The 56,481-nt window shown below is 40.2% G+C and carries 60 protein-coding genes, 2 tRNA genes and 1 pseudogene (2 of these 63 only partly in view); 31 read left to right on the top strand and 32 right to left on the bottom strand.

From position 1 onward, the window contains the following. From MTF64_RS06220 to MTF64_RS06205, 4 genes are all read right to left on the bottom strand, one after another. A protein-coding gene (locus MTF64_RS06220) for a CPBP family intramembrane glutamic endopeptidase (protein ID WP_248450913.1) crosses the window boundary here: on the bottom strand, positions 1–590 show its 5' portion. Its footprint begins 238 nt before the window's first position; 590 of the gene's 828 nt are visible here — the first part of the coding sequence; its start codon is at positions 588–590; its stop codon lies off the left edge, out of view. A gap of 119 nt (positions 591–709) precedes the next feature. Further along, on the bottom strand, positions 710–1,555 hold the full coding sequence (locus tag MTF64_RS06215; protein WP_248450912.1) for a LytTR family DNA-binding domain-containing protein: 846 nt from the start codon (positions 1,553–1,555) through the stop codon (positions 710–712). Between the two features lie 179 nt (positions 1,556–1,734). Next, a tRNA-Ser gene (locus MTF64_RS06210) sits at positions 1,735–1,825 on the bottom strand. Between the two features lie 52 nt (positions 1,826–1,877). Then, positions 1,878–1,968: transfer RNA gene (locus tag MTF64_RS06205), tRNA-Ser, on the bottom strand. A 251-nt stretch (positions 1,969–2,219) separates the two neighbouring features. On the opposite strand from MTF64_RS06205, the gene MTF64_RS06200 reads away from it, so the two are divergent. The 7 genes from MTF64_RS06200 to MTF64_RS06170 are packed head-to-tail and all read left to right on the top strand — an operon-like array spanning position 2,220 to position 5,365. Next, entirely contained in the window at positions 2,220–2,885 is a 666-nt protein-coding gene (locus MTF64_RS06200) for a Bax inhibitor-1/YccA family protein (RefSeq protein WP_054982586.1), read from the top strand. A 55-nt stretch (positions 2,886–2,940) separates the two neighbouring features. Beyond that, positions 2,941–3,294 carry a sulfurtransferase complex subunit TusD gene (tusD, locus tag MTF64_RS06195; RefSeq protein WP_248450911.1) on the top strand — a complete coding sequence of 118 codons (354 nt, stop codon included), beginning with the start codon at positions 2,941–2,943 and terminating at the stop codon, positions 3,292–3,294. After that, positions 3,291–3,647 carry a DsrE family protein gene (locus tag MTF64_RS06190; RefSeq protein WP_248450910.1) on the top strand — a complete coding sequence of 119 codons (357 nt, stop codon included), beginning with the start codon at positions 3,291–3,293 and terminating at the stop codon, positions 3,645–3,647. Before tusD ends, MTF64_RS06190 begins: the two co-directional genes overlap by 4 nt. Continuing rightward, entirely contained in the window at positions 3,644–3,910 is a 267-nt protein-coding gene (locus MTF64_RS06185; protein WP_089347778.1) for a DsrH/TusB family sulfur metabolism protein, read from the top strand. Before MTF64_RS06190 ends, MTF64_RS06185 begins: the two co-directional genes overlap by 4 nt. Positions 3,911–3,913: 3 nt before the next feature. Further along, a complete protein-coding gene (locus MTF64_RS06180) occupies positions 3,914–4,243 on the top strand; it encodes a TusE/DsrC/DsvC family sulfur relay protein (RefSeq protein ID WP_248450909.1) in 330 nt (109 codons plus the stop codon). Further along, positions 4,243–4,929, top strand: coding sequence for a pseudouridine synthase (locus tag MTF64_RS06175; protein ID WP_248450908.1), 687 nt, complete (start codon positions 4,243–4,245; stop codon positions 4,927–4,929). The genes MTF64_RS06180 and MTF64_RS06175 overlap by 1 nt, the downstream gene beginning before the upstream one ends. Further along, complete coding sequence (locus tag MTF64_RS06170) at positions 4,922–5,365, top strand: NUDIX domain-containing protein (RefSeq protein ID WP_248450907.1); 444 nt, start codon at positions 4,922–4,924, stop codon at positions 5,363–5,365. The genes MTF64_RS06175 and MTF64_RS06170 overlap by 8 nt, the downstream gene beginning before the upstream one ends. Positions 5,366–5,419: 54 nt before the next feature. Here MTF64_RS06170 and MTF64_RS06165 read toward each other — a convergent pair whose 3' ends face one another. Next, positions 5,420–6,688 carry a sensor domain-containing diguanylate cyclase gene (locus MTF64_RS06165; RefSeq protein WP_248450906.1) on the bottom strand — a complete coding sequence of 423 codons (1,269 nt, stop codon included), beginning with the start codon at positions 6,686–6,688 and terminating at the stop codon, positions 5,420–5,422. 339 nt (positions 6,689–7,027) lie between these two features. Between MTF64_RS06165 and mnmA the strand changes: the two genes are divergently transcribed. The 5 genes from mnmA (at position 7,028) to MTF64_RS06140 (ending at position 11,824) form a co-directional block, all read left to right on the top strand. After that, entirely contained in the window at positions 7,028–8,128 is a 1,101-nt protein-coding gene (mnmA, locus tag MTF64_RS06160) for a tRNA 2-thiouridine(34) synthase MnmA (protein WP_004586724.1), read from the top strand. Beyond that, entirely contained in the window at positions 8,128–8,730 is a 603-nt protein-coding gene (hflD, locus tag MTF64_RS06155; RefSeq protein WP_004586725.1) for a high frequency lysogenization protein HflD, read from the top strand. The genes mnmA and hflD overlap by 1 nt, the downstream gene beginning before the upstream one ends. A 32-nt stretch (positions 8,731–8,762) precedes the next feature. After that, complete coding sequence (gene purB, locus MTF64_RS06150; RefSeq protein WP_024033516.1) at positions 8,763–10,133, top strand: adenylosuccinate lyase; 1,371 nt, start codon at positions 8,763–8,765, stop codon at positions 10,131–10,133. A 77-nt stretch (positions 10,134–10,210) separates the two neighbouring features. Next, entirely contained in the window at positions 10,211–11,356 is a 1,146-nt protein-coding gene (locus MTF64_RS06145; RefSeq protein WP_248450905.1) for a cupin domain-containing protein, read from the top strand. 9 nt (positions 11,357–11,365) lie between these two features. Next, on the top strand, positions 11,366–11,824 hold the full coding sequence (locus MTF64_RS06140) for a GNAT family N-acetyltransferase (RefSeq protein ID WP_029772652.1): 459 nt from the start codon (positions 11,366–11,368) through the stop codon (positions 11,822–11,824). Between the two features lie 46 nt (positions 11,825–11,870). Here the strand turns inward: MTF64_RS06140 and MTF64_RS06135 are convergent, their stop codons facing one another. Both MTF64_RS06135 and MTF64_RS06130 read right to left on the bottom strand, forming a co-directional pair. Further along, positions 11,871–12,317 carry a DUF4826 family protein gene (locus tag MTF64_RS06135; RefSeq protein ID WP_029772653.1) on the bottom strand — a complete coding sequence of 149 codons (447 nt, stop codon included), beginning with the start codon at positions 12,315–12,317 and terminating at the stop codon, positions 11,871–11,873. A 141-nt stretch (positions 12,318–12,458) separates the two neighbouring features. Then, positions 12,459–13,862 carry a M28 family metallopeptidase gene (locus tag MTF64_RS06130; protein ID WP_096041633.1) on the bottom strand — a complete coding sequence of 468 codons (1,404 nt, stop codon included), beginning with the start codon at positions 13,860–13,862 and terminating at the stop codon, positions 12,459–12,461. A gap of 228 nt (positions 13,863–14,090) precedes the next feature. Between MTF64_RS06130 and MTF64_RS06125 the strand changes: the two genes are divergently transcribed. Further along, on the top strand, positions 14,091–14,888 hold the full coding sequence (locus tag MTF64_RS06125; RefSeq protein ID WP_096041632.1) for a hypothetical protein: 798 nt from the start codon (positions 14,091–14,093) through the stop codon (positions 14,886–14,888). A 1-nt stretch (position 14,889) separates the two neighbouring features. Here the strand turns inward: MTF64_RS06125 and MTF64_RS06120 are convergent, their stop codons facing one another. Then, positions 14,890–15,294, bottom strand: coding sequence for a GFA family protein (locus MTF64_RS06120; protein ID WP_248450904.1), 405 nt, complete (start codon positions 15,292–15,294; stop codon positions 14,890–14,892). Positions 15,295–15,497: 203 nt separating this feature from the next. Between MTF64_RS06120 and MTF64_RS06115 the strand changes: the two genes are divergently transcribed. The 5 genes from MTF64_RS06115 (at position 15,498) to MTF64_RS06095 (ending at position 20,970) form a co-directional block, all read left to right on the top strand. Next, positions 15,498–16,337: a hypothetical protein gene (locus MTF64_RS06115; RefSeq protein ID WP_029772658.1), complete on the top strand. Its 840-nt coding sequence runs from the start codon at positions 15,498–15,500 to the stop codon at positions 16,335–16,337. A gap of 91 nt (positions 16,338–16,428) precedes the next feature. Next, a complete protein-coding gene (locus tag MTF64_RS06110) occupies positions 16,429–18,276 on the top strand; it encodes an ABC transporter ATP-binding protein (protein ID WP_248450903.1) in 1,848 nt (615 codons plus the stop codon). A gap of 174 nt (positions 18,277–18,450) precedes the next feature. After that, positions 18,451–18,963, top strand: a complete 513-nt coding sequence (locus MTF64_RS06105) for an outer membrane beta-barrel protein (protein WP_248450902.1) — start codon at positions 18,451–18,453, stop codon at positions 18,961–18,963. Between the two features lie 33 nt (positions 18,964–18,996). After that, positions 18,997–20,271, top strand: coding sequence for an Ig-like domain-containing protein (locus MTF64_RS06100; RefSeq protein WP_248450901.1), 1,275 nt, complete (start codon positions 18,997–18,999; stop codon positions 20,269–20,271). A gap of 474 nt (positions 20,272–20,745) precedes the next feature. Next, positions 20,746–20,970 (top strand): hypothetical protein, encoded by a 225-nt coding sequence (locus MTF64_RS06095; RefSeq protein WP_248450900.1) that lies wholly within the window; start codon positions 20,746–20,748, stop codon positions 20,968–20,970. 427 nt (positions 20,971–21,397) lie between these two features. Here MTF64_RS06095 and MTF64_RS06090 read toward each other — a convergent pair whose 3' ends face one another. Then, positions 21,398–21,817 (bottom strand): MAPEG family protein, encoded by a 420-nt coding sequence (locus MTF64_RS06090; RefSeq protein WP_029772660.1) that lies wholly within the window; start codon positions 21,815–21,817, stop codon positions 21,398–21,400. Between the two features lie 144 nt (positions 21,818–21,961). Continuing rightward, positions 21,962–23,056 (bottom strand): endonuclease/exonuclease/phosphatase family protein, encoded by a 1,095-nt coding sequence (locus tag MTF64_RS06085; protein ID WP_248450979.1) that lies wholly within the window; start codon positions 23,054–23,056, stop codon positions 21,962–21,964. Between the two features lie 239 nt (positions 23,057–23,295). On the opposite strand from MTF64_RS06085, the gene MTF64_RS06080 reads away from it, so the two are divergent. Further along, complete coding sequence (locus tag MTF64_RS06080; RefSeq protein WP_248450978.1) at positions 23,296–24,558, top strand: valine--pyruvate transaminase; 1,263 nt, start codon at positions 23,296–23,298, stop codon at positions 24,556–24,558. Positions 24,559–24,636: 78 nt separating this feature from the next. Here MTF64_RS06080 and MTF64_RS06075 read toward each other — a convergent pair whose 3' ends face one another. Further along, positions 24,637–25,083, bottom strand: coding sequence for a hypothetical protein (locus MTF64_RS06075; RefSeq protein ID WP_248450899.1), 447 nt, complete (start codon positions 25,081–25,083; stop codon positions 24,637–24,639). Between MTF64_RS06075 and MTF64_RS06070 the strand changes: the two genes are divergently transcribed. Continuing rightward, positions 25,068–26,255: a PQQ-dependent sugar dehydrogenase gene (locus MTF64_RS06070; protein ID WP_248450898.1), complete on the top strand. Its 1,188-nt coding sequence runs from the start codon at positions 25,068–25,070 to the stop codon at positions 26,253–26,255. The two genes, MTF64_RS06075 and MTF64_RS06070, sit on opposite strands and share 16 nt — an antisense overlap. A 59-nt stretch (positions 26,256–26,314) precedes the next feature. Here the strand turns inward: MTF64_RS06070 and MTF64_RS06065 are convergent, their stop codons facing one another. From MTF64_RS06065 to MTF64_RS06035, 7 genes are all read right to left on the bottom strand, one after another. Next, positions 26,315–26,743 (bottom strand): retropepsin-like aspartic protease, encoded by a 429-nt coding sequence (locus MTF64_RS06065; RefSeq protein ID WP_248450897.1) that lies wholly within the window; start codon positions 26,741–26,743, stop codon positions 26,315–26,317. Positions 26,744–27,037: 294 nt separating this feature from the next. Further along, positions 27,038–27,355 carry an antibiotic biosynthesis monooxygenase gene (locus MTF64_RS06060; RefSeq protein ID WP_055018474.1) on the bottom strand — a complete coding sequence of 106 codons (318 nt, stop codon included), beginning with the start codon at positions 27,353–27,355 and terminating at the stop codon, positions 27,038–27,040. A gap of 154 nt (positions 27,356–27,509) precedes the next feature. After that, on the bottom strand, positions 27,510–27,776 hold the full coding sequence (locus tag MTF64_RS06055) for a hypothetical protein (protein ID WP_248450896.1): 267 nt from the start codon (positions 27,774–27,776) through the stop codon (positions 27,510–27,512). Between the two features lie 66 nt (positions 27,777–27,842). Further along, positions 27,843–28,244, bottom strand: coding sequence for a hypothetical protein (locus MTF64_RS06050; protein ID WP_248450895.1), 402 nt, complete (start codon positions 28,242–28,244; stop codon positions 27,843–27,845). Between the two features lie 73 nt (positions 28,245–28,317). After that, the gene (locus MTF64_RS06045; RefSeq protein ID WP_126006994.1) at positions 28,318–28,758 is read right to left on the bottom strand and encodes a hypothetical protein; all 441 of its coding nucleotides are present in this window, start codon (positions 28,756–28,758) and stop codon (positions 28,318–28,320) included. A 115-nt stretch (positions 28,759–28,873) separates the two neighbouring features. Beyond that, on the bottom strand, positions 28,874–29,398 hold the full coding sequence (locus MTF64_RS06040; RefSeq protein ID WP_248450894.1) for a hypothetical protein: 525 nt from the start codon (positions 29,396–29,398) through the stop codon (positions 28,874–28,876). Between the two features lie 116 nt (positions 29,399–29,514). Beyond that, on the bottom strand, positions 29,515–29,862 hold the full coding sequence (locus tag MTF64_RS06035; protein WP_071951667.1) for a DUF3024 domain-containing protein: 348 nt from the start codon (positions 29,860–29,862) through the stop codon (positions 29,515–29,517). Positions 29,863–30,132: 270 nt separating this feature from the next. Between MTF64_RS06035 and MTF64_RS06030 the strand changes: the two are divergent. Then, positions 30,133–31,073: pseudogene (locus MTF64_RS06030) on the top strand (integron integrase). 226 nt (positions 31,074–31,299) lie between these two features. Here MTF64_RS06030 and serS read toward each other — a convergent pair. From serS to lrp, 6 genes are all read right to left on the bottom strand, one after another. Further along, complete coding sequence (gene serS / locus MTF64_RS06025) at positions 31,300–32,604, bottom strand: serine--tRNA ligase (RefSeq protein ID WP_248450893.1); 1,305 nt, start codon at positions 32,602–32,604, stop codon at positions 31,300–31,302. 9 nt (positions 32,605–32,613) lie between these two features. Next, positions 32,614–32,994, bottom strand: a complete 381-nt coding sequence (crcB, locus tag MTF64_RS06020; RefSeq protein ID WP_004586743.1) for a fluoride efflux transporter CrcB — start codon at positions 32,992–32,994, stop codon at positions 32,614–32,616. Further along, complete coding sequence (locus MTF64_RS06015) at positions 32,987–34,330, bottom strand: replication-associated recombination protein A (protein ID WP_248450892.1); 1,344 nt, start codon at positions 34,328–34,330, stop codon at positions 32,987–32,989. Before MTF64_RS06015 ends, crcB begins: the two co-directional genes overlap by 8 nt. Continuing rightward, positions 34,323–34,949, bottom strand: a complete 627-nt coding sequence (gene lolA / locus MTF64_RS06010; protein WP_029773538.1) for an outer membrane lipoprotein chaperone LolA — start codon at positions 34,947–34,949, stop codon at positions 34,323–34,325. The genes MTF64_RS06015 and lolA overlap by 8 nt, the downstream gene beginning before the upstream one ends. Then, positions 34,949–37,477, bottom strand: a complete 2,529-nt coding sequence (locus MTF64_RS06005; protein WP_248450891.1) for a DNA translocase FtsK 4TM domain-containing protein — start codon at positions 37,475–37,477, stop codon at positions 34,949–34,951. The genes lolA and MTF64_RS06005 overlap by 1 nt, the downstream gene beginning before the upstream one ends. A gap of 154 nt (positions 37,478–37,631) precedes the next feature. Continuing rightward, entirely contained in the window at positions 37,632–38,111 is a 480-nt protein-coding gene (gene lrp / locus MTF64_RS06000) for a leucine-responsive transcriptional regulator Lrp (RefSeq protein ID WP_004586747.1), read from the bottom strand. Between the two features lie 142 nt (positions 38,112–38,253). Here lrp and ald point away from each other — a divergent pair, with 142 nt between their 5' ends. Continuing rightward, on the top strand, positions 38,254–39,375 hold the full coding sequence (gene ald, locus MTF64_RS05995; RefSeq protein WP_004586748.1) for an alanine dehydrogenase: 1,122 nt from the start codon (positions 38,254–38,256) through the stop codon (positions 39,373–39,375). A 115-nt stretch (positions 39,376–39,490) separates the two neighbouring features. Here the strand turns inward: ald and pssA are convergent, their stop codons facing one another. Continuing rightward, a complete protein-coding gene (gene pssA, locus MTF64_RS05990; protein WP_248450890.1) occupies positions 39,491–40,816 on the bottom strand; it encodes a CDP-diacylglycerol--serine O-phosphatidyltransferase in 1,326 nt (441 codons plus the stop codon). Between the two features lie 287 nt (positions 40,817–41,103). Here pssA and trxB point away from each other — a divergent pair, with 287 nt between their 5' ends. The 4 genes from trxB to infA all read left to right on the top strand — a co-directional run bounded on the left by trxB (position 41,104) and on the right by infA (position 43,870). Continuing rightward, on the top strand, positions 41,104–42,054 hold the full coding sequence (gene trxB / locus MTF64_RS05985) for a thioredoxin-disulfide reductase (RefSeq protein WP_024033489.1): 951 nt from the start codon (positions 41,104–41,106) through the stop codon (positions 42,052–42,054). 93 nt (positions 42,055–42,147) lie between these two features. Next, positions 42,148–42,864 carry a leucyl/phenylalanyl-tRNA--protein transferase gene (gene aat, locus MTF64_RS05980; RefSeq protein WP_248450889.1) on the top strand — a complete coding sequence of 239 codons (717 nt, stop codon included), beginning with the start codon at positions 42,148–42,150 and terminating at the stop codon, positions 42,862–42,864. Continuing rightward, on the top strand, positions 42,857–43,561 hold the full coding sequence (locus MTF64_RS05975) for an arginyltransferase (RefSeq protein ID WP_248450888.1): 705 nt from the start codon (positions 42,857–42,859) through the stop codon (positions 43,559–43,561). Before aat ends, MTF64_RS05975 begins: the two co-directional genes overlap by 8 nt. 90 nt (positions 43,562–43,651) lie before the next feature. Further along, positions 43,652–43,870: a translation initiation factor IF-1 gene (gene infA, locus MTF64_RS05970; RefSeq protein WP_002962494.1), complete on the top strand. Its 219-nt coding sequence runs from the start codon at positions 43,652–43,654 to the stop codon at positions 43,868–43,870. A 221-nt stretch (positions 43,871–44,091) separates the two neighbouring features. Here the strand turns inward: infA and clpA are convergent, their stop codons facing one another. Together clpA and clpS are read right to left on the bottom strand one after the other, a co-directional pair. Continuing rightward, on the bottom strand, positions 44,092–46,353 hold the full coding sequence (gene clpA, locus MTF64_RS05965) for an ATP-dependent Clp protease ATP-binding subunit ClpA (protein WP_004586753.1): 2,262 nt from the start codon (positions 46,351–46,353) through the stop codon (positions 44,092–44,094). A gap of 68 nt (positions 46,354–46,421) precedes the next feature. After that, positions 46,422–46,730: an ATP-dependent Clp protease adapter ClpS gene (gene clpS, locus MTF64_RS05960; protein ID WP_004586754.1), complete on the bottom strand. Its 309-nt coding sequence runs from the start codon at positions 46,728–46,730 to the stop codon at positions 46,422–46,424. Positions 46,731–46,939: 209 nt separating this feature from the next. On the opposite strand from clpS, the gene cspD reads away from it, so the two are divergent. Both cspD and MTF64_RS05950 read left to right on the top strand, forming a co-directional pair. Continuing rightward, positions 46,940–47,158 carry a cold shock domain-containing protein CspD gene (gene cspD, locus MTF64_RS05955; RefSeq protein WP_004586755.1) on the top strand — a complete coding sequence of 73 codons (219 nt, stop codon included), beginning with the start codon at positions 46,940–46,942 and terminating at the stop codon, positions 47,156–47,158. A gap of 449 nt (positions 47,159–47,607) precedes the next feature. Further along, positions 47,608–49,830: an NADP-dependent isocitrate dehydrogenase gene (locus MTF64_RS05950; protein ID WP_055253781.1), complete on the top strand. Its 2,223-nt coding sequence runs from the start codon at positions 47,608–47,610 to the stop codon at positions 49,828–49,830. Between the two features lie 145 nt (positions 49,831–49,975). On the opposite strand, the gene MTF64_RS05945 is transcribed toward MTF64_RS05950, so the two are convergent. From MTF64_RS05945 to MTF64_RS05935, 3 genes are all read right to left on the bottom strand, one after another. After that, complete coding sequence (locus MTF64_RS05945) at positions 49,976–51,220, bottom strand: amidohydrolase family protein (protein WP_096041612.1); 1,245 nt, start codon at positions 51,218–51,220, stop codon at positions 49,976–49,978. Positions 51,221–51,230: 10 nt separating this feature from the next. After that, the gene (locus tag MTF64_RS05940) at positions 51,231–52,613 is read right to left on the bottom strand and encodes an amidohydrolase (RefSeq protein WP_248450887.1); all 1,383 of its coding nucleotides are present in this window, start codon (positions 52,611–52,613) and stop codon (positions 51,231–51,233) included. A 100-nt stretch (positions 52,614–52,713) separates the two neighbouring features. Further along, entirely contained in the window at positions 52,714–53,499 is a 786-nt protein-coding gene (locus MTF64_RS05935; RefSeq protein ID WP_248450886.1) for a hypothetical protein, read from the bottom strand. Between the two features lie 250 nt (positions 53,500–53,749). Here MTF64_RS05935 and MTF64_RS05930 point away from each other — a divergent pair, with 250 nt between their 5' ends. Continuing rightward, a complete protein-coding gene (locus MTF64_RS05930) occupies positions 53,750–54,115 on the top strand; it encodes a DUF3718 domain-containing protein (protein ID WP_054982616.1) in 366 nt (121 codons plus the stop codon). Positions 54,116–54,163: 48 nt separating this feature from the next. On the opposite strand, the gene MTF64_RS05925 is transcribed toward MTF64_RS05930, so the two are convergent. Next, positions 54,164–54,856, bottom strand: coding sequence for a DUF445 domain-containing protein (locus tag MTF64_RS05925; RefSeq protein WP_096739530.1), 693 nt, complete (start codon positions 54,854–54,856; stop codon positions 54,164–54,166). 109 nt (positions 54,857–54,965) lie between these two features. On the opposite strand from MTF64_RS05925, the gene MTF64_RS05920 reads away from it, so the two are divergent. After that, complete coding sequence (locus tag MTF64_RS05920; RefSeq protein ID WP_004586762.1) at positions 54,966–55,829, top strand: fructosamine kinase family protein; 864 nt, start codon at positions 54,966–54,968, stop codon at positions 55,827–55,829. 197 nt (positions 55,830–56,026) lie between these two features. Next, a complete protein-coding gene (locus tag MTF64_RS05915; RefSeq protein WP_004586763.1) occupies positions 56,027–56,230 on the top strand; it encodes a CPXCG motif-containing cysteine-rich protein in 204 nt (67 codons plus the stop codon). On the opposite strand, the gene MTF64_RS05910 is transcribed toward MTF64_RS05915, so the two are convergent. Next, positions 56,227–56,481, bottom strand: the final stretch of a protein-coding gene (locus MTF64_RS05910) for a riboflavin synthase (protein WP_024033478.1). Its footprint extends 372 nt past the window's final position; only the last 255 of its 627 coding nucleotides appear in the window; its start codon lies off the right edge, out of view; it ends in the stop codon at positions 56,227–56,229. The genes MTF64_RS05915 and MTF64_RS05910 overlap by 4 nt on opposite strands.

The raw sequence follows: 56,481 nt of genomic DNA, 5'->3' as shown, positions 1-56,481 counted from the left end.
ATAGGAAACCAAATTTTATAACCGCACTCACAATAAAGCCACGCAAACCAAGTGCCTGCAACGGTGGTTACTGCGACCGCCATTAGTGCAGAAATGGCATCACCACCTTGGTACATGTGCCCTACTCCAAATACCACCGAGCTTATCAACGCTGCAGGAATGAACCCCCAGCGGCAAAATCTGTATAAAGCGCCAAATAAAGCCGCCCTAAATATTAGCTCTTCAAAAAAACCAGCATAGATTGAGCCTGTTATTAGCCCAGACAAAGATAAATTTAAATTATTACTTAAATATGCATAGCCAAGTGTCATAGGTATACAGCACAGCAAAGCTGCAAAGGTATAGTTATTAAAGCCTGCGGTGTTAAGGCCAATTGCGTCAAGCATGTTTCCTCTTTTAAATAGCAAAGTGGTTAGCACTAACAAAGGAGCATATAAAAATAGGTATTTAGCGGGGATAAATAAAACATCAGTAGACGCATCGGCCTGGGTTAATATTTTCGTCCATTCGCTACCCCAAAAGCTTTTCATTATGTAATGGCAAAAAACAAACGTGGCTATCACTAACAGTGATTTTAAAATAGTGTTCATAGTAACCTTCTTAAGTTGTATTTTTTAGTTCAACTTAAGCATGCCTACTCCATCGTAAAACTACGAACTGTTAGGGCTTAACAACATTTTTAGGTATCAAATACAAGTATTTGGGATGACTAACAAGCACTTGGGGTGAGTAACAAAGCCGCTTTTACATTATCTACGTAGCTGCGCGATACAGGAACAGGTATAGGTGTATTTTTAAGCGTTAATTGCAAGCCGCCAGCGTTGCCACTATACGAGTGAATAAAGGCTACATTAATTGCATAAGAGCGATGGCACCTAATAATTGCAGAGTTAATCGAGAGCTGTTTAAGTAAGCGAGTTAAGGAAATACGCAATAGAGTTTGTTGTATTGCGTGTCCGTCATAAACACTAATTTCGCAATAATTATCAGCCGCTTTTATAAACAAAATACGCTCTAATGCTATGCTGATTGCATCACTTTTATTATCGCCCACTAACGTAATTTGCTCTAGCTCTAAAGGAAGGGTTTCACTTTGCTTGTTTTGTTGCGGCTGTGGTGTTTCATCAATGCTAAACTGACTAACATGGCGATTTAACATATACATAAAAATTAGCGGAAATGCGCCAATAGCAAATATATAGCCAATAAACAGCATCTGATTTTGCCAATGCCACTTTCCTAAAAACGCCACAACAAAATAAGCGTGGTTAAATAAAGCGCAAATTAAAATATAAAGGCCGCTTATAAGCATAATACGAAGTGGCTTATAAAAATCATAACGTAACAGCACTATTTCAATAAAGCCCGATAATAGCAACGCAACAAAAGTGACTAAACCATAGCCTGAAAGCCTGAGTATTTTATATGACGATGTATCGTTAATTGTGCCAAAAGGCTGGAATACAAATAAGACAAACAACGTTACCAACGAGAACATCATTGCACGATAAACAATAAGTTTTCTTGAAGGTAAATCATCCTTGAGCCACAACATACTATTTTAATTACCAATTTTAAAATCTAAAAAATAAAAGTAACACATTAATATGTTAATGATCTATTAATAGCGGCTAATAGCAAACCGAAATGGGGAAATAAGCGAGAAAACCTAAAGGTGGCCTGATCATAAAGCGTAGATACAAAAAAGCCCGCTTTAAGCGGGCTTTAATATAATGGTGGAGAGATAGGGATTTGAACCCTAGATGGGCTACAAACCCATGCCGGTTTTCAAGACCGGTGCATTCGACCACTCTGCCATCTCTCCGAAAGTGCTATAAACTACAAGTAAGAGTGTACTCATAGTTATTGTAATTAGGTGGTGGAGAGATAGGGATTTGAACCCTAGATAGGCTACAAACCTATGCCGGTTTTCAAGACCGGTGCATTCGACCACTCTGCCATCTCTCCGCACGGCCTGCATAATAGGGAAACCCATTGGCTTTGTGAAGCTTTTTTTTAAAAAAATTGTTTAAGTGCTTAAAAAACAATTAATTTGTTTAAAGATAAAACAAAAACTTTCTTTTTGGTGCTTTTATGAACTTTAATTAAAAAATAACACTCTATTGATCTACAAAGGTTTGCCCAAACATATAAGAGTTGGTAATCTAATTTTAGTTAAATTATCGAAACAAACATGTTTCACTTAAAGGAGCTCTACAATGGCATTTAATCATTCGTACAATACCGCTAAACCGGTAATGTCGACCATTGAAACAAACAAGGTACTTAAAAACACCTATTTCTTACTGGCCATGACATTAGCATTTAGTGCTGTTACGGCGGGTATTTCAATGGCATTACAATTACCTTACTTTATGGGAATTGTGTTCACACTGGTTTCGTTTGGTTTATTATTTGTTGTAAACAAAAAAGCAGACTCAGCTTCAGGCGTATTTTGGGTATTTGCTTTTACAGGCTGTATGGGCGCAGGCCTTGGCCCACTACTTAACTACTACGCGGCTATGCCTAATGGTCCAATGCTTATTATGCAGGCGCTTGGTTCTACTGCATTAATATTTTTTGGTCTATCGGCTTATGCATTAAACACTAAAAAAGACTTCTCATTTATGGGTGGTTTTTTAACAGTCGGCTTAATCGTTGTTATTGTTGCTAGCATAGTTAACATTTTCATTGGCAGCTCGCTAATGTTTATGGTGCTTAACGCTGCGGTTGTGTTAATTATGTCTGGCTTAATTTTGTTTGATACTAGCCGTATTATTAACGGCGGTGAAACAAACTACATCCGTGCTACAGTATCTTTATACTTAAATGTGTATAACCTATTTACTTCATTACTGCACCTTCTTGGCGCAAGTGATGACTAATTAAATAGTTCTGTTAAAATAGCCCCTTTATTGGGGCTTTTTTATTGGAATTGTTTTGGCACGATTTGTTCTTTCTTTACATACTCCACCATCAGATCACGATACAACGCAACGCATAATTAAGTTTGCGCATGCGTGTTTGGCTCAAGGCCACACAATTGATGCACTTTTTTTGTATCAAAACGGTATTTACCATGCTTCAGAGAACTTTGAGCTTGCCTCTGACGAGCTTCAGATCCCTACACTTTGGCAACAGCTTGCAGATAAAAATATTAATTTAACGTTGTGTATTACAGCAGCAGAAAAGCGTGCGTTAAATTGTAAGCATACCGGTGTGTTTAGCGTGGCTGGGCTTGCCGAATTTGCAATGCTTACCAGTGATGCCGATAAATGGATACAGTTTAAATGAAAAACGTTCTAGTGATGAGTCAGTCAAGCCCATTTGATGAGCTAAATATTAGAGATGCGCTAGATATGTCACTGATTTTTGCCGCAGTTGATCAAAATATTAGCTGGCTATTTAGCGGCCCTGCAGTGCTTGCGTTAAAAAACAATCAAACTACACACCCGCTGGGGTTAAAAGATTTTTTTAAAAATATAAAAACACTCGAAATTTATGAAGTTGAAAACATTTATGTATGCGAAAAATCTTTACTGGATTACGGCTTAAATAAATCGCAATTAATTATTGATTCCATCAGCTTAAACTATACCGAGCAACAACAACTTATTGCAAAGCAGCATTTTGTGGTGAACCTATGAGTACATTACATATTTTTTCAAAACCACTGGCTTATTACGACTCAACCCAGCTTGAAAATATAATTAAAGACACCGATAAAGTACTTCTTGTAGGCGATGCCTGCTACGCTGCTAAGCAGTATATGCAATTAAATGATTCGCTATTATTGCTTTTAGAAGATGCGCATGCACGCGCAATTAAACTAAGCCTTGGCCAAACACTTATTAATTACGATGAGTTTGTTGCCCTTACTTTATCTACTAACCAATCTATTACCTGGTAACCCATGCTTGAATTTAACAATCAACACATTGAAACTGATAAACAAGGCTATTTACTTGATTATACTTTATGGTCAAAAGAGTTAGCGCCCGTAATAGCAGAGCAAGAAAACATTATCTTGAGTGAACAACACTGGGAAGTGATTAATTTTGTGCGCAATTTTTACTTAGAATATAACACCAGCCCAGCAATAAGAATGCTTGTAAAAGCGATGGCAAAAGCGCTAGGTGAAGATAAAGGTAACAGTATTTATTTGTATAAATTATTTCCCAAGGGGCCTGCAAAACAAGCCACAAAAATTGCCGGCTTACCTAAGCCCGCTAGGTGTATTTAATGGCGAACAAACCAATACATAATCGCGCAAGTAAAAGTACCACTAAACGAACCACGGGTAGAACTTACTCACGCAGCGCGCTCACTAAAAAAAGCACAACTTCGCGTGAAATTAAACCCGCTATAGCGCCTAAAGATAGAAAAATTGTTTTATTTAACAAGCCTTACGATGTGCTTTGCCAATTTACAGACGATGCCAATAGAAAAACCTTGGCTGAATTTATTCCCATTAAAGATGTATACGCTGCAGGCAGACTCGACCGAGACAGTGAAGGCTTGTTACTTTTAACAAACTGCGGAAAGCTTCAAAATACCCTTACCGCACCGAGTAAAAAAACCAATAAAACCTATTGGGTGCAAGTTGAAGGCGAGCCTAGTGAAGAGGGCATTAATGCCCTGTGTAAAGGTGTTGAACTAAAAGATGGGATGACCTTACCCGCAAACGTAAAAATTATTGACGAGCCAAAACTTTGGCCTCGCGTGCCGCCGGTAAGAGAGCGAAAATCGATTCCTACAACGTGGTTAAGTATTACAATTAATGAAGGACGTAATAGGCAAGTTCGCCGTATGACCGCCCATGTTGGGCACCCTACATTAAGGCTTATTCGCTACAGTATTGGCAATTACACGCTAGATGGCATAAGCAGCGCACAGTACAGTGTTATAAAAGGTGAGGTAAATGCATAAACCCCATGTAACGGTGGCTGCTGTAGTAAAAAAAGGAGAGCATTTTTTACTGGTAAAAGAGCGAGATAAATTTACTTCTAATATTTGTTATAACCAACCTGCCGGCCATTTAGAACTAAACGAAACACTGGCTCAAGCAGCCAGTAGAGAGCTTTTTGAAGAAACAGGTTTGTCCCTAACGCCCACTGGCTTAATCGGTGTTTATAACTTACATGCGGCTAATGGGGTGCATTACTTACGCTTTTGTTTTATGTTTGATGGCACTCAAATCACCACTGAGCCCTGCCCAAAAGATGCAGATATAATTAGTGCCAACTGGCACAGTTTAGAAGACATAAAAGCACTGCCTCTAAGAAGCCATTTAGTTTTAAAGTGTATTGAAGACAGCCTAAACCGCCCTATTCAAGACGTAGACTTTATTTACGACGATAATTAAACATCTGCGCTTTGTATAATTCTCAAAGCTATATAAATAGTCCAAGGCTATAAATTAACTTAATGCTAAACAATTTCGTCCTTGCCTTTTTGAATAATAAAGTGCGCTGTCGGCGGCCTTAATAAACTCTTTTTGATCGCAACTATCCTCTTTATTAATTGCGTGAATACCCATGCTCAGGGTTAAGTAGCCGGTAAAGCTGTCTTCATGAGGGATGTGCAGCTCTTCAATTGCCTTTTGAATATGCTCAGCAATAAATAAGGCCCCTTGTTTATCGGTTTGAGGCAGCAATACAACAAATTCTTCTCCGCCATAACGCGCCACAAAGTCCTCGGTGCGGCTTACCGTACACGCTATTGCTTGCGCCACGTTATACAAACTTAAATCACCTTCAACATGCCCGTAGCGGTCGTTAAAGAGTTTAAAGTGATCAATATCGATTAAAATAATTGCCAAATCGTCACCACACTCAACGGCTTTTTCGAACTCTTTACTTAGCTTTTCATCAAAACGACGTCTATTTGCTATTTGTGTTAGCGAATCTAAAAAAGCCATGTCGCGTAAAATATTTTGATCTTCTAAACGCTTGGTCGCATCATTAAATACAGCAATATATTCATCGCCCAAATTGATTCCAGATACTTCCATGGTAATTGTATTACCGTTTTTACAAGTAACATGGTAATCATGCGCGGGGATGTCTTGCCCTGTTCCATTGCCAATTTCTAAAGTCGATTGCCAGGTTTTTTTCACGGCCTCTCGATAATGAGGGTCTGGGTATGCATTAACCCACCACTGCTCTAAGTTAGGTAAGTCATCAATGGTATAACCAAATACATCTATAAAGCGCTGATTAATCCTAATAATATCACCGGTTTTAACACACACATTAGAGATAGGCATAGGCAAAATAGTAAATAAATGGGCGTAGTGGCTCATCTCGTGGCGCTTCATAGGATGATGCATTTTTTTAGAAAGGAAACTGTATGGCGCATCTTCTTTTTCATTAGAAAGCGAATTATCCATACTTAATGCAAAATACCATTCATCCCACCAGCGTTTCATAGTCTCAAACAAGGCAGTTTCTGTCTCGTCAACTAATTCAAAAGAACTTGAGACAGCATTGAAAATCTCATCAATAGGACTGTTTTGCTTGGCATCTGAGGGTAAAGTGTGCTCAAAAACTTCATGAAAAAGCGTATACGTATCACGTTTTAAGTCGCTTGTAGGCATTATGAGCAACTCATTTAGTTCATCGCGTGAGTTTGCAGCATAATATTGTATTAACGTTGAAAGCTTTTTTACCTGGAAGGCGTAATTCATATATTCATTCCGTTGAAAATATTTTTATAATAAAAAGTGAGTCTAATAAGCTAAATCTTACTGGCAGCTGAATTTACAAGCAAGAACAAGGTAATAAAAGCATTATTATCATTTAATAGAGTAAGAATGGCACCGGAATATCTTTTTACAATCGATTATTTAAATTTTTCATCATTTTTTATGTTAAATGCGATTCAGTCTTATTTGCTATTTATTATATGAATAAAATAACTACAAAATCGTGTGTTTGCGCCACTCCTCCCTTTAAGCAAAAACAAAATGCGTGCTATAATCGCGGCCTTTCCAAGTTAACAGCAATCTGTATAAGCGAAATTATTCATGAGCGAAAATAGTCACATTAAAGTCATCGTTGGTATGTCCGGCGGTGTTGATTCTTCTGTATCTGCATATTTATTACAACAACAGGGCTATCAAGTAGAAGGCCTGTTTATGAAGAACTGGGAAGAAGACGACAATGACGAATACTGTGCAGCCGCTGAAGATTTAAAAGATGCACAAGCAGTGTGTGACAAATTAGGCATCGAGCTTCATACCGTTAACTTTGCAGCCGAATACTGGGATAACGTTTTTGAGTACTTTTTAGAAGAGTACAAAGCGGGCCGTACGCCAAACCCAGATATTATGTGTAACAAAGAAATTAAATTTAAAGCATTTTTAGAATTTGCAGCACAAGCACTTGGCGCCGATTATATTGCAACAGGCCATTATGTTCGTCGTGAACTACGAGACGACAAATACGTTATGTGCCGAGGCTTAGACGATAACAAAGATCAAAGCTATTTCTTATATACCTTAAGCCATGAACACATAGGCCAAACTCTTTTCCCAGTAGGCGATATAGCTAAACCAGACGTACGCCGTATTGCAGAAGAGCAAGACTTAATCACCCACGATAAAAAAGACAGCACCGGTATTTGTTTTATTGGGGAGCGTAAATTTAAAGACTTTTTACAAAAGTTTTTACCTGCTCAACCTGGTGTGATTGAAGATACTGACGGCAACAACGTAGGTGAGCACGAAGGGCTTATGTATCATACACTTGGCCAGCGTAAAGGCTTGTTAATTGGTGGCATGAAAGAAGGCTCTGGCGAGCCATGGTACGTTGTAGATAAAGACGTTGAGCGCAATGTGCTCGTTGTCGGACAAGGTAAAGACCACCCTCGCCTGTACAGTAATGGCCTAAACGCCAATCAATTACATTGGGTAGACCGTGTTGGTCCTCAAGGTACAACGCGCTGCACCGTTAAAACCCGTTACCGCCAAGAAGATATTAATTGTACTCTTCTCGTTGGGGAAGATGGTATGGCACGCGTATTGTTTGATGAACCACAAAAAGCCGTTACACCAGGTCAATCAGCTGTTTTTTATGCCGATGATGTGTGTTTAGGTGGCGGTATTATAGATTCGGTGATTAAGTAATGAATCAACACCAAGTCATGGCGCTTGCCGCCATGTGCCAAGTGGCTAAACAAGTACAAAAAATTGCGCAATACGGCAGCGCAAACGATTCAGACTTAGACGTGCTATTTACAAGTATTGTACAAACATCACCCGCATCGCCGGTTGATGTTTATCAAGGTACGCATAACTTGCGCGACGGCTATAAAACATTAATGGCGCAGCTTACTGCTGGCGCTCAAAAAGATGTTGAAATAGTTAAGTACGTAGGTGGTTTAATGCAGCTTGAACGTATTTTAAATAACGAGCCAAAAAGCTTAGCTGAACTTGGCCGTCGTATCGACGACATTCATCGTCGCTTAGATCACTTTGCCATAACCGATGACACCGTAGTTGCCGGTTTAGCAGATATATACTCGTCGGTGCTGAGCCCCCTTGGGCACCGAATTCAGGTTTATGGTAAACCCGAGTTATTAAAACAGCAGCAAACGCAAAATAAAATTCGTGCCCTTTTATTAGCAGGAATTCGCAGTGCTGTATTATGGCGACAAATGGGCGGTAAACGCCGTCACTTTTTCTTTGCAAAAAGAAAAATTCTCGCTATTGCAAAAACAAACATTTAATTATCGTTCAAAACTAAAATTTAGGAGTTATTATGGAGCTTTCAGCGTTAACCGCTATCTCTCCAGTGGATGGTCGCTACGGCAGCAAAACCACTGAACTACGCAGTATTTTCAGCGAATTTGGCTTAATCAAATACCGCGTAACCGTTGAAGTGCGTTGGTTGCAAGCCTTAGCTGCAGCAAGCGATATTAAAGAAGTACCTGCATTTAGCGAACAAGCCAATGCACTTTTAAATGCCATTGTTGATAACTTCAGCGAAGCAGACGCACAGCGTGTTAAAGACATTGAACGCACCACAAATCACGATGTTAAAGCGGTAGAATATTTACTAAAAGAAAAAGTAGCCGATAACAGCGAAATTAACGCTATTAACGAGTTCATTCATTTTGCCTGTACATCAGAAGATATTAATAACCTATCTCATGGTTTAATGCTAAGCGAAGCTCGTGATAATGTGCTCCTTCCATACTGCGACCAACTACTTAACGCTATAAAAGAAAAAGCCATTGAGTACAAAGCAGTACCTATGATGACGCGTACCCACGGCCAACCAGCTACGCCTTCAACAATGGGTAAAGAGTTTGCTAACGTATACATGCGTTTAAAACGCCAACGCGACCAAATCGCACAGGTAGAAATGCTAGGTAAAATTAACGGTGCTGTAGGTAACTACAATGCTCACCTGAGTGCTTACCCAGATTACGATTGGCATACCCACGCAAGCAACTTTGTAACTAGCCTTGGTTTAACCTTTAATCCGTTCACTACACAAATAGAGCCGCATGACTACATTGCCGAGCTATTTGATGCTATTGCTCGCTTTAACACTATTTTACTTGATTTTGATCGTGACGTTTGGGGTTACATTGCCCTTAACCACTTTAAGCAAAAAACCATTGCTGGCGAAATCGGCTCTTCAACAATGCCGCATAAAGTAAACCCTATCGACTTTGAAAACTCAGAAGGTAACCTAGGTTTAGCAAATGCTATATTTGCTCACCTTGCACAAAAACTGCCTGTTTCTCGTTGGCAGCGTGACCTTACCGACTCAACCGTTTTACGTAACTTAGGTGTGGGTATGGGCTACACGCTTATTGCGTATCAATCTACACTTAAAGGCGTAAGCAAGCTTGAAGTAAATGAGCAACGTTTACTTGATGAGCTTGATCAAAACTGGGAATTACTTGCTGAGCCAATTCAAACAGTTATGCGTAAATACGGTATTGAAAAACCATACGAAAAACTTAAAGATTTAACGCGTGGTAAACGTGTAAATCAAGAGATTATGGCCGACTTTATCGATGGTTTAGACCTGCCAGAGCACGCTAAAGTAGAAATGAAAAAACTAACACCTGCCAACTACATTGGCCGCGCTGTTGAGTTTATTGACGATTTAGTTTAAATACTAAATTGCGCATATAAAAAGCGAAAGGATAATCCCTTTCGCTTTTTTTGTACTAAAAATTATAGGCCAACTCTATGTACCAATTAAAAATAAACAACCTCTGTGAGCAAGAATTTTTAAACCAATACTGGCAAAAAAAACCGCTATTAATTAAACAAGGCTTTACAGACTTTCAAGACCCAATAGAGGCAGAAGAGCTTGCCGGTCTTGCTATGGAAGAAAGTATAGAGTCGCGAATTGTTACCAACCACAATGACGATTGGCAAGCATACCAAGGCCCATTTGAAGACTTTGAAAAATTAACTGAGCAACACGCTACTTTATTGGTACAAGCGGTTGATCATTGGCATAGCGATGCAGCACAACTGCTTCAGCCATTTCGGTTTATACCTAACTGGCGAATAGATGATTTAATGATCAGCTACTCAACCCCTAAAGGTGGCGTTGGTCCACACCTAGATCAGTACGATGTATTTATTATTCAAGGCGAGGGTAAGCGTCATTGGCGTGTTGGCCTGCCTGATCCAACACTTAAACAATTTGCGCAAAATAAAAAACTACTGCAAGTTGAGCAATTTGAAGCCGTTATAGATTGTATTTTAGAACCCGGCGATATTTTATATATACCACCTGGGTGCCCTCACGAAGGTTATGCAATAGAAAACGCCCTTAACTACTCGGTTGGATTTAGAGCACCTAATCAACAAGACTTATTTTCTAGTTTTGCCGATCATGTTATTGATACCGACAGCGGCCAAAAACGCTATACCGATCACACTTTAGCCCTTAGGGACTCTAAAGGTGAGCTTTTACAGAGCGAAACCGATAAAGTTAAAACCCTTATGCAAGCGCTACTTAATAACGATGAGCTATTTAAGCATTGGCTTGGTAATACTTTAAGCCAAGCCAAGCACGAAATGGACTTAGCACCGCTTGAAGAGCCTATAACCTGCGAGAAAATGAGTGATTTTATAGCAAACAATGCAGAAGAATTTGAGCGTTTAGGCGGCGTACGTGCTATCTATCAGCAGCTAGAAGACACCCTATTATTAAGTATTAATGGCGAAAACTACCCGTTACCACTTTGCGACTTAAATGCCGTTAAACTATTAACAGATCATGATTATGTTAATACCGACGATTTAAACGCAGCGCAGCCCAGCCTAGTTTTTATTCAAACCTTTACTACACTAGTTAATGAGGGGATGTGGTTTAATTAGAGGTGCGCTATGGGCTATCAAATTAATAAGGTCGAGTGGGATAGGCAAAAAGACCAGCTACAACAAATACGTGAAAAAGTCTTTGTGTATGAGCTACACATACCCAAACGAATAGAATTTGATAGCCAAGACAAACTAGCACACCATGTGCTAGTTACTCACAATAGTAACGCACCCGTAGCCACAGGTAGGCTGTGTACAGATGGCTTAATAGGCCGAATAGCCGTTTTACCCGCACACCGTAATCGCCACGTTTATACTTCATTACTTACTTTTATTGTTAATCTTGCCGCTAACGATGGGCACCAAGTTATTAGTATTAATTGTATTTTAAACGAAGTTGAACGTTTTAAACGAAACGGCTTTATACAACAAGGCGGTGTTTTTATGGAAGCAGGTATACCTAGGCAGCGAATGCAATGCCAAGTGTCTGAGTTTGTCACTAAACCATTTACATTAGTACATTAAAAAAGGGCCATTAATAGCCCTTTTTTACGTTTATACAAGCAATACCTTATTTTGGTTCATTAGCCCAAAGTTGCTCGTTTTCATGCATTTCGTATAAGCCGTGTGCACGGTTTATAAGTAAGTTAGCAAAGTCGACCTGGGTTTTATCACGCGCGCCAACACTCATTATTTGATCTGCTTTTAACTGCCATTGTAAAGAAAAATATCGCATAGCATCGCGCGCATCTTTTGCTGCACTGACTTCTGCATGATCAGTAGGTAAGCGCCCTGTTATTACCCAGTAGCTCTTACCGTTTTGCGCTTTAAATTTCCACATAGCACACAATGGCGCTAAAAAGCGGCTATCTTTGTCTATTACTGATTTAGGCATAATGCCTTTTTCTGCTAAGTATTTTTGGGCGTTTTGAAAACACTCGCGTTGCCAAGCAACCCGTTGTTGCTCTATTTGTGCTTGCTCTTGCGCTGTTAATGGTTTTTTTTCTTCTTGCTGCATTTTATTAACCTTTACTGCTTTTTTCTACACTCTAAGTGCATAACAAATAAGGTGCAAGCATAAAACACCTGCTTTGCACCTTAAATACACCATTTGATTTGTTTTTAATCACAATTGCACTTAAGCAATAGTAAATCGCTGTTATTTTATATTGTGATCAAACGAGCCTACATCACCTGGGAACACGACTGGCGATTCAATCCCGTCTTTGCTTATCGCTGCAACACCAAAATAGTAATTATCTATAACAACGTTTTTAAGTGTAGCTTTACTTACATTGCCCACATCTTGGCTAAATTGCCATTGCGGCTCACTGGTATAGCGCCAATAAATACGATAACCGGCAATATTATCATCATCTGAACTTTGCCACGAAAGCGTAGTGTCGGCCTTAACTGCGCCTTCAATTTTTACCTGCTTAGGAGGAGCTGGCGCCCAAGCCATTGAAGCCATTGTTACTGCGTTCAGTGATGTAAGCTTTGCTGTGTAGTCAAAATCAACGCCATCTATGGTATCGCCATAAACCACACCATTTTCTGTACGTAAATCTTGATGTTGTCGGTCGTAATGCTCATTAGTTTCCATAATTCTGACTGCTGCAAAACCTGCATCGTTAAACGGTCTATGGTGCCCGCCCCGGCCAAATCTATCTAACCTGTAAACTAACATCGTATCTAAATTTGGAATATACCTATCGGCAATTGTATCTATATAGCGCGCTAAATTACGGCTCGCCGAATCGACTTCACCACCTGTAAAACGGCGCGTTCTTGCTTGTTGTTTCGTTTCTACTACACGCGTGCCTTCTGAGAAAATACGAGCCGTTGTATTGTCGGTAACGCCATTAATACCGGTAATATTGCCAATCATGTCGTTATTTAAAACGCCATGTACTTGCCAATTGTGCTCTTGCGCATACGCTGTGAGTATTTTACCGCCAAATAAACCTTGCTCTTCGCCCGACAACGCTGCATACACAACTGAGCCATTAAATTTATGCTTGCTTAGTACACGTGCAGCTTCAATAACCCCTGCCACGCCTGAAGCGTTATCATTAGCACCCGGTGAATTACTGGTAAAGTCCATTACATCGCTCACCCGCGAATCAATATCGCCCGACATAATAACCATTCGGTTTGGCTCAGTACTACCACGCTGAATAGCCACTATATTCACTACTTCAACAGGATTAGGAATTCGTTTTTCACCTGATATAGTGTCTTTAACTTCAATAACTTCTAGGCAACCACCACATTGCGCTGATATTTTTTCAAACTCTTTTTTAATCCAACGCCGTGCAGCACCTATGCCCCGTGTATCTGACTTAGTTTCAGAAAGCGTATGGCGGGTACCAAAATCCACCAGCGTTTGTATGTCGCTCCCAATACGTTTAGCTGATACCTGCGCTGCAATATCATGTAGCTTTTGTTGTTCTTCATATTTTATGCTGGCATGAGCCTGTGCTGATAATCCTGCCGTACAAGCAAAGGCTAACGTACTCAATTTAATAAGTTTAGTTGTAATAGAAAAAGGGGTTTTGCGCATTATAAGCTCCTTATTTTTTACCTTACCATTACTCAACAACCTATTTAGTGCAACTATTTTGAGTTAAAGCTTTATACAAGTAAGCTCAACTGTAAAAATTAACCACACTTAAGTACTCCCCTCTTTTAAGCAAAAAAGCGTATTACAAACCTTGTTACATAAATACGCTGTATACATAGCGTGTTTTCGTGGCAAACTAATGGGGTGTTTTATTTGTATTTGTAACCTATGCGCCAGCTTAAAGCCGATACTGTCTCTGCCAATTTAATTGCCACTAGTAACAACCAATATGGGCCTATTTGTGTTTATCAAAATACTACCTATCGCTGGTTAACACTTGCCCAAAATGCGCAAAGCGATATCACTATTCAAGGGGTGATGAGCCTTAATAAGAATGAACAATTACTGATTGCGGTTAATCAATGTATGCTGTTATTTTTACTTAAAGCAGCTGAGCCACTACGGGTTTTAAATTTAGGTTTAGGTACTGCAGGCATTGAGCGAGCCATTCATTATTTACATAAAAAAACGGCTTATATAAGTAATTTAGCTGTGTTTGACAGTGTAGAAATAAACCCCGCGATGATAAGCGTTGCTAAGCACCATTTTAACTTGCCCGCTAATCATACAGTGCACTTACAAAATGCAGAGCTGTTTGTTGCAACGTGCACGCGCACATACAATGTCATTACAATTGATATTTTTAGTGGCGATGTACATCAAGACTTTTTATCTAACAGCGTATTTTGGCAAAACATACGTCGCTGCAGCGGGCTAAATGCGCAAATTATTATAAATTTAAACCCTAAAACAGGAAAAGAGCTCCAAGCTTTACTCGTCCTGTTTAGGCAACACTTTAGCTGTATTGCCCTTATAGAGTTTAACGAATACAAAAATATTGTCGTGATGCTTTCTCAGCAAAGCTTAGTGCACATTAATAAAGAAGAAATAGCCCATTCGCCATTATTTAAAACGTGGGGACCTTCCCTTCACAACGACATAAACAGCATTTATCACATAGAGTAATTTAGCGCCCTGGTTCGTGTTTTTCATAGCACGGCAAATGGGTTTCTAATTGCTCCCAATTGGCTTTAGAGCTAACAAAATTATGCGACATTACCTGTTCAGTAATATCGTTATCTATCAACCCTAGGCGTATTCGCAAGCGAGATTTATCCTCTGCATTAGCACTGTAAATAGGTGAGCCACATGTTTTACAAAAAAAGCGCGCACGCCCAGGTTTGAAATTAAATTCAGTTAAATTATCTTCACCTTTGGTAAGTGTAAATTCGTGAGTGTTTACAAAACCATTCGTGGCAAAAGCAGTCCCGCTGTTTTTTCTGCATAGTGAGCAGTGACAATGAATAATTTGAGAAATAGCCCCTTTAATTTCAACACTTACCGCTTTACATAAGCACGTTCCAGTATACATATAATCCCTTTTATTATTTTAATTGCGTGTTGTTAGGTATTTTACGCGTTTAAAATATAAACGTCAGTAGAATAGATAAAACACAATATTGGTTGACTAATTTACACCAAATTGGTTATATAAATTTTAAGTTTGAAAAATTAAAAGTCATATATTGGTTTACCAATTTATATACTTATACTTACATTAGTAAAAGAGGGATTATGCGCGTTAAATACAGCTTACTGTTAGTGGCTTGCTCAGGATTATTAGCCTGTAGCCAAAACAATCAAAACGCTCCCTCTGCAAAGTGGTTATTAGTAGATAACTTTGAACAACCGCTAAAAGGTTGGACAAAGGCCGACACAGACAACCAAACTCAACCTTATGTCGCTAACCCACAAGTAACTAAAATAGAAGTTGAGGACACAGCCAAAGGGATTAACCATTTTTTAATTAAAAAGCCTGCCGAAAATGGTATTGTCGGCAACCGCAAAGCCCTCAGCTATAAAAAGCTTCCAAAAACAGTGCCCGTTGGCGAAACCTACACTTTTTTTACCCGTATTAACGTTGCCTCTTTTCCAAATAACCATGCTTTTGGATTAAGTAACTTAGAGCCAGAGCAAATAAACGTTCATGGCTACGACGCCTTTGAAGCCACTCTACGAGTAACCGATAAAACCGAATCAAACGGCTTAGTCAATACCGGGGCGCTAATGGTCAAAACTGATAAGGGCTATAGTAATATTCAAAACTATGCACAAGCGCAATCGGCTAAACCACTTGATACAAACAGTTGGTACAACATTTGGTACGTTGTTAATAATGCATCGGTAAAAATGCAAGGCCAGCAATACAATGTATATGTACAAGGCGGAGAATTTAAAAACCAAACCTTAGTGTATAAAAATGCCACCTTTAGAATGAAACGCGAGCGCCCACTTAGCTATTTTTTAGCTAACTGTAATACGGGCCCACATAAAAAGCCTTACGGAAATGGCGGTTTACGCTATGACGACATTTATATGATTAAAGGCGTAAATCTCACAAACCCTATTCGATAAAAGTAGCAGTGTAAATTAGTCGCTAAAGATCTACAGCGCGCCACTTAAATGGTATGATCATTTTCTATTATTTGTCATTTAAGTTTATAAAATGTATCGATTATTCGAAAAAATGACCAACGCATTTCCTGAGCAAAAGCCAACGCAGCCGCCCTCTACATTATTTGCGTTTTGTCGTCATTACACTAAAGGTATGGAGCTGTCGTTAGTTTTAATGTCTGTTAGTGCAGCCCTGCTTGCCATTTTAGAAGTATCGTTATTTAGCTATATGGGCCAATTAGTAGATTGGTTGGGCACCTACACACCGCAAACCCTATTTGAAGAGCAAAAAACCGAACTTATAAAAATGGCGATAGTGCTTTTAGTGATATTGCCTATAGTGGTGTTTTTTCACTCGGCTATTTTGCACCAAGCATTACTGGGTAATTACCCTATGTCGATTCGTTGGTCGGCGCATAGATACTTATTACGCCAAAGTATTAGCTTTTATCAAAACGAGTTTGCAGGGCGTATTGCCACAAAAGTAATGCAAACATCACTGGCCGTACGAGAAGCCGTAATGAAACTGCTCGATGTACTAATGTATATTGTGGTTTATTTTGGCGCTATGGTGTTTTTAGTTGCAGAAGCTGACTGGCGTTTAATGCTACCGCTTTTAGTGTGGGTAATTATTTATGCCGCCATTCAAATGTACTTTGTGCCAAAACTTAAAAAAATTGCCAGCTCACAGGCCGATGCGCGCTCTGAAATGACCGGCCGTATAGTCGACAGCTATACAAATATATCGACCATTAAGCTTTTTTCGTATACACAACGTGAAGAGCAATACGCTAAACAAAGTATGGATGTATTTTTACAGCCTGTTTATAAGCAAATGCGTTTAGTAACCAGCCTTAACTTTGCCATTAATAGCCTAAATTACTTATTAGTATTTAGTGTGGCCGCACTATCCCTTTATTTATGGTCGCTAAGTGCAATTAGCGCAGGCGCCATTGCTGTTGCGGTTAGTTTATCGCTTAGATTAAATGGCATGGCGCAGTGGATCATGTGGGAAATAAGCAGCTTGTTTGAAAACATTGGTACCGCAACCGATGGCATGAAAACCTTATCTACGCCAATTAAAGTAGATGACAAACCCGATGCAAAAACGCTTGCCGTTTCTAAGGGCGATATCGCGTTTTCAAATGTTCACTTTAACTACGGCAAAGCCGCTAACGAAACTAATCGCGGCCCGGTAATGAACGGCCTAAACCTACATATCAAACCCGGTGAAAAAATGGGCTTAGTGGGTCGCTCTGGCGCTGGTAAATCAACGTTAGTTAATTTACTCCTGCGCTTTTACGATACCGATTCGGGGACGATTAAAATTGATGGCCAAAACATTACCGATGTAAGCCAAGAAAGCCTTCGCCGCTATATAGCCATGGTTACGCAAGACACTTCCCTGCTTCACCGCTCTGTAAAAGATAATATTTTATACGGCCGGCCCGATGCCTCAGAAGCCGAAATGCTCAGCGCTGCCAAGCAAGCTAAAGCACTCGAGTTTATAAGCGATTTAGAAGATAGCAAAGGCAATAAAGGGTTTGATGCTCAAGTAGGCGAGCGCGGTGTAACCCTCTCTGGTGGGCAACGCCAGCGTATCGCTATAGCGCGGGTATTACTGAAAAATGCACCTATTTTAATACTCGATGAAGCCACCAGCGCGCTCGACTCAGAAGTTGAAGCCGCAATACAAGCAAGCCTAGATGATTTAATGACAGGTAAAACTGTGATTGCCATTGCTCACAGGCTATCGACCATTGCGCAAATGGACAGACTTATTGTACTTGATGAAGGACGTGTTGTAGAGCAAGGCAGCCACGAAGCGCTCATTGCACAAAATGGTATTTATGCTGGCCTTTGGGCACATCAAACCGGTGGGTTTATTGGTGTAGATTAGCCAAGATAAGATTATAAGCCGAAAATAGCGCGATTTTTATTGCGCATTACGCTATTAAATCAAATATTTATAATTTGTTCCTAATTTTATCCAAGCGAATCTCTTCCCTTGATTAAGTTAAGTCAATTATATACCATCCTTACTTATAATAATTTACGGATAGTTTACTTTCACATGGAAAAAACTCTTTATCTACTCCTATTCTGTGCCTCAACGCAATGTTTTGCAGACACCGCATATATTGGTGTTGACTATGTATTACCTGAAATGGCAATTAGTAACGAAGATGTTAAGCCAAAATCAACTGCACTTCGTTTAGGGGTCAGTAACAATAATATGGCTTTTGAAGCCCAATACCTAACCGCAAATGAGAAAGATAACCTTTATCGCATTGAATTCGATATAGAAAAAAGTGCCGCGTTATTTTTCGTAATGCAGTCTGATGTTGTTAATGGTTTCGGTTTAGATGTTTCAGTCGGCTATGCGCATACAGATATTACAGTTAATGGCCCTGAAGAAACTATAAATGATGAATTTCAATATAAAGGTTTTGCTTGGGGTGTGGCAATGCACCAAGATATTCCATACTTAAACAACACCCAAGTAAGGCTTGGCTATCAATCACTTTATGACAAAGACGATATCGAGATAACAGCTATTTCTCTTGGTTTTACTTACCAATTTTAGTCATTCTCTCATTTTAAAAGGTACAATCCTAAAATGGCAATAAAACACACCTCTCACAAACTCTCTATTATTTCGATATTATTAATAGCAGTTACTGGCTGTGGCTCTGATACTGAGTCAACCGACCTAAAAAAAGCAGTAACTCTCGAAGAGCTTCGCACTGAAGGTACAATTATAGAATCCGTTACTATTATCAATAATCAAACACGCATTAGACCTGGAGAACAATTTCAGCTTAAAGCCATGGGTATAGATAGTAACGGAGAAACGAGAGATGTAACCGATGAGCTTACTTGGAGTACAAGCGACCCCGAAGTAGCCACTGTCAATAGTCGTGGCTTAGTGACAGCCATTACTAATTCTCCACTGGATAGAGGCTTGATTACGGTTACTGGCACTACAATAAATGAAATATCCGGTGAAGGACAAATGTCAATTAGTGATGAAGCCGTTTCGAACATAGAACTAAAACAAGCCTCACCAGAAATAGGTGACATTAATACGTGTATAGAAGCAAGTATTAGTGCAGATATTACTTATTCAGATGGCTATATATCTTTAAATACAATAAAAGATATTAGTTTTACTCTTGATGATGAAACAAGCGCGTTAATCGATAACAACGGTACACTATATACCTCATCAAGTGAAATTGAGAACACTTCAATTACTGCGAATATAGGTAACATATCGGATACCTTAATTGTCACAGCCAACCCAGCTAACCTAGAGAGTATTGATATTCTTTCTGATGATACATCTAAGGATATTATCAAATTAAACTTAGGTTCTCGTATAAGCGTAGCTGCGCAAGCCAATCTAATAAACAACCCTTCTCCTTTCGATATAGACAATACTATAAAGTGGTCTACGTTAGATTCATATACTGTCGGTGTTACAAAGCAGGGCGAAAATAAAGGTACTTTACTCGCATTAAAACCAGGCGTTACAGAGCTTGTTGCGACCTGTGGTGGAGTGTATAAAACAATAGCCGTGCAAGTTGAAGGCGACGCAACCCTAGAAAGTATTCAAATTAATGACGCTGAAAATCCATTAACATTGAGCCCTCTGGGTACTTTAGATTTAACATTAACCGCTAACTATAGTGATACCTCTTCTAGCTTGAATGTTTCAGAATTTGCGAATTGGAGTGTAAATGGTAGCACAATTGCAAATGCTGAATTAATTAATATTGGAACCAATCAGGCTAGATATAGATTAACGAGTAATTCAAATAGTAACGGTACAGTTATCGTTTCTGTCAATTACGATGGGATAGTAACAAGTACACAAATCAATATTGAATAAAAAATAGTTAAATACGTCAAGCAAATAGCTCAGAACGAAGGTCTTAATTTACTAGGCCTTCACTTTATCCTTTCTACTCTCTTCCTCTTTACAGGTTTGTCCGCTTGGTCTACAAGCAACCAAAAAAGCAAGAACGAACAAAGTACTCTCAGGTATTATTTCTTCTAAAGCAACCTTTACTTACCCCCTATACCTAGAGGCGATGGTAAAACCAACAAACAACACTATGGCAAATGCTGTATAGATGCTTAGTACTGATTCTACCCAAGAATTGATGCTATGGAGTCATATGGTAGCGACCGAATTGGCCAAGAGTGGTTTGACCAGCATATGCATGTGAGTCATCACGAATTTATTCGAGACCCATTTCAAGACTATCAGCCTAAGGACGCTGCCTCTTGGGTTTACAACAACGGAGAAACATACCGCAATAAATTTCGTAGATATGGAGTACATTGGAAGGATGAGTGGAATTTGGATTACTATATAGATGGTGTTTTGGTCCGAAGTGTCCCTAGCCCTAATATTATTGATCCTGAAAACTATACTAACGGAACAGGCTTAAACAAGCCTATGCACATAATACTGGATATGGAACATCAGCCATGGCGAGACGTTAAGCCCAATGCATCTGAGCTTGCAGATCCCAATAAAAGTATATTTTGGGTAGATTGGATACGAGTTTATAAAGCCCAGTAATATATTAAAAACTTAACTTATTAATTGCGGAACTTGTGTTTACAAACCCTCTAATGTTTGCGGTATACTTACCGCATTTAATACGTTTTAAAACACATTCGTTGAGACTTAAAGGAAAGTACTTATAAGCTGAGACACTCACTAAGCTTTAAATTCCCTTACCTAACAACTAATCATTATAGTTATTTACTAAATGGGTTATTTCACTTTCAGTCAAAACTAAACTTCTATACAGAAAATTGTAATCAATTTCATCTTGTTGCTTTACAAATGAAAATGCCGCTTCAATCAAAAGTATTCGCTCTTTTGAACTATACATACTATACGCAATCTCTATGCTAGATGATAAGCTACTGACTAACATACCCTCGCCAGCCAAAAGCCTAAAATAATAGTGGTTGTTAACTTTATTTTCCGTTTAGCTTGTTTAAGCCATTAATCTTAAACCAATTAAAATTAGCATGACAATATTTGCTATAAAACTGATTAAAAAGAAGTACGTGCGTGGGCTTGGGTTTTTCTCTGTGGCTATAACGTAATACAGCGCCATATGAATTAATCGCGCTATTACATACACCCAAACACACATGGCAAATATAGGGCTTTGGTAATTTATAACAAATGCAAACAACACAGTACCAATAAACAACGCGCTGTTTTCTAGTGTGTTATGAAAAGTACGATGGGCTCTAAATATAAAACTGTCGTGCGATAAATCATCGCTAATTTTACCCGGTACAGCATTAGGTTGTTTAGCTTTGCTAAAGGTAGCTACCGACCACTGTACCACTAACATTATTAAGTAAACGTAAAACGCCATATAGGCAGAAAGCGCAACTTCAGTCATTTTTATGTCCTTAAAATTGTTTTAATTTAGTAGTTACGGCAAGTTTTAAGCCTAAAATAAGTTCATTATAATTAATAACTTGTAATTTATAGGTTCAATAATAATGTAAAAGCTGCAAAGCTATTTATAAATGTTACCCACGAATTAACTCCTTAACGTTAGCGTAATTGATACCACTGCGTGATCGGTTGTTAAATCGTCTCGTTCGTATTCTGGGTTTATTAAATGCCTGTCGTATGTATGATAATCACTCACTTCATAAAAGCTATCATCGTAACTTGGGTCAAATTCACACGAGAGTAAAATATAATCAAGTATCGTACTACTCGTTCCATAGTAATGGGTAGGGCTGCGATTTAATAATGGCGCAGCGGGGGAATTACTTTGTTGAGCATCTGGATGGCTGGCAGCGTTTTGCTGGGTGTTGTGCGCCGTAAATTGGCTCATTTTTAGTGTTTTAAATAACTGCCACGCGTCATTTAAACAATATTTTGCAAGGTATGTTTTAACATCAAACGCTGGGGCAAATCGCAATGTATTCGTTAGTAAATGGCTCAACACACCATCGGCAAGGTCGTTATTAAAATCGCCCATTAACACCATAGGCTGTTGTGTAGCTTCGCGTCGGGCAATCATTTCTATCATTAGTAAAGTAGCTTCACTACCGCGCTGAATGGTTGAGCCCCACGAGCCAGCCACATTTGCTTTGAGAGCGTCTATTATGTTTTTTTCGCTTGAGGGTGGCTCGGTTTTGGCTGAGCTAGTAGTACTTTCATCGCTTTCAATCATGGCTCGTTTTGACTTGAAATGCACTACATAACAGTCGGTATTACCTACATGGGGTAATTTAATGGTTGCTCTTAACACCTTACGGCTAAACGTAAAATTACTATTAAGGCCAAGCATTTCAACAAGCTCGGTATTGTGCTTAACCGCTGCTACATCAACAATCTCAAATTTAGACGCTATTGCCACGACCGGGCGTTTAAAAATAAAATCATCAATCACCTCTGGCGTATCAACCACAGCAAAATATGTATAGCCTTGCTGCGCCATTAACGCTTTTAGCGATTCAATACTAAATACTTCTTGAAAACCTACTACATCAGGCGTGTACTCATTTAAATAATCCACAATCCAACGCTGTTTGCGTGCCCATTGCTCTGCGGTATAAATTTTTTCAAAATCGTAATACGCATTAGGCGGCTCAAGGTAGTTAAATAAATTAAACGTGGCTATTTTAAATTGCGTGTTTTTTACTACAGGCTCGTTTAAATCAGCGGCAGATTCAGCCTCAAGCGTAGTGTGATGTAATGTCGATTCAAAATTACTGATAACAATAGCCTAGCGAATAAAAGTGCGTTAATTATACCCTAAAGGGTTTAAAGTTCTAAACCGTGAATTATTCTCAACATGCAAATAAAGCCCTTTATTTACGCTATACTGCCCTCCTCGTTATTAGCGCACACATAGGTATTATGAACTACTCAAATTTTGGTACTAAATTTACAAAACCCAACGGAATAACGCAGCTTATGGAAGATTTAGGCAGCGCTAATTCAAGCAATAATCCAAATATTGTTATGCTAGGTGGCGGTAACCCCGCACACGTACCACAGATTAATGCCGTATTTTTAGATGAATTACAAAAGCTAGTAGCCAGTAATAAAGTATCGCAAGTATTTGGTTTGTACGACGGGCCAACTGGCAATGACGAATTTAGAGCGGCCCTTGCTAAACAGCTAAATAGCGAGTTTGACTGGGGCTTAACACCACAAAACATAGCATTGGGTAACGGGAGCCAAGCTAACTTTTTTGTATTATTTAATATGCTTGCGGGCAAAATGAGCGATGGCACTAATAAGCGTATTTTGTTTCCGCTTGCGCCTGAATACGTAGGTTACGCCGACCAAGGTTTATCTGATGATATGTTTGTGGCAATCATGCCCGACATCGAAATTTTAAATACCCCCAGTGGCTCTAAGCAATTTAAATATGTCATTGATTTTGATGCAGTTGAAAACGTATTAGCCAACGATACCAGTATTAGCGCACTGTGCGTATCGCGCCCTACCAACCCAACTGGTAATGTCATTACCGATGAGGAAGTACGCCATCTAGATGCCCTTGCACACAAGTACAATATCCCCCTAATTATTGATAACGCCTACGGCGACCCCTTCCCGGGCTGTATTTACACCGATGCAAACCTTACGTGGAACTCAAACATTATATTGTGTATGTCGCTTTCAAAACTGGGCTTGCCAGGCCTGCGCACTGGTATTGTGGTTGCCAATAACGAAATAATTAAAGCCATTGGCCGTGTTAACGGCTCTATGGTGTTATCGCCTAACGCTATTGGCCCAAGCTTAGTAACCCGCTTAATTAACGAAGGCGAATTACTGCCTTTGTGTAAAAATACGGTATTGCCTTTTTATAAAAATAAAGCAGAGATAGCCATAAACCTGTTTGATGAAATTTTTGCAGACTTACCTGTCTATTTGCATAAACTCGAAGGCGCGTTTTTTATGTGGCTATGGTTTAAAGACTCAAAAATAACCAGCGAAATGCTTTATCAAAAACTCAAAGAGCAAGATGTATATATAATTCCTGGGCATAACTTTTTTATTGGCATTGAAGATAGCTGGGAGCACAAACACCAGTGCGTACGCATTAACTACGCCAACGATGAAGCCACACTCAGAAAAGGCTTAGAGGCTATTAAGGCGCTTATTATGTAGCGCTTTAATTAACGTTATACATCGTATTTTAACGAGGTGGTTAACGCTTAGCGTTAGCCACTGTGTTTTTTATTTAACCTACTGTTTAGGGGCTAACGCCTTGGTTAACAGGGCAAACAGCAAGCCACCTAAAGCACCTGCTAGTAACTGCAAATAAAATCCCCATCCACGAGCGCCCGCTATAATATGAATATTCATAATCGACTCAATCGCCACTAAGACCACGGCAAAAGCAGTGATACCCGATGCCACAAATAACACCATGCTGTATTTTTCAAACTTTTTAACAAGTAACACAACAGCAAAAAAAGCGATAGCTAAAGCAATGGCAATAATAGCGCCATAGGTAGGTAATAGCCCTAACCAATCATCTAGCGTTAAGTTAATACGGTCGCTTAAGCTGACCACAACGCCCACATCAACTAATTGATTGACAACGTATTGGCTATGAAACAAGCTAGCAAGCGTAAAGGTAAATAACCAAGAAACTAAAAATATAGGGAGTAAACGTGTTAAAAATGGCATGGTTATCTCAACTTAAAATAAAGCTTTTTTCTTACAGTAGCAAAGGCTTGCAATGTAAACAACGACTCTCTCAATTAGCGCTATGGCTGTTTGTAGGGCTTTTTGCATCTACAGCCAGTGCTGCTGAATTACCTAAAGAGCAATACAGCACTCACACACTCGCAGCACAATTAAATTCGCCGTGGAGCATGGTTAAGCTACCAAACGGGTCATGGCTAATTACAGAGCGCGACGGCCACGTTGTTATTGTAAAAAACAATCAGCAAACTAGAGTAAATTTAAACCTTGAAGGTTTATACGTTGCAGGCCAAGGCGGCTTACTCGATATAGTGCTCTCGCCTAATTTTAACACCAGCAAAGAAGTTATATTTACCTACGCACAAGGCACAGCTGAGGCTAATCGCCTAGTAATTGCAAAAGCTACGTTTAATGGTACCGGCTTTTCAACGCCTGTTATTATTTACACAGTAGCGACTGATAAAAATACCCCACAACACTACGCTGGCCGCGCCCTCTTTTTACCCGACAACACTCTACTGTTTTCAACTGGTGATGGCTTTGATTTTAGAGAGCAAGCACAAGTAATAACCAGCCAACTTGGCAAACTATTACGCATAAACCTAGATGGCACTATTCCAAAAGATAACCCATTTATTAATCACAAAAACCCCAATGCACACGCTGTTTACTCGCTCGGTCACCGAAACCCACAGGGCTTAGTGTATGATTACGATACCGAGCAAATTATTAGCCACGAGCACGGCCCCGCCGGTGGCGATGAGCTAAATTACTTAACGCCAGCTACCAACTACGGCTGGCCGGTGATCACCTACGGTGACGATTATTCACAAGCACGTATTTCTCCATTTAGAGACTACCCCGGTATGCAAAAGCCAAGCGTAGATTGGACGCCATCAATTGCCCCGTCAGGCATGGCGTATTACGGCACTAAACACGCCGTATTCCCTTCACTTCAAAAACATGTGCTCATTACCACCCTCGTTGATAAAAAGCTCTACAGCGTTAATCTGGCTAATGGCGAATTCACCCAATCGCATATTTTCCCAGAGGCTAAAGGCAGGCTCAGAGATGTGTTTATTACAGCTAAAGGTAATGTAGCGATATTAACCGATGGGAAAGATGCTGAGCTGGTGTTGGTAAAGCCAGAGTAGTTCACAAAGGGGATTAAGAGGCGCTTCGCTATAATAGCGGCTTAAGGGAGCCGCTTTAATCACTCACAATCAGACAATGGTTCACTAATTGTCAGTGTATTAGTACCAAAATCTAATATAGCTTGGTATTTTCTAAAAAATGGAGAGCCTAATAATCCATGTATTGTATCGCCACCACCAGCGGCCTGAACATGGTCTAGGTTGAGTGATACAAACTCTGTACTTTGATACAATTGGCCTGCCAATTCAAATTTTAAAACGTCTATTAAGCCCATTTCGTGTTTGGATGTACCTAAACCTGCGGCATTTTCCTCGCTTAGTTCTTCTTGTATTCCAAGCTTGTTTATACATGCTCTATCTAAAACAGATGCACCCGCCGCTGTATCTAAAATTAAACGTACTGTATACCCGTTTATTTTAGCCTGAATAATTTGATGGCCTGTTTCTGTTACTTCAAATTGCAAGCTTGTGGTTTTAGCTAATTCCATAATGTTCCTTATTTAGGTTAATTGAAACACACTCTACTACAGTTACCTTCTAACACAACCTTATAAATATTAAGTCGCTAGCTTGCACTTACACCCTTTTGTAGTTAAAACATGGCTGATATTTCTGAAGCTAAAAATACAAAAACTAATTTTCTTAAAGCCAATTAATTCACAAAGAGGGCTACAGCCACTTCGCTTTTAGAGAAATATAATAGCTTAAATAAAGGTGTTTTGAGCAAATTGCGACTTGATGTCTGAAGTCAAGATTTGACCCCAGCGTTTTTAATTGACTTGTTATATGCCGTAGTCTCGTTCTACTTTAGATATACGCACTTTAAAGGAAGCATACCAAGATTTACGCCCAGTTTTTTGAGCTTCTAAATGCTCAGAGTTTGCCTTCCAATTCTTAATGGAATCTAAATCTGCCCAGTAAGAAACTGTTATTCCCACATTTTCTCTAGCGGATTCTACACCAAGAAAGCCAGGTTGTTGCTCTGCTAACTCAACCATTCTATTGGCCATTTCACCGTAACCATTGTCATCTTCTGTTCGTGTCGAGGTGAAAATGACAGCATAATATGGTGGTTTAGGCGTATTCGCGATAACTGACATTGGTGCTCCTAGGCATATAACTTTTCAATAACGGGCGCAGGCACGTAGGGCATAATGGCGAAGCCGCCCTGCGTGTATGCGTCCCAGCGAACGAAGTGAGCGAGTTTATTGAGTTGTTATGTACGTGCATAAAACAACCTCGTTTCCTTTGGTGTTACGCATCGTTAATAGCGTAATAAATAATCCTATTTACTTTTTGTGAAGTCGTTGCTTCTGGCATTGTTTCAATAATTTCTTTGGCTATGAACACTTCCAGAAAGTACCTATCTTTGACGCCACCAAAAATGGGATTTAAACCAGATTCATCTTCTGCTGCAACAACAGCTTTAGTACTTGTATTTAATTCCTCACCGACTTTTACCCAGATTGTTGCTTCGTCATCAAGGTCGTCAATTTTTTCAATTACTTCTATTAGTTTCATTTTATGAGACAAAGTACATAACGCCCAATTCAAGCGCCGCCGAAGGCGGTCGCTTGGAATTGATTGTTAAGTGTTTTTCCAGCGTAATATATAATTTGTAATTGGCCACCAATTTTCTTCATTTGGTTCTTCGGTGTTAGTCCAGTATTCAATTTCTGTTTCATGAATATCCTCGTCACGATGTAATAAATGCATTACTTCTTTAAATAATTCGTGTTGCTTGTCATTATTTTGTACATACTCATTTAGGCACTCGAAAAGAAAACAGCCAAGCACACGCTTTTCTGATTCACTTGTACTTTCTTGCTTATAAAGATCCAGATACTGTTCGGTTTCTTCAAGCCTACACGACGTATATTCAAAATCTTGATCTTTTTCATCGAATCTAGTTGATGCATCTACGCCTAACTTTTCAAATACCTTTGTAGCAGCATCCATTTTCGGATATTTAAGATGTTCTCGTAGCATTTTTTACACTTAACGCCTGCCAGCAGGGGCGCTGAATACGTCCCTCTGGCTGGCTTTGTTACAAGTTTCTACCCTATGCATCATCAAACCTGATGCCATGAACTTTGGTTACACCATCTTTGTGAATCAGAGTTAATTTCACAGATAGCTTACGATTTTCATATTGCACAACAGTAGTATAAATTGCTTCTGTCTTGTCACTGCCATTAAATGAATTAAAGTGTGTCCAATTAACTAATTCTGGTGCCTCATGCGAAGTCATCTGGCCTAGCTTTTTCGTTTGCTCAAGCATTGCAATCCACTGTTGCTCTGGTTGCTGAGAGAAGCCTTCCTCTGTCATTAGAGATTTAAAGTCCGCAACCTTCCAGCTGTCAATTTGATCCAATGCTTTCTCAACAAATGGTACAAAGACAAGCTCTTTATCGGGACCAGTATCACCGTTTGAATAGGCTATAAGTGCACCCACAGCCAGCGTTGAAAAAACACCAGCGAGATATGATAAGAAATACTTCAAGGTTTACTCCTTTGACTTGTAACGCTTTGCCAAGGGGCAAATGCGAACGTTGTTGGGCGAAGCCCAGTGAGTATTTGTCCCAGCCGCGCTTTTTGCGGCGAACTTTGGCAACTTGTTAGGTTCCTGTTTTAGGGATGTTACATTTGATCATAAACCAATTCTTTTCGCTTTCGTTAAGCATAGCGAACCCCATATTTTCTTCGCCGAAATGGGAAATTCTTGTTTTTGATGGATTACCAAAAGAAAAATAGCCTTCTCGACGCTTTCCACTGTCTTCATAAGAAAATGCCTTCATGACAAACCAAACACCATCAAAGTACTGAAACCAAATTAATTTGATTCCTTTACTTTTAGCGAATGAAATGAATTCGTCAAGTCGGCCATCAGAAACTTCTACTTTCTTTTTAGTCCCTTTTATTGAAACGACATTTACCGGCAGGTTTTTACCATCATCTTCATCTATCCACTGAACAAGCTCAAATTTTCCTTTCTCAGCCAACTTAATCAAATGCTCTAAGCTACTATGATGTTTCGACAAAAAGCCTTCTGCTCTTTTTTCTACCCTGTTTTTGAAAGGATTATACTCGTCAGAACACCCCAGCACTAAAAATCCAACAGCAAGAATCGTGAGTAATCTCATAGGAACCTAACTTTTAAATAAGGGGCGCAGGCGCGTGGGGCATAATGGCGAAGCCGCCCCGCGTGTTTGCGTCCCAGCCCGCGCAGCGGGCGAACTTGATTTTTTTGTTATTTGACCTACCCAAAAAAACAAGCGTATTCATCATGATCTATAACGGCAAAGACTTGCTCAATAGTTTTTACATACATATTTGGCTCATAGCCATGCCATTTTAGATCTTGTCGCATCCAGAAAATTTTCCATTTACCTTGAGCGCGGATAAAAGTTGCTTTAGCCATGTCCAGGTCATGATATTCATTTGGGCTGTTCCAAACAGGACGCGTTTCATATATATAAACTGATTGCTTCTCCAGCCGCCAACCAATGTCTAACTCATTTCTAATATGCACTGGTGGCCTACGCTTATTTAAAAAAGCGTTGGCAGCTTTTTCTATCTTCTTTATTTCGAATTCACTTAAGGCCATAAAAGTTTAATTTTCCACCTGTCACATAACAATTTTGTCTACGACATTTGTCGTTTTATAAACCGACAAATGTCCATATATTACAATGCATTTATCTTAACCATCAAATAAACACCTGTAAACAATTAGTTAACTGAAAATTATTTTTATTCAGTGCGAAAATACACCGAAATAGTGGAGATCAGTAATATTGGACAAAACAATATGCACTGTCTATATATACAGTTAAATTTTACTAGAGATTCATATCATGAAATCACCTTTTTAACTATGATAGCCGAACAAATGTATCTAAAGCGTTATGCTAAAAGTACCATTAAAGCGTATTTATACTGGATAGCTTCGTTTATTTGTTTTAACTCTATGAGGTACCCAACAACGATGGGAGATAATGAGGTCGAACTTTTTTAAATCATTTAGTCAACCAACAAAATGTTGCTCCTAATACTCAAACACAAGCCTTAAATGCGTTGTGCTTTTTATTTAAAGAAGTGATTAAAAAGCCACTCTCATTATCATTAGGTTTTATTAAGAGCAAACGAGCAACTAAACTACCGGTAGTTTTAACGCAGCAGGAAATAAATAATTTTTTTAAAGTGTGCTCTGCGAAGCATTATTTACCCTGTGGACTACTTTATGGCAGTGGTATGCGATTAATGGAGGTACTGCGTTTACGAGTACACGATATTGACATTGACTATAACTGCATTCGAATTTGGGATGGCAAAGGAGGTAAAAATCGTGTTGTAACGCTTGCAGTAGAGCTCATACCGCAATTACGTTCTCAAATACAATTAGTTGATAGTTACCTGCAATTAGATCTGAAAAACCCTTTATATAGCGGCGCTTACATGCCGCATTTGTTACGTAAAAAATATCCAAACCATAACAAACAATTAGGGTGGCAATATTTATTTTCATCACATAAATTAAGCATTGATCCTGAGAGTAAGCAGCTGAGGCGTCATCATATTGATGAAGAGCAATTACAACGCGCTGTTAAACAGGCTGCTGACGATGCAAAAATTAGGAAACACGTTACACCACATACCTTACGCCATTCATTTGCAACGCACCTATTGCAAAGTGGCGCTGATATTCGCACGGTTCAGGCACAATTAGGCCATAGTGATGTGCGAACAACCCAAATATATACTCATGTTTTACAACAAGGAGCCAATGGTGTTGTAAGCCCATTTTCGAGATTATAAAACCAGCAAAAGTTTTTAATTGTGTGTCACGCGTTAAAGTACGCCTTATACAAAAATAGCGCCGATATGTATGAAGCCGATTCTTACACAATGAATTTCACTGCGAATTAATATCTCAGCTTTTACCTTTAACCTCGAACCTTTTCCTAAAACAAAAAAACCGCTGTTCGTTAAAAAAGCGGCTTTTCTACTTATAGCTGATAGCTAAAAACTTACAGCTAGTACTTTAAACTTTCCCAATCACTTCAAGTCCACCCATGTACGGGCGTAATACTTCTGGTACGACTACTGAACCATCGGCTTGTTGGTAGTTTTCTAGTATGGCTACGAGGGTACGGCCAACCGCTAAACCTGAACCATTTAGTGTATGTAGTAACTCTGGCTTTTTAGCACCTTCACGGCGAAAACGTGCTTGCATACGGCGCGCTTGGAAGTCGACCATATTTGAACAAGACGAAATTTCGCGGTAGGTATCTTGGGCCGGTAACCATACTTCTAAGTCGTATGTTTTAGCTGCGCCAAAGCCCATATCGCCCATACATAAAATTACTTTACGGTATGGTAGTTCTAGTGCTTGTAAAATTTGCTCTGCGTGGCCTGTTAGCTCTTCAAGCGCTTGCATTGAATCTTCTGGTTTTACTAGTTGAACTAGTTCAACTTTATCAAACTGATGCTGGCGAATTAAGCCGCGTGTATCACGACCGTAGCTGCCCGCTTCACTTCTAAAACACGGCGTGTGCGCAGTTAAGCGAATCGGTAAATCGCTTTCTTCGTAAATTTCGTCACGTGCGCTATTAGTCAGCGGTACTTCTGCTGTTGGGATTAAGCTAAAGCCAGCTTGTTGTTCACCGTCGTCGTTTACTAGGCCTAATGTATGGAATAAATCGCCTGCAAACTTAGGTAATTGGCTTGTACCGTAAAGGCTTGCGCTATTTACTAAGTACGGTACATACATTTCTGTATAGCCGTTTTTATCTGTGTGGGTATCTAGCATGTATTGCGTAAGTGCACGGTGCATACGCGCTACTTGGCCGCGCATTACTGTAAAACGTGCGCCACTAATTTTAACGCCCATTTCAAAGTCTAGGCCGTTTAGGTCTTGCCCTACGTCTACGTGATCTTTTACTTCAAAGTCGTACTTTTTAGGCGTGCCCCAGGTAAGTATTTCAACGTTGTCGTCTTCATCAGCGCCTTCTGGTACTGATTCGTCTGGCAAGTTTGGAATTGCTAAAGCAATTTCGTTAATGGCGTTGAGTACTTCGTCTTGCGCTTTTTTAGTTGCGTCTAATTCGCTGCCTAAATTTGCCACTGCGTCTAGTAGTGGTTGTGCGTCTTCGCCTTTTGCTTTTGCTTGGCCAATGGCTTTAGCACTGGCGTTACGTTGACTTTGAAGCTCTTGCGTTTTTACTTGTAATGTTTTGCGTTGTTCTTCAAGTTCTGTCACTTTTGCAATATCAAGCTCGTAGCCACGAGCCGCTAAGCGTGCTGCAGTTTGCTCAACGTCTTGTCGTAAATATTTAGAATCTAACATGTTAGTTTTTTAACCTTTTTGCATTACCAGCTGAAGGCCCAGCCAAGCCATAAAAATACAGATCATCACATTTAAGATGATATTGAGGGCCATTTTAATAAAGTGACCTTGTTGTAATAACAACAACGAGTCCATTGAGAATGTTGAAAAGGTGGTTAACGCACCTAAAAAGCCAATACCAATAAGGGTTTTAGCGGGGCTTGTGGCGATAATTTCTTTCTCTATCAAACCGTACAAAATGCCCATTAACAATGAACCCAGAATATTAACCGTCAACGTGCCAAAAGGGAATCCCCTACCAAGGAGTTTTAGCATGGTTTCGCTAATAAAAAAACGTAAACAGGCTCCTGAGGCGCCGCCAAGGGCGATCATCATATAAAGTTTAATCATTTTCGTATCGTTTAAGTGGGCTTTGCGCGTCGCGATCTTTTAAGTAATCAAGCTTTTGCTTAATTTTTTGCTCAAGGCCACGATCGCTCGGTAAATAATAGTGTTTGTCTTGAATTTCTGGCGGTAAATATTTTTCACCAGCGGCAAAGGCACCCTCTTCGTTATGTGCGTAGCGATACTCGGCGCCATAGCCTAAATCTTTCATTAGGTTTGTAGGCGCGTTTCGTAAATGCTCTGGCACTGGGTAGCTTGGCTCGTTTTTGGCATCAGCTTTTGCTTGGTTAAATGCCATATAAACCGCATTACTTTTAGGTGCGCTGGCTAAATATAAAGTGGCTTGAGCAATGGCGCGTTCGCCCTCGCTTGGGCCTACACGCTGAAATATATCCCATGCGTTTAACGCCACTTCCATTGCCCGTGGGTCGGCATTACCTATGTCTTCTGTGGCAATGGCAAGTAAACGCCTTGCTACATAAAGAGGGTCGCCGCCACCGGCTAAAATACGGCAATACCAATACAGCGCACCATCGGGTGAGCTGCCTCGTACTGATTTATGAAAAGCCGATATTAAATCGTAAAATTCATCGCCGCCTTTATCGTATTTAGCTAAATGGGTTGGTAGTACTTGGCTTAATACGTGCTCATCTACGTTGTATGTGCCGTTTTGCTCACTCGTTAAATCAACCGCTTGCTCAAGCAGGTTTAACACTTTACGGGCATCGCCGCCGCTTGCTTGGCAAAGCGCTTGTTTGGCGTTATCGGCAATAACAATGTTTTTTTGGTTTAGTTGCTCATCTTGCTTAAGTGCGCGCTCTATCACTGTGTATAGGTCGGTATCGGCTAGCGACTTTAAAACATACACGCGTGCACGCGATAAAATCGCATTATTAAGTGCAAATGAGGGGTTTTCGGTTGTCGCGCCTACAAATATAAAAGTGCCGTCTTCTATGTGAGGTAAAAATGCATCTTGCTGCGATTTATTAAAACGGTGTACTTCATCCACAAACATTAAGGTGCGTTGCCCGCGGCTTTGTAGGTTATCGTGCGCTTGCATTACGCTGTCGCGAATATCTTTTACGCCTGCGGTCACAGCCGACATTTGTATAAGTTCGGCATCGGCGTGGTTTGCAATAATTTGCGCAAGGGTGGTTTTACCTACCCCAGGCGGCCCCCACAAAATTAAGCTGTGGCAACGCCCTGCAACAATGGCTTGGTGCAAGGGCTTGTCGCTACTTAGTAAATGCTGCTGACCTATGTATTCGTCAAGCGTTGTTGGGCGCATGCGCGCCGCAAGTGGGCGTACATCGGGCCCAAAGTTAAAGCCTAAATTATTCACCGTTACTCTGATCGTCTATTTCTACACCCTCTGGTGGGGTAAATTCAAAGGTGCTTGTATCAAGCGAGGTATTTACTTGTGCATTGTTAAAACTAAACGACGAAAGCTGACCAGAATTATCCGTCACAACTAACTTAGCAAGGCCTTGCTCGTTACCTGCAAAGGTAATATCAAGTTGCTCTACTTGGCTTTCTACGCCTTTATTTGGCGTTACACTAAAGCCAGAGTCTGTAGCTTGAACACTGTATTTTTCCCATTGTGCGGGATCTTTTGAAGTAAGCAGTACAAACGGTGTTGAATCTATAAGGCTATGGGTATCCATAATAGTTACTTGCTCAGCAAAGCTGTCGAAGTAATAGGTTTTGTCACCATTTGATACAAATAAGGTATCGTCTGGGTTTGTTTGCTGCCAGCGGATCATCATAGGTTGTTTAAGGGCAATTGTGCCCTCGCCTTGCATAACCGCTTGGCCTTGCGGATCGGTTACGTTTTGAGAAAACTGCGCTTTAAAACTTTTAAGGGTTGCGAGTTTGTCTTGCAGTGCTTGGCTGTCATCAGCAAAGCTAGGCGTGGCAATTAAACTGCCAAGCACTAATAATAAACTGTTTAATTTTTTCATTAATTTGCTCCATTAGGTACTAATACATCGCGAGCGCCGTTATGGCCTGGTGAACTCACGATACCCGATGTTTCCATTTGTTCTACTAGTCGTGCTGCGCGGTTATAGCCAACACGTAATTTACGTTGTACTGACGATACCGATACTTTGCCGGTTTCGATTACAAACGCAACGGCTTCGTCGTATAGCGGATCTGACTCTTCATCTGCGTTTTCACTGGTTTCACCTGGTAATAAAACATCTTCTGTGGCATCACCATTTAAAATTTCATCAATGTAATTAGGTTTACCGCGTGCTTTCCAATCGTTTACTACCGCATGTACTTCATGGTCGTCTACAAATGCGCCATGCACACGCTCTGGTACGCTTGTGCCTGGCGGTAAGTAAAGCATATCACCCATACCTAATAGGTTTTCGGCGCCTTGTTGATCCAATATGGTACGCGAGTCTATTTTGCTCGACACCTGAAACGCCATACGCGTAGGTATATTGGCTTTAATTAAGCCGGTAATTACATCTACCGATGGGCGCTGTGTTGCAAGTACTAAATGTATACCTGCGGCACGCGCTTTTTGCGCAATACGGGCAATAAGTTCTTCAACTTTTTTACCTACAATCATCATCATGTCGGCAAATTCGTCTATTACTACCACTATGCTCGGTAATTTATCTAATTCGTCTGGGCCTTCTTTCATGCCGTCGGTGTCTTTAAATAATGGGTCAAGAATCGGGTAACCCGCTTCTTTGGCCTCAAGTACTTTTTGGTTGTAACCTTTTAAGTTACGTACACCCAACGCCGACATTAATTTATAACGGCGTTCCATTTCGCCTACACACCAACGCAACGCGTTAGCCGCTTCTTTCATGTCGGTAACAACTTCACACAATAGGTGCGGAATACCTTCGTAAACCGAAAGCTCAAGCATTTTAGGGTCAATCATGATCATACGAACATCATCAGGGCCCGATTTGTACAGTAAGCTTAATATCATTACATTAACGCCCACTGACTTACCCGAACCCGTGGTACCCGCTACCAGTAAATGGGGCATTTTACCTAAATCGGCACACACAGGTTGCCCTGCAATATCTTTACCTAACACCATGGTTAGTGGCGATGGATTTTGCTCAAATTTAGGGGCGTTAATTACCTCAGATAAACGTACAATTTCGCGGTACTTGTTAGGCAGCTCTATCCCTATGTAAGTTTTACCTGGGATCACCTCAACCACACGTACGCTAATTGCCGATAACGAACGGGCTAAATCTTTTGATAAACCAGTAATTTTAGACACCTTTATACCCGGCGCTAAATCAAGCTCAAAACGTGTTACAACTGGGCCTGGGTATACGCCAACCACTTTTGCTTGTACGTTAAAGTCGAGTAATTTTGTTTCAACAAGACGCGATACACTTTCAAGCTCTTCTTCCGATATCGGGTTTTTTGCTTTATCCGGTCTGTCGAGTAAATCAAGCGACGGTAATGGCCCTGGCGGTGGCTCTTTATCAAGTAACTCTTCAAATTTTTCTTTTGCTGTTGGCGGTGGCTGATATGCAGGTTTTGGCTTAGGCATAGGTCTTGCTGGCGATACCACCGTGGTAACCGGTTTTTCAGGCTCAACAACTTGGCTTTGGTCAAGCGCGTTAAGTGCAGCCGCTGTATCCATTGGCTCATCGTCTATGGCGCTAAAGCCAATTTCTTGGTCGAGTATATCGTCTAGCTCATCAAATGGGCTGTAGTCATCACTAATTTGCGGCTCGCTAAAGGTAGGTTGCTCTTTAGTAATGGCTTTTTGTTTAGCTGGTTTTTTACTTTTAGCAGGCTCTTGTTCAAATTCTAATGATTGCTCGAGTGTGGTATCGCTTTTTTCATAATCGTCAGAATCATCATTAAATTGCGCATCGGCTTGCACCAGATTTGCCGCAATACGCTCTCGTTGCATCCAACCTTGGGCGTAATTAGCAGTGTAACGGTAGCCTCTAACCACTAAATCGCCGAGGTAGTCTACAAATTCAACCCACGACACACCGGTTAATAAAGTAAGCCCAGCAAAAAAGAAGCACAATAATAGTATAGAGGTACCGGTAAAGTTAAATGCTGGCATCATGGCCGATGCAATCACATCGCCCACTACCCCACCGGATGAAAAGTTATAAATATCATCAAAGTTAATACTGCTGATTGCCGTTGCTGAGGTAATAAATAAAGCAAAGCCAATAACTCGCAAGGCAAGTGTGGTGTAATCGAGCTGTAAAATACGATGAGGTTGTTTAAATAATAAATAGCCAAACAGCTGAATAGCGGCTGGCACTAAATAAGCAAGCCAACCAAATGACAGTAATAATATATCGGCCACCCAAGCACCAGCAGTGCCTGTAATATTTTTTACGTTTCTAAATTCACCCGTTTGCGACCACGCAGGGTCAGCGGGATCAAAGCTGATTAAAGCACATAAAATGAATATTGCCGCAAAGGTACTGATGATCAGCCCTGTTTCTAATAGTCTTTGCACACCGTTTAGGCGCATAACTTCCTATCCCTCTTTATTGTTCTATTGGCACTTGCTTGCAATCAAATACCTTAGCAGGAAATGCAATTTGATGCACTCTATCTTAATGTGTATGGCCTGATTATGAACAAGTTTTTATAAATTAGAGTGTGTTTATCTTTTGCGGTTAAATTTACGCAATGTAAGGGCGAATTATTACGCCGTCTTCACCTTTTACTTCTTCCATTACTACATAGGTGCGGCTCTCACTCACGTTTGGCAGCTTTAAAAGAATGTCGCCTAGTACACCTCGGTATTCTGACATATCGTTTACGCGTGTTTTTAATAAAAAATCAAAATTACCCGATACCAAGTGACACTCTATTATCTCTTCGTGCTGTTTAACCGCCGCACTAAACTCATCAAATACGTCGGGCGATGTTTTGGTAATGGTTACCTCAACATACACAGATAAGCCTTGGCCAAGCTTTGCTGGATCAACCACCGCTTTATAGCCAAGTATATAACCTTCACGTTCTAACTTTTTTACGCGCTCTAGACAGGGCGTGGCGCTCAGGCCAACTCGTCGGGCCAGTTCTACATTAGAAAGGCGTCCATCGTGCTGTAATTCCATTAAAATTTTACGGTCAATTCTATCTAATAACTGATGCATACACCCAACTAGTTTAATATTCTGTTTATTTATATTATTTAGATAATAACACTGGCTAGCCTTTTAAAAAAGGTGAGACACACTGCCTTATGATGAATATAATAGTGAAAAATGTTAATCCGTTCTTAATAAGGCAAATTTTATGATTATTGGTGTACCTAAAGAAATTAAAAACCATGAATACCGTGTAGGTATGGTTCCTGCGAGTGTTCGTGAATTAGTAAATCACGGCCACCAAGTGATTGTTGAAACAGATGCAGGTATGGGCATTGGTTTTACTAACGAAGATTACACACAAGCTGGCGCTGAAATTTTAGCCACTGCAGCTGATGTTTTTGCAAAAGCAGACATGATCGTAAAAGTAAAAGAGCCACAAGCTGTTGAGCGTGCAATGCTACGCGAAGACCAAATTTTATTTACTTACCTTCACCTTGCACCTGATCTTCCACAAACTGAAGACCTTGTTAAAAGCAAAGCGATTTGTATTGCTTACGAAACAGTGACTGATGCACGTGGCGGCTTACCGCTTCTTGCACCAATGAGTGAAGTAGCAGGTCGTATGTCTATTCAGGCCGGTGCACAAGCGCTTGAAAAATCTAACCACGGCCGTGGCATGTTACTTGGTGGCGTACCAGGTGTTGAAGCTGCTAAGGTTGTTGTAATTGGCGGCGGCATGGTGGGTCGTAGCGCAGCGCAAATGGCTGTTGGCATGGGCGCAGACGTTGTAGTACTTGACCGCAACATTGATGTACTTCGTGCACTAGACGCGCAATTTGGTAACAAAGTTAAAGCGATTTACTCAACGGCTGACGCACTAGAAAAACACGTACTAGAAGCCGACTTAGTAATTGGTGGCGTACTAATTCCAGGTGCTGCAGCACCTAAACTAGTAACAGCCGATCACATTAAAGCAATGAAGCCAGGCTCTGCAATTGTTGATGTTGCTATTGACCAAGGTGGTTGTATTGCAACTTCTAAAGCAACAACACACGCTGATCCTACATACATTGTTGATGAAGTTGTTCACTACTGTGTTGCTAACATGCCAGGTGCAGTACCGCGTACTTCTACCTTTGCACTTAACAATGCAACATTGCCGTTTATTATTAACCTTGCAAACAAAGGTTACAAAAAGGCACTACTAGATGACGCGCACTTCTTAAAAGGCTTAAACGTAATTAAAGGCCAAGTAACTTACAAAGAAGTAGCTGAAGCGTTCAACATGGAATATGTTGACCCTCGTACTGCAGTAGAAAACGCGTAATTTTGCGTTTAGTCGTTAGGTGTTATTGAACAAAATAGTTACCTAACTACAAACAATAAAAAAGCAGCTAATTAGCTGCTTTTTTTGTATCTAAATTTTGACTATATAAATTAATTTATATAAAACGCTTAATTATAAAATCAACTTTTACGCGTTTAGCCTGACCAAGTAGCTTTTTAACCGGTTGCGGGTAATTTTCTACTGTTTCTAAATCATTTGGCCCAGTTAGACGGCGGCAGTGTTTTAAAATTTCCTGCTTTTCGTTATCTATGGCTTGCATAATACTTTGCTGTGGGTCTTCAATTAAAATACCGTTTTCGATATCAAGGCCCCACGCTCGTGGATTAAGGTTATGACCGCTTAATAAGTGGCGTTGTCGGTCGGCGCAAATACCTTTTAAGTGAAACGAGTTACTCTCGTGCTTCCATAAATACACGTTTAAATTGCCGTTATCTATATGGCGCTTTTGCGATTTTACAAATTTATGCAAAATAGTTTCGTATAAATACGGGAGTGCACCAATTTTACTAAACGGCTCACTTGGCGGCAGATAAAAATCGTTTGCAGTTTTATCACCTACTACAATGGTTACTTGCTTACCTTGTTTTAATAATCGACGTAATGAGCGCATAAGCGGCGCCGGAAAATTAAAATACGGTGTGTAAAGTACAAGCTCTTGCTCTGTGGTATCAAACAAGTTTTTAATTAATCGGTTAAGGCTATTATTACGACGCCCTAAACCTAAAAACAAACGCACACCGAGTGGGTCGGTATTGGGCGTAGTTGGGTTTGCATAACTGGCCGACTTTAGCTCGCGCATTAATTGCTTTTGTTCAAACTTAAAGTCTATTAGGCGCCTAAGCGGGCGTGTATCAATACGTGGCACGGCTTGCGAGCCTATTAGCTTAGACTCAATAAAATCAACCACAGAGTCGCACAGTGCTGCTTGGTCAACTAAAAAGTAACGGTCGAGCCTGTAGCGTTCGTTGTATTGTAAGTACACGTTATTTAAGCTGGCGCCGCTGTATAATAAAGTATCATCTACAACAAAACCTTTAAGGTGTAACACACCAAACAACTCTTTGGCTTTAACTGGCACACCGTAAACTTGTACGTTTGATTTAAATTTTTCTAAATAGTCACAATATAAACTTGCGTTACCGTCTGATTTTTTTGCACCAATAAGACCACGTTGAGCACGATGAAAATCAACCAACACTTTTATTTCAAGGTTGGGGTTTGCCAACGACACACGATGCAGCGCTTCAAGTATTTCGCGCCCTGCTTCGTCATCTTGTAAATAAAGTGCCGTAATGTAGATTCTTTTTTTTGCATTGCTAATTAAACGTAGCAATTGCGTACGGTACTCTTGTGCGTTGGTTAAGACGTTAACGTCTTTTGAAGTCAACCCAAATGCGGGTTTTTCCTGCCAAAATAACATAGTTGCCTATTCACTAAGGTCACATAATCTATCAGTGACAAATAAAATTAGGTAAAACATATCAAAAAAATACTAACGGGTCATGAATTAACGAAGCTTTGTTGCTCATCTGTTTGTTTTTTAGCCTTTACGCGGGCTTTTTTATCGTTCAAGACAAAGTCAGTACATAATATTGCACAGCTTTTAATTTTGTCAGAAAAAAATATTCACATAATTTGTTTACTTGTGCCTTGTTTTTCTTAGAATCGAAGCCATTAAGTTCAGTATTAAACGTTTAGGAAAAGATCATGACTGAAGCAAAACACTCTAAGTTACTAATTTTAGGCTCTGGCCCTGCGGGTTACACTGCCGCAGTATACGCCGCACGTGCAAATTTAAACCCCGTTTTAATTACCGGCATTCAACAAGGTGGCCAATTAACGACCACAACTGAAGTTGAAAACTGGCCAGGCGATGCGCACGGTTTAACAGGCCCTGCATTAATGGACCGTATGAAAGAGCACGCTGAGCGCTTTGAAACGGAAATTGTGTTTGACCACATTAATAAAGTAGATGTGTCTAAGCGCCCGTTCACGCTTACTGGCGACCAAGGTACTTACACATGTGATGCATTAATTATTGCCACTGGTGCATCGGCTAAATACTTAGGCTTAGAGTCTGAAACTAATTTTCAAGGTCGTGGTGTATCTGCATGTGCTACATGTGATGGTTTTTTCTATAAAGGGCGTAAAGTTGCCGTTGTAGGTGGTGGTAACACTGCTGTAGAAGAAGCACTTTACTTATCTAACATTGCGGATGAAGTACACGTTATTCACCGTCGTGATAGCTTCCGCAGTGAAAAAATCCTTGCTGATCGTCTTAACGAAAAAGCACAAAATGGTAACGTAGTAATGCACTACAATCGTACGCTAGACGAAGTACTTGGCGATGACATGGGTGTAACTGGCGTACGCATTAAAGATACGCAATCTGATGCTACCGAAGAGCTTGATTTAGCGGGTGTGTTTATTGCTATCGGCCATAAGCCAAATACCGACATGTTTGAAGGCCAACTAGAAATGAAAGACGGCTATTTAGTAGTTGAGTCTGGTCTTAACGGTAACGCTACACAAACAAGCGTACCTGGCGTATTTGCCGCAGGTGATGTGTCTGATCATATTTACCGTCAAGCAATTACGTCTGCAGGTACAGGCTGTATGGCAGCCCTAGATGCAGAGCGTTTCTTAGATAACCTATAAACGCTACAAAATTAATAAAGGCTGTTAGTTCAGCCTTTTTTTATGCCTAAAATATAGTTACACTTTTATGATAATTAATAAGTTAAGCCCTCTATGAGAAACCAGCTATACCAACTAAGTGAAACCGATATAGCATTTCCAAATCCCGAATATGCACTTACCTCCCCCGATGGACTGCTTGCCATAGGCGGCGATTTATCTGTAAAGCGCTTAAGTAATGCCTATAAAATGGGTATTTTCCCATGGTTTAGCGAAGGTGAGCCCATTATGTGGTGGTCGCCAAGTGAACGCGGCATTGTAGAGCTAAATGACTTTCATATAAGTAAAAGCTTGCGTAAACATTTAAAAAAGCACCCTGTTAAAGTAACTATTAACAATGCCTTTGCTGAGGTGATAGAAGCGTGCTGTGAGCAACGTATAGACACCGAAGGCACATGGATAACAAACGATATGTTAAGCGCTTATATTGCTGCACATGACGCTAATATTGCGCATAGTGTTGAGGTATGGCAAGACGGCGAACTTGCCGGTGGGCTGTATGGCATTATGCAAAATGGCGTTTTTTGTGGCGAGTCGATGTTTCATCATCAAACTAATTGCTCAAAACTGGCCATGTGGGCGTTAGTTAATTGGTTAAAACGCCATAACGCACATTTTATTGACTGCCAACTAGAAAACCCATATTTAACCTCTTTAGGCGCAAAAGTGATCCCTCGCTCAGAATTTTTGACTAAACTTAAACGAGCAAATGCTTACACCCTCAACTCAACCATGTGGCAACCACAGGAGTTAACAGCAATTTATGAGTGAACACATTCCTGCACGCGTTGGCCTTAGCCAAGAGTTTGCTTGTAGCTATTTACCTGACAGGCAAGAGCAATTATTGGTAATACTTGACCCGACCTGTTACAGCACGCATAAATTTGAGATGCTTTTATCGCTCGGTTTTAGGCGCAGTGGTAACCAAATTTATCGACCGCACTGCCCTTCGTGTAGCGCCTGTAACTCGGTGCGAGTGTTAGCCCAAGAGTTTCTCCCTTCAAAGTCACAAAAAAGAAAACTAAATAAAGTAAAAGCAAACTTTGAAGTTAAATACACACACGCTAAGCGCGAAGAATATTATCCACTTTATAGTACATACATTTCAATGCGCCACAGCGACGGCACTATGTTTCCGCCTAACTTAGAACAGTTTCAAAGCTTTTTATTTTGTAGCTGGTTAGAAATAACGTTTATTGAGCTTTGGCACCAAGACACTTTAGTTGCAGTGGCCGTAACAGATTGCATGGATAACGCTGTCTCGGCTATTTATACGTTTTTCGATCCCGACTTTGAGCACTACAGTTTAGGGACTGTGATGATTTTACAGCAGCTCGAATTTGCCAAACAGCAAAATAAAGAATTTGTGTATTTGGGCTACCAAATCGATGAATGCACCAAAATGAAATACAAAACTCAGTTTTTACCCGCGCAAAAACACGTTAATGACCAGTGGTTGGCTATTTAATTTGCAAAAATGCCCGCTGCGCCTTTACTTATTGGCGTATTTTGGGCAAAATCTGCAGCGTTTAACTATTAAAGAGGTGTTACGCTAAACATGGCGAAAGAAGACGTAATCGAAATGCAAGGGACAGTCCTTGATACTTTACCAAATACAATGTTCCGAGTTGAGCTAGAAAATGGTCACGTAGTTGTGGCTCATATTTCAGGTAAAATGCGCAAAAACTATATCCGTATTTTAACCGGCGATAAAGTAACGGTAGAAATGACTCCTTACGATTTATCGAAAGGACGTATCGTATTCCGTGCTCGCTAAGTGCGTAAACGAGATTTAGTTTTTGGCTAGTGAATAACTAGCTTAAAGCGTTTATTAAATGTAATTGATGGTACTGACTAGCAATTACATTTAATAAACAAAAAACCCAGCTTTTGCTGGGTTTTTTGTTGCCTATAAAAAAGCCCACGCGTATCGCGCAGGCTAATTTATATACCCATTCGCATAATTTGCGCATTGGTATGATAAGTGAATACACTTGTTTAAGCGGGTGTTAAATTACTTTCATAGTCAAAGTTAATTTTCTTATCTTTAACTGATACTTTAACAGTACCGCCATCAACCAGTTCACCAAAGAGTATTTCGTTAGCCAATGGCTTTTTAAGCTCATCTTGAATAACACGTGCCATTGGACGTGCACCCATTGCTTTATCGTAGCCTTTATCTGCTAACCACTCTCGGGCCTTAGAGGTCAGCTCAAGGTTAACTGACTTCTTATCTAATTGTGCTTGCAGCTCAACTACAAATTTATCGACCACTTGCAAGATAACGTCTTTTTCAAGGTGGTTAAACCAAATAATATTATCTAAGCGGTTTCTAAACTCAGGTGAAAATACCTTGTTAATTTCACTCATTGCATCGTGCGTATGATCTTGCTCGGTAAAGCCAATCGATTTACGTGTGGTTTCTTGCACGCCGGCATTGGTTGTCATAACCACCACCACGTTTCTAAAGTCAGCTTTACGACCATTGTTATCGGTTAACGTACCGTGATCCATTACTTGCAGTAGTATGTTGTAAATATCTGGATGGGCTTTTTCAATTTCATCTAATAATACAACTGCATGCGGGTTTTTAATAACGGCTTCGGTAAGTAAACCACCTTGTTCAAAACCGACATACCCAGGAGGCGCACCAATTAAACGGCTTACTGCATGGCGCTCAACGTACTCTGACATATCAAAGCGGATAAACTCAACACCCATACATTTAGCGAGCTGTTTAGTAACCTCGGTTTTACCTACACCCGTTGGCCCCGCAAATAAGAACGAGCCCACTGGCTTATCTTCGTTTGCAAGCCCAGAGCGAGATAAACGAATCGCAGATGTTAGCGCGTCGATAGACTGATCTTGCCCAAACACTAACATTTTAAGATTACGATCAAGATTTTTAAGCGTTTCTTTATCGGTCGATGACACACTTTGAGCTGGGATACGCGCCATTTTAGCAATAATTGATTCAATATCTGATACACCAATGGTTTTTTTGCGTTTAGAGCTTGGCTGCAATCGCTGGTTGGCACCGGCTTCATCTATTACATCAATGGCTTTATCAGGTAAATGACGCTCATTAATGTATTTAGCACTTAGCTCAGCAGCTGCTTTTAATGCTTTTTGCGTGTAACGAATACCATGGTGTTCTTCGTAACGCTCTTTTAAACCATTTAAAATTTTAGTGGTATCGGCCACACTTGGTTCAAGTACATCAATTTTTTGGAATCGGCGTACTAACGCACGGTCTTTTTCAAAAATATTTTTATACTCATTGTAAGTGGTTGAGCCCATACAACGTAACTGCCCGCTTGAAAGCAGCGGTTTAAGTAAGTTAGAGGCATCCATAACACCACCCGATGCAGCGCCTGCACCAATAATAGTGTGTATTTCATCAATAAATAAAATTGAGTTAGGTTTTGCTTGTAACTCTTTTAATAAGCTCTTAAAGCGTTTTTCAAAGTCGCCGCGGTACTTAGTACCGGCAAGCAATGCGCCCATATCAAGCGAGTAAACAACAGCATCGGCAATTACTTCAGGCACTTGTTCATTAACAATGCGGTACGCAAGACCCTCTGCAATGGCTGTTTTACCTACCCCTGCTTCACCAACAAGTAGTGGGTTATTCTTTTTACGGCGACATAAAACTTGCACGGTGCGCTCTACTTCGCTGTCGCGCCCTACTAATGGGTCAATGTTACCGTCTTTGGCTTGGGCATTTAAATTAGTGGTAAAGCTATCTAACTTACTTGCCTCTTCGTTTTGAACCTCTTGTACTTCTTCATGAATATCGTCAGTGTCATCTCCTAACTCATCATCCGTTTTAGAAATACCATGAGAAATAAAATTCACTATATCTAAGCGAGAAATATCGCTTTTCTTGAGTAAATAAACCGCTTGGCTTTCTTGTTCAGAAAAAATAGCAACGAGCACGTTAACGCCTGTAACTTCGTTTTTACCAGATGATTGAACATGAAAAACCGCACGTTGAAGCACGCGTTGAAAGCCCAGTGTTGGTTGGGTTTCGCGTTCTTCTTCTAAATCGGGAATAACCGGTGTGGTTTCGTCTATGAATTCTAATAGTTCGGTTTTTAAACCAGAAATATCAACACCGCAGGCGTTTAGCGCTTCGCCTGCTGAAGGGTTATCTAAAAGCGCAAGTAAAAGGTGTTCTACCGTCATAAACTCATGGCGGCGTGTACGCGCTTCACGAAACGCGGCATTTAACGTTAGTTCTAAGTCTTTGTTTAGCATTGGCAACCCCTTACTGAGATAATTATTTTATACCACAACAATGAGATGATTGATCACCTAATTGGTATTTATTCCTGCTCACAACTACAAAGCAGTGGATGCTCGTTATCCCGTGCATAACGGTTAACTTGTTCCGCTTTGGTATGGGCTACATCGGCGCTAAATACACCGCATATCCCTTTACCTTTTTCGTGAACTTGTAGCATCACATCAGTTGCTCTATCGCTATCCATATTGAAAAACGTCATTAAAACTTCTATTACAAAGTCCATTGGCGTGTAGTCGTCGTTATTTAAAACAACTTTGTATTTTCGCGGTGGCTGCAGCTTTTGCTTTTCACTATCGCGAACTGTGTCGATGACACCTGAATCTTTCATACCACTCATAATTAAATATAGTCTTGTCTTTAGAACTCAAGCAAACTTGAATAAAAAATAAATTAAATGTTAAAAAAATACCACAAAACACTTGACTGACTGGCCAAATAAACTACAGTCAGAAGTAGATTGATTAATCCTTAGTCAGTCTAGCAAATTATACGGTTTAGAATAACTAAATTAGTCAACTTATAGAAGGATGTAGAAGTATGGCTTGTGGTAAAGTCAAATGGTTCAACAACGCCAAAGGTTTTGGTTTCATCGTAGAAGACGGCTGCGAGAATGATATTTTCGCTCATTACTCAACGATTGTAATGGACGGTTATAAGACACTTAAAGCTGGTCAGGATGTAACATTCGAGCTAGAACAAGGCCCTAAGGGCTTACACGCTAAAAACATTGCGCCTAACGGCGACATTTTAGAGTGATCAAAAATTTGTTCGACTAAAGCGAGCGACCTAATTTAGATCCTCGCTTAATTCCCCACTTACCATTCAACTCTCTTCTTATTACTAAATTGCTCCTGTACATGCTAAATTCAACCCTTTTCCTTGATTTTATTTTATATACCCCAATGTTCTAACTGTTACCTGCTAATTAAGGCTGTTCAAAAGCGCAAGCGCTAGCCCTTTTTAAACAAGCTTGTTACACTCTTGTTGCTAAATTACGCGGTTACATTTTAGCTTATGCTTTTACGCGGCTAAAATACGTGTACTTTGCAACCTATAAAAATCAGTTAGTCAGGTGTGACTATTCTGCCTTTTGGCATATTAAGAGTACCGACACCTAACAAACTGCTTGTTAACGCAACCATGCGCTAATGAGTTTCTTTGCATTGTTGAATACGGCCACTGCGGCCTACTATCTAGGAATGATGATGACATCAAAAATTATCTACACTAAAACGGACGAAGCTCCGGCGCTAGCAACCTACTCGTTGCTACCAATTATCCAAGCCTATACAAATGCGGCAGGTGTTGAAGTTGAAACTCGCGATATCTCATTAGCAGGTCGTGTAATTGCAAACTTCGCTGATTACCTTACTGAAGAGCAACGCATTGGCGATGCGCTTGCAGAGCTTGGCGAACTTGCAAAAACACCAGAAGCAAACATCATCAAATTACCAAACATCAGTGCGTCTGTACCGCAATTACGCGCTGTCATTAAAGAGCTTCAAGAAAAAGGCTACGCACTACCAGAGTACCCGGCTGAGCCTAAAAATGATGAAGAAGCTAAAATTAAAGCAACTTACGACAAAATTAAAGGCAGTGCTGTAAACCCAGTATTGCGTGAAGGTAATTCAGATCGTCGTGCACCAGGTTCTGTTAAAGAGTATGCACGCAATAACCCTCATTCAATGGGTGCGTGGAGCAAAGACTCACAATCATACGTTGCAAGCATGAGCGAAGGTGACTTCTTTGGTTCTGAGCAATCTGTAACTGTTGATGCAGCAACTGATGTACGTATTGAGCACGTAGCGACTAATGGCGATGTGACTGTACTTAAACAAAGCACGCCGCTAATTGCTGGCGAAGTAATTGATGCATCGCGCATTAGCGCAGCTAAACTACAAGCGTTTTTAGCAGCAGAAATTGATGCAGCTAAAGAAAAAGGCGTATTATTTTCGCTTCACATGAAAGCGACAATGATGAAAGTATCTGACCCTATTATTTTTGGTCATGCGGTAAAAGTTTTCTACAAAGACGTATTTGCTAAACACGGCGAGCTTTTTGAAGAGCTAGGTGTTGATGTAAATAACGGTTTAGGCGACGTTTATTCTAAAATTCAAACATTAGATGATGCTAAGCGCGAAGAAATTGAAGCAGACATTCAAGCGGTTTACGCTGAGCGTCCTGCTATTGCAATGGTTGATTCTGACCGTGGCATTACTAACTTACACGTTCCAAGCGATGTGATCATTGATGCGTCTATGCCTGCTGCTATTCGTTCAAGCGGTCAAATGTGGAACAACGACGGTAAACTACAAGACACTAGCTTTGTGATCCCAGATCGTAGCTACTCAAGCGTTTACCAAGCTACAATTGATTTTTGTAAAGAAAACGGCGCGTTCGATCCTACCACTATGGGTAGCGTACCAAACGTAGGCCTAATGGCTCAAAAAGCAGAAGAATACGGTTCTCACGATAAAACGTTTGAAGCAAAAGCGGATGGTTCTATTCGTGTTGTTGATGCAAATGGCACAACATTACTTGAGCACACTGTTGAGCAAGGCGATATTTGGAGAATGTGTCAGGTTAAAGACGCACCAATCCAAGATTGGGTTAAGCTTGCTGTAAACCGCGCACGTGCGACGGGCGTACCAGCTATTTTCTGGTTAGATGAAAACCGTGCTCACGATGCAGAGCTTATTAAAAAGGTAAACAAATACTTACCAGATCACGATACTGATGGCCTAGACATTCAAATTTTAGCACCGCTTGAAGCAACTTTATTCTCATTAGCGCGTATTAAAGAAGGTAAAGACACTATCTCTGTAACGGGTAACGTATTACGTGACTACCTAACAGATTTATTCCCAATTTTAGAGCTGGGTACCAGTGCTAAAATGCTTTCTATTGTGCCACTAATGAACGGTGGTGGCTTATTTGAAACTGGCGCAGGTGGTTCAGCACCTAAGCATGTTCAACAGTTCGAAAAAGAAAACCACTTACGTTGGGATTCGTTAGGCGAGTTTTTAGCACTAGCGGCTTCGCTTGAGCACCTAAGCGTGAATACAGGCAACAAAAAAGCACAAGTACTTGCTGACACACTAGATAAAGCAACAGGTACGTTCTTAGCTGAAAACAAGTCGCCTTCACGTAAAGTAAAAGAAATTGATAACCGTGGTTCTCACTTCTTCTTATCTTTATTCTGGGCACAAGAGCTGGCTAAGCAAGACGAAGACAGCGAGCTTAAAGCGCAATTTACACAAATTGCGAGCGATTTAGAAACGCAAAAAGAGCAAATCGTAAGCGAGCTTAACGATGCACAAGGTCCTTCAATGGATATTGGTGGTTACTTCCAACCAAATGATGATGCAGCGTTTAAAGCAATGCGCCCAAGTGCAACGTTTAACGAAATTTTATCTAAATTAGTATAATTTTAGATTAAATAAAAAAACCGCTTACGTTTAAAGTAAGCGGTTTTTTTGTGTCTTTATTTTATATAAAAAGGCCGCTACTTTAACTTTAAAGTAGCGGCCTTTAATAATTAACCTGAATTTTGGATAATTAAAGCTATATTAATTATTTTGTATATGCTCGCGGCATAGATGACTCAGTGGTATAGCGCTCACGCAGTTTATCTTGGCGCGACTGCGTAGATACTTCTTCACCGTTAATAATCATTTTACTTACATGGCTACTTAGCTCAAATGGATCGTTGCTCCACATTACTACATCAGCGGCTTTACCAACTTCAATACTGCCGGCGTTAATATTAAACACGCTCGCCACATTAGATGTAACGGCCTCTAATGCACCTTGTTGGCTCATTCCATATGATACGGCATTGCCTGCATCAAATCGAAGTTGATAAATATTATGGCTGGCATCCCCGCCCACAGTTAAAATAACTTTTACCCCAGCTTTTTCAAGCGCGGCTGCGTTATCTAAACTGGCATGTAAAGAGTCAAAGCTTGAAGGTAAGCTATCCATAGCACTCATAATTACTGGTACTTGCGCTTTAGCAATCTGCTCTTTAACAACAACGGCATCTTGTGCGCCATTGAGCACTAAATTAATACCAAATTGCTCTTTAACTTTAAGTAGCTCAATAATATCAGCCGCACGAGATACACCCACAACAAGTGGCATATCGCCGCTAAGTACTTTAACCATTACTTTATCTTCAGTACTTGGGGTGCTGTCGTCGTCTTTTTTAGGCTTTTTAGCTGCTTTTGTTTGGTGCTCTTCAAGCTTATTAATTAGCGTTTGCAATGTAAATGCGCGCGAGCCCTTACTGCGCTCACCTAAATAAACCACTAATGCAGCTTGTTTTTGTATGTCGCCTTGTAAATCACCGCTTAAATCAACCACACTTGCTAAGCCCGAAAAAATACTATCGCCACCATGCGGGGTAATTACATCGCGGGTTACACCGCCTTTACGTGCATACGGGATAAGGCTTGAGTGAGCGTTATAAGCAAGGCTTACATCAAAATCAATGCCTGCTTTTTCTTCGCCAGCATCGCGTGAGCCTGCAACTGCACTTACTTCTACTAAGCCAAGTTGATTAATGCTAGCAATAAAACCTGGGGTTACAATTTGCCCATTTGCATCAATAACTTTATCTGCTTGTACTTGCTGTGGATTAATAGCGGTAATTTTACCGTTATCCATAACAATGCTGGCGTTTTCTAAAACACCTTGCTCGGTTGCGGTATGCAGCGTGGCATTAATAATAGCAAGCGATTGTGCATTGGCTGCACCTGAGGCTAATAGTCCGGCAGCAACCAGAGATAGCGAAAACGAACGTGATAAATTTTTCATTCTGGGCTCCTTATTGTTGACCTAACATAAAATCACTTTGTGCTTGAAATGCGCTATCGTTTCTATCGTAAACTTTTGCGCCATCAATAAATACTTGTTCAGCTTTTGCGTAAACGCTAAATGGGTTTTGGTTCCAAATAACCACATCGCCTTGCTTACCTGTTTCAAGCGAACCAGTTTTATCTTCAATACCTAATGATTTAGCCGCGTTTGAGGTGATCCACTTAATCGCGTGCTGCTCCGAAATATCAAACCCATTTTCGTTTGCACGGTACATTACTTTACCCGCTTCTTGGTTTAAGCGCTGAATAGTGGTATCTGAGTCAGAATGTACAATGGCGCACGAATTTTTTACCGCATCAACAATAGCTACGTTTTCTTGAACCATGTCGTAGGCTTCCATTTTAAAGCCCCACCAATCTGGCCAAAGTGCAGCACACGAGCCATTTTCAGCCAATAAATCTGCAATTTTATAAGCTTCTACACCGTGATGGAACGTACCTGCGTGATAGCCAAATTCTTTTGAAAGGTCGATCATCATCGCCATTTCTTCAGCTTTATAACAGTGGTTATGAATTAACACTTCACCTTCAATTACCGCGCGAAGAGTATCGTGCTTAATATCGCGAACTGGTGCTTCTGGGTTTAAACCTGCTTCGTAATCGGCGTCGTACTTATCCCATGCACGTTTGTACTCTTGTGCTTCTGCCCATGCCATACGGTAACCAGCCATGTTACCCATACGGGTTGAAGGCAAAGTACCTTGGCGACCATATACGCGTTTTGGGTTTTCACCACAGGCCATTTTTAAGCCATTAGGCGCATCAGGGAATTTCATTGCTTGCATGGTATGCGCAGGAATGTTTTTAAGTGTTACGCCACGGCCACCAAATAAGTTAGCTGAGCCTGGTAAAATTTGTAGTGAAGTAATACCGCCTTCGCGCGCGCGGTTAAAGCCAGGATCTTGAGGCCATACCGAATGCTCTACCCACACCTCAGCAGTATTTGGGCTGGTCATTTCGTTTCCATCTTGATGAGACTCAACCGATGGGCTTGGGTAAGCACCTAAGTGAGAATGTACGTCAATAATACCTGGGGTAACCCATTTTCCCTGTGCATCAATGGTTGCATCTGCATTGGCCGATAAGTCTTTACCTACTTGTTGTACTTTACCATCAACAAGTAACACATCGGCGTCATCTAAGCGCTCGCCAGTGCCAGTTAGTACTGTTGCATTGGTAATTAATGTGCTTTTACTTGCAAGCGGTGTGTAGGTGCTTGGGTATGGGTTTTTATTAATGGTGATTTTTGCATCTTGTGGGCCGTTTTCTTGGCAGCCAACAAGGGCAGCAGCTAAACCAACTGCTAACAATGAGGGAGCAAATTTTTGCATGTTGTTAGGTTCTCCTGTTTTTTTGCTACTTTAGCTAAAGCGGCGTAATAAAGCTAAAAAAACAGGTAAAAAAGCGATTAAATGAGTTAAACGGCTGTAATTATTTTTTTATATAATTGTTATACAGCTTTTCAAGTGCGCCTTCGGTTGTAAGCGATGGCTCTTTGTTTATAAAGTGTTTTACGGTGCGAGTTACAAAGTCTGAGTTTTGCTTATGTTGCTTAGCAAAATCCTTAATTAATGTATTGCCATCGCTTGCTGCTGTCACTTTATCATGGCGATGACGGTACTGGCTAAGTGCCCTATTAAAGTCGCCGTTATAATCCTCTACCAATATTTTATAAAAGTCACTTTTGTGAACTTTAAGTACGTTAATACAGTAATTTAATGCCTCTTTAAAGTCGGTAAAAACGGTGCCTTCAACATCAAACTCTTTGGTTTTTTCGCGTACGGTCACGCGGGCTTCTTCGGTGGCATATGTAAAGCCTGTAAACGCTAAACGCTCAGATGCCTCTTTACCTAATTTCATACCCGCTTGAATGCTGTGCGCAAATTCGTCACTCATTTCGCTTAATTCGTTTTCTTCCCACATGTTATAAACACGCAGCGCCTTAGCGTACTTATTAGAGAGCTTTTTTTTAAGTTTTGTAAAACGCTCATCTATCGTCATTAGCCTTTCATTATGTAATAAGGCATGGCACTCATAACACGCGGCAATAGAGACAAAGTCGGCCTCTTCGCCTAAATCAATAATGCTCTGTAGCATATGTAACGGCGGGCAATGATCGCGCTCTGTGGCTTCGCATCCACAATAAAAACATTGGTTAAAATGCTTGTGTTCGCAGGCATACGCTTGCTGGTAATAGCTGGCTAACGTTTTGCTCACTGGTTCTCCTAAAAATTAAGCGCGTAAATAATGGGGGCGATAATAGCAGGCTGAGAGAATATGTCAGTAGCTATAAAATAATTTTGCCTAAGTGTGTCAAAAAACACATTTATTAGGGCTTAAATTCAGTCACCTAGCTTAAGTGTGTATTTTTAAACATACCTGCTTACACCTTGTTGCGTTTGGTTAACAGCTTTTTAGTTTAAATCGCTCAATAATAAAGCTGAACCACAAACAATGAGGACTAATTATGAACACGTTAAAAGCTACTTTATGCACAACAATGGTACTAGGCGCAACTTTACTAATTGCAAAACCAGCATTAGCCACCCAATTTGTCGCGGCCGATTCATCGCCAGGTACACAGGCTTGTATGGCTGTTGCAGCTAATAAATCGTACGTAGTACGTAAAGCGTCACGCGATTTGAATATAAGCAAAGCGGTAATGAGCAAAAAGCTGCACTGTAATAACTTATCAATGGGCGACTTTGTTACTTTGTATAATCTTGATAAAAGCGCAAATTATTTAAATATTGATACCAGTACTCGCACTTCAATTAAAGACTTAGCTAAATCGTACAACCCAGAAAAAGTAATCATCACAGGGCCAAAATAGTATGGCGTTAACACAAAATTAAGCCTGCTTTGTAAGCAGGCTTAGTTATTAAATAATGGCCGCAATTAAGCCAAATAAACCGCCAAACACACCGCCCCATACTACTAGCCAACCTAAATGCTCACGTATCATAGTTTGAATAATGTCTTTAACCATTTTTGGGGTGAGTTCATTTAAACGCTCATCAACTAATTTAAGTACCGTAGCATGTAAGCTTTGTGCGCTATTCCCTTGCGATAACGTATCGTTTACTAGCGCTTTAAAATCGTCTGTTTGGCTAATTTGCGCAAGTGATAGCTGCATTTTTTCAATAAACTTTTCTCGCATTGGCTCTATAGCCGCTGTGCCACCAAACATACCTAACATACTGCCAAACTGTGATTGCTCTATTACTTGAAGTAGGTTGTCGAATGCAGGGTTTAAATCAACCTTAGTAATAATGCCCTCAAAGTCGATATTAGGTTGTGCTTTGCTAAGTAGGTTATTAATTTTTTGCTCAGAGAAAAACTCAGTCAAAATTAAATTACGAATAGCCACTTTAAAGCTTTCAAATTTTAGAGCAATAACACCCGAGCCGTATAACAAAGGCACTTTTTCAAATAACATATGAACAGCCAATAAGTTTGTGACAGCGCCAGATAGCGCAAATAACCCCACCGATAACACAATAGCGTGGTTAAAAAAGTAGCCTATAACTACACACAAGACAGCAAGCAAATTGGTGATAAAACTTTTGTTCATTGTTACTCCATTAGCATTTTTTATATCGTTAATTTTACAACGATTAGTTTGTTAAATTAATACTTTTTTGCCATAGTTTAAGTATCTGTTTAAAAGGCGAGCAATTGATATGTGGAAAACAGTAAACGAGCACATTAGCCAAGCCATTCATTATGACTTTAAACATACTTACAAACGTCAGCTGCAAAGTACAAATACCGATAAACTCTATCAACTCACCGATGGAAAACACAATTACCTGGTTAAAATTGCCCTTAAAAGCGAACTAGATCGCCTAGAAAGCGAAGCGATAGGACTTAAGCAGCTCACCCAAAATAGTGTTTTTATGGTGCCCGACTGTATTGTAACAGGTGCTAATATTGAATTTTCGTTTATTGTACTTGAATGGTTAGTACTTGATAAACAGCCCCACACGCATTGGCATGATATGGGTAAACAACTGGCTATGCTGCACCAAAAGCACGACCAAGCAATGTTTGGCTTTGATGTAGATAATTACCTAGCCACTACCGTGCAACCAAACCAATGGCATAAAAAATGGGACTTATTTTACGCAGAAGAGCGCATAGGTTGGCAACTGCAACTATTAGCCGAAAAAGGCATTCAGCTTGTAGAGCCTGAGCTATTAATTAATTTGGTAAAAGAGCAATTGCACAGCCATATTGTGGAGCCCTCTTTAGTACATGGCGACTTTTGGCGAGGAAATATGGGCTTTATTAAAAATGTACCGACCTTATTTAACCCCGCATGTTATTACGGAGACCGCGAGGTAGATATTGCAATGAGCGAGCTATTTGCCCCCTTACCTGATGATTTTTATAACGCCTATAACGCGCAATACCCATTAAGCGAAAACTATAAAAAGCGCAAAGCTATATACCAACTTTACCCTATTTTAAATCACGCAAATATATTTGCAGGGCACTACCTTACTCAGGCTAAGCAGCATATTGATGAGCTGCTATCGCTTTAAATAATAACGCCTCATAAGGCGTAAAATAACTGTCATAATCGTTGCTTCAGCACTATATTTAAAAAGGATGTTATTTAGGCTCAATACCTTGTTGTTTAGTTCAGTTTTGAGCCATCAAGTTGTTGCTAGTATAACTGCACAACTTAATTAATGTGTATCAATAAGTTAATTCTTACCTTGGTACTATTGGAGTGATTATGAAAGATTTTTTATCACAACGTATCACGTGTCCACACTGTGGCAACCACATACACCTAGACATTGACGCAAGTATGGGGGATCAAGACTACGTAGAAGAATGCAGTGCCTGTTGTAACCCTATTCATTTAAACATGCACATAGACCATGCTCATAAAAAATTAGAGTTACACATAGACAGCGACGATGAACAAATTTTTTAGCCTTGGTGGCGTAAGTAATTTTCTACCGTGTTAATAATGGTATAAGTTTGCTGATCAACTTCTATATTTAGTTCATCACCCACTTGAGCGTTACCTAAATTTGTAATGGCCAGCGTTTCGGGGATCAGGTGTAACCAAAACCCCTGCTCGTCAATTTCGCCCACGGTTAAACTTGCGCCATTTATTGCTACAAAGCCTTTGTACAAAACATATTTTTGCCATTTAGTAGGTAAGCTTAACTGAATTTTACA

The organism is Pseudoalteromonas sp. 2CM41L (assembly GCF_023161905.1).
In the GTDB taxonomy this organism is placed as follows: domain Bacteria; phylum Pseudomonadota; class Gammaproteobacteria; order Enterobacterales; family Alteromonadaceae; genus Pseudoalteromonas; species Pseudoalteromonas atlantica.
Note: the sequence above shows the minus strand (reverse complement) of the source record. Positions and strands in the feature narration are given on the sequence as shown.

What these genes read in the sequence shown, in the direction of transcription:
- MTF64_RS06215 (WP_248450912.1), bottom strand. Translation starts at nt 1,555, where the DNA reads ATGTTGTGGCTCAAGGATGATTTACCTTCAAGAAAACTTATTGTTTAT.
- MTF64_RS06200 (WP_054982586.1), top strand. Translation starts at nt 2,220, where the DNA reads ATGGCATTTAATCATTCGTACAATACCGCTAAACCGGTAATGTCGACC.
- MTF64_RS06190 (WP_248450910.1), top strand. Translation starts at nt 3,291, where the DNA reads ATGAAAAACGTTCTAGTGATGAGTCAGTCAAGCCCATTTGATGAGCTA.
- MTF64_RS06185 (WP_089347778.1), top strand. Translation starts at nt 3,644, where the DNA reads ATGAGTACATTACATATTTTTTCAAAACCACTGGCTTATTACGACTCA.
- MTF64_RS06180 (WP_248450909.1), top strand. Translation starts at nt 3,914, where the DNA reads ATGCTTGAATTTAACAATCAACACATTGAAACTGATAAACAAGGCTAT.
- MTF64_RS06175 (WP_248450908.1), top strand. Translation starts at nt 4,243, where the DNA reads ATGGCGAACAAACCAATACATAATCGCGCAAGTAAAAGTACCACTAAA.
- MTF64_RS06170 (WP_248450907.1), top strand. Translation starts at nt 4,922, where the DNA reads ATGCATAAACCCCATGTAACGGTGGCTGCTGTAGTAAAAAAAGGAGAG.
- MTF64_RS06165 (WP_248450906.1), bottom strand. Translation starts at nt 6,688, where the DNA reads ATGAATTACGCCTTCCAGGTAAAAAAGCTTTCAACGTTAATACAATAT.
- mnmA (WP_004586724.1), top strand. Translation starts at nt 7,028, where the DNA reads ATGAGCGAAAATAGTCACATTAAAGTCATCGTTGGTATGTCCGGCGGT.
- hflD (WP_004586725.1), top strand. Translation starts at nt 8,128, where the DNA reads ATGAATCAACACCAAGTCATGGCGCTTGCCGCCATGTGCCAAGTGGCT.
- purB (WP_024033516.1), top strand. Translation starts at nt 8,763, where the DNA reads ATGGAGCTTTCAGCGTTAACCGCTATCTCTCCAGTGGATGGTCGCTAC.
- MTF64_RS06145 (WP_248450905.1), top strand. Translation starts at nt 10,211, where the DNA reads ATGTACCAATTAAAAATAAACAACCTCTGTGAGCAAGAATTTTTAAAC.
- MTF64_RS06140 (WP_029772652.1), top strand. Translation starts at nt 11,366, where the DNA reads ATGGGCTATCAAATTAATAAGGTCGAGTGGGATAGGCAAAAAGACCAG.
- MTF64_RS06135 (WP_029772653.1), bottom strand. Translation starts at nt 12,317, where the DNA reads ATGCAGCAAGAAGAAAAAAAACCATTAACAGCGCAAGAGCAAGCACAA.
- MTF64_RS06130 (WP_096041633.1), bottom strand. Translation starts at nt 13,862, where the DNA reads ATGCGCAAAACCCCTTTTTCTATTACAACTAAACTTATTAAATTGAGT.
- MTF64_RS06125 (WP_096041632.1), top strand. Translation starts at nt 14,091, where the DNA reads ATGCGCCAGCTTAAAGCCGATACTGTCTCTGCCAATTTAATTGCCACT.
- MTF64_RS06120 (WP_248450904.1), bottom strand. Translation starts at nt 15,294, where the DNA reads ATGTATACTGGAACGTGCTTATGTAAAGCGGTAAGTGTTGAAATTAAA.
- MTF64_RS06115 (WP_029772658.1), top strand. Translation starts at nt 15,498, where the DNA reads ATGCGCGTTAAATACAGCTTACTGTTAGTGGCTTGCTCAGGATTATTA.
- MTF64_RS06110 (WP_248450903.1), top strand. Translation starts at nt 16,429, where the DNA reads ATGTATCGATTATTCGAAAAAATGACCAACGCATTTCCTGAGCAAAAG.
- MTF64_RS06105 (WP_248450902.1), top strand. Translation starts at nt 18,451, where the DNA reads ATGGAAAAAACTCTTTATCTACTCCTATTCTGTGCCTCAACGCAATGT.
- MTF64_RS06100 (WP_248450901.1), top strand. Translation starts at nt 18,997, where the DNA reads ATGGCAATAAAACACACCTCTCACAAACTCTCTATTATTTCGATATTA.
- MTF64_RS06090 (WP_029772660.1), bottom strand. Translation starts at nt 21,817, where the DNA reads ATGACTGAAGTTGCGCTTTCTGCCTATATGGCGTTTTACGTTTACTTA.
- MTF64_RS06080 (WP_248450978.1), top strand. Translation starts at nt 23,296, where the DNA reads ATGAACTACTCAAATTTTGGTACTAAATTTACAAAACCCAACGGAATA.
- MTF64_RS06075 (WP_248450899.1), bottom strand. Translation starts at nt 25,083, where the DNA reads ATGCCATTTTTAACACGTTTACTCCCTATATTTTTAGTTTCTTGGTTA.
- MTF64_RS06065 (WP_248450897.1), bottom strand. Translation starts at nt 26,743, where the DNA reads ATGGAATTAGCTAAAACCACAAGCTTGCAATTTGAAGTAACAGAAACA.
- MTF64_RS06060 (WP_055018474.1), bottom strand. Translation starts at nt 27,355, where the DNA reads ATGTCAGTTATCGCGAATACGCCTAAACCACCATATTATGCTGTCATT.
- MTF64_RS06055 (WP_248450896.1), bottom strand. Translation starts at nt 27,776, where the DNA reads ATGAAACTAATAGAAGTAATTGAAAAAATTGACGACCTTGATGACGAA.
- MTF64_RS06050 (WP_248450895.1), bottom strand. Translation starts at nt 28,244, where the DNA reads ATGCTACGAGAACATCTTAAATATCCGAAAATGGATGCTGCTACAAAG.
- MTF64_RS06040 (WP_248450894.1), bottom strand. Translation starts at nt 29,398, where the DNA reads ATGAGATTACTCACGATTCTTGCTGTTGGATTTTTAGTGCTGGGGTGT.
- MTF64_RS06035 (WP_071951667.1), bottom strand. Translation starts at nt 29,862, where the DNA reads ATGGCCTTAAGTGAATTCGAAATAAAGAAGATAGAAAAAGCTGCCAAC.
- serS (WP_248450893.1), bottom strand. Translation starts at nt 32,604, where the DNA reads ATGTTAGATTCTAAATATTTACGACAAGACGTTGAGCAAACTGCAGCA.
- crcB (WP_004586743.1), bottom strand. Translation starts at nt 32,994, where the DNA reads ATGATTAAACTTTATATGATGATCGCCCTTGGCGGCGCCTCAGGAGCC.
- lolA (WP_029773538.1), bottom strand. Translation starts at nt 34,949, where the DNA reads ATGAAAAAATTAAACAGTTTATTATTAGTGCTTGGCAGTTTAATTGCC.
- MTF64_RS06005 (WP_248450891.1), bottom strand. Translation starts at nt 37,477, where the DNA reads ATGCGCCTAAACGGTGTGCAAAGACTATTAGAAACAGGGCTGATCATC.
- lrp (WP_004586747.1), bottom strand. Translation starts at nt 38,111, where the DNA reads ATGCATCAGTTATTAGATAGAATTGACCGTAAAATTTTAATGGAATTA.
- ald (WP_004586748.1), top strand. Translation starts at nt 38,254, where the DNA reads ATGATTATTGGTGTACCTAAAGAAATTAAAAACCATGAATACCGTGTA.
- pssA (WP_248450890.1), bottom strand. Translation starts at nt 40,816, where the DNA reads ATGTTATTTTGGCAGGAAAAACCCGCATTTGGGTTGACTTCAAAAGAC.
- trxB (WP_024033489.1), top strand. Translation starts at nt 41,104, where the DNA reads ATGACTGAAGCAAAACACTCTAAGTTACTAATTTTAGGCTCTGGCCCT.
- aat (WP_248450889.1), top strand. Translation starts at nt 42,148, where the DNA reads ATGAGAAACCAGCTATACCAACTAAGTGAAACCGATATAGCATTTCCA.
- MTF64_RS05975 (WP_248450888.1), top strand. Translation starts at nt 42,857, where the DNA reads ATGAGTGAACACATTCCTGCACGCGTTGGCCTTAGCCAAGAGTTTGCT.
- infA (WP_002962494.1), top strand. Translation starts at nt 43,652, where the DNA reads ATGGCGAAAGAAGACGTAATCGAAATGCAAGGGACAGTCCTTGATACT.
- clpA (WP_004586753.1), bottom strand. Translation starts at nt 46,353, where the DNA reads ATGCTAAACAAAGACTTAGAACTAACGTTAAATGCCGCGTTTCGTGAA.
- clpS (WP_004586754.1), bottom strand. Translation starts at nt 46,730, where the DNA reads ATGAAAGATTCAGGTGTCATCGACACAGTTCGCGATAGTGAAAAGCAA.
- cspD (WP_004586755.1), top strand. Translation starts at nt 46,940, where the DNA reads ATGGCTTGTGGTAAAGTCAAATGGTTCAACAACGCCAAAGGTTTTGGT.
- MTF64_RS05950 (WP_055253781.1), top strand. Translation starts at nt 47,608, where the DNA reads ATGACATCAAAAATTATCTACACTAAAACGGACGAAGCTCCGGCGCTA.
- MTF64_RS05945 (WP_096041612.1), bottom strand. Translation starts at nt 51,220, where the DNA reads ATGAAAAATTTATCACGTTCGTTTTCGCTATCTCTGGTTGCTGCCGGA.
- MTF64_RS05940 (WP_248450887.1), bottom strand. Translation starts at nt 52,613, where the DNA reads ATGCAAAAATTTGCTCCCTCATTGTTAGCAGTTGGTTTAGCTGCTGCC.
- MTF64_RS05930 (WP_054982616.1), top strand. Translation starts at nt 53,750, where the DNA reads ATGAACACGTTAAAAGCTACTTTATGCACAACAATGGTACTAGGCGCA.
- MTF64_RS05925 (WP_096739530.1), bottom strand. Translation starts at nt 54,856, where the DNA reads ATGAACAAAAGTTTTATCACCAATTTGCTTGCTGTCTTGTGTGTAGTT.
- MTF64_RS05920 (WP_004586762.1), top strand. Translation starts at nt 54,966, where the DNA reads ATGTGGAAAACAGTAAACGAGCACATTAGCCAAGCCATTCATTATGAC.
- MTF64_RS05915 (WP_004586763.1), top strand. Translation starts at nt 56,027, where the DNA reads ATGAAAGATTTTTTATCACAACGTATCACGTGTCCACACTGTGGCAAC.